The 55,229-nt window shown below is 74.0% G+C and carries 60 protein-coding genes, 2 tRNA genes, 1 other RNA gene and 1 riboswitch (2 of these 64 cut by a window edge); of the genes, 35 read left to right on the top strand and 28 right to left on the bottom strand.

The genetic code is table 11. The features are described from left to right. Both ND486_RS05530 and ND486_RS05525 read left to right on the top strand, forming a co-directional pair. On the top strand, positions 1-130 hold the 3' portion of the coding sequence (locus tag ND486_RS05530) for a (2Fe-2S)-binding protein (protein ID WP_251783118.1). 341 nt of this gene lie to the left of the window's left edge; the window shows 130 of its 471 coding nt (coding positions 342-471); its start codon lies beyond the left edge, outside the window; it ends in the stop codon at positions 128-130. A 97-nt stretch (positions 131-227) separates the two neighbouring features. Then, a complete protein-coding gene (locus tag ND486_RS05525) occupies positions 228-533 on the top strand; it encodes a hypothetical protein (RefSeq protein ID WP_208826068.1) in 306 nt (101 codons plus the stop codon). A gap of 65 nt (positions 534-598) precedes the next feature. Here ND486_RS05525 and ND486_RS05520 read toward each other — a convergent pair whose 3' ends face one another. Continuing rightward, a complete protein-coding gene (locus ND486_RS05520) occupies positions 599-913 on the bottom strand; it encodes a multidrug efflux SMR transporter (RefSeq protein WP_060713653.1) in 315 nt (104 codons plus the stop codon). 19 nt (positions 914-932) lie between these two features. Further along, a riboswitch (guanidine-III (ykkC-III) riboswitch) is annotated at positions 933-999 on the bottom strand. Between the two features lie 124 nt (positions 1,000-1,123). On the opposite strand from ND486_RS05520, the gene ND486_RS05515 reads away from it, so the two are divergent. Continuing rightward, positions 1,124-1,762: a LysE family translocator gene (locus tag ND486_RS05515; protein ID WP_224403820.1), complete on the top strand. Its 639-nt coding sequence runs from the start codon at positions 1,124-1,126 to the stop codon at positions 1,760-1,762. A 7-nt stretch (positions 1,763-1,769) separates the two neighbouring features. On the opposite strand, the gene ND486_RS05510 is transcribed toward ND486_RS05515, so the two are convergent. The 3 genes from ND486_RS05510 to ND486_RS05500 form a co-directional block, all read right to left on the bottom strand. Beyond that, complete coding sequence (locus ND486_RS05510) at positions 1,770-2,783, bottom strand: YdcF family protein (RefSeq protein WP_251783117.1); 1,014 nt, start codon at positions 2,781-2,783, stop codon at positions 1,770-1,772. Then, entirely contained in the window at positions 2,780-3,598 is an 819-nt protein-coding gene (locus ND486_RS05505) for a CPBP family intramembrane glutamic endopeptidase (protein WP_251783116.1), read from the bottom strand. Before ND486_RS05505 ends, ND486_RS05510 begins: the two co-directional genes overlap by 4 nt. Positions 3,599-3,705: 107 nt before the next feature. Further along, positions 3,706-4,692 carry a DUF418 domain-containing protein gene (locus tag ND486_RS05500; RefSeq protein ID WP_251783115.1) on the bottom strand — a complete coding sequence of 329 codons (987 nt, stop codon included), beginning with the start codon at positions 4,690-4,692 and terminating at the stop codon, positions 3,706-3,708. Positions 4,693-4,814: 122 nt separating this feature from the next. Here ND486_RS05500 and ND486_RS05495 point away from each other — a divergent pair, with 122 nt between their 5' ends. Continuing rightward, a complete protein-coding gene (locus ND486_RS05495) occupies positions 4,815-5,339 on the top strand; it encodes a DinB family protein (protein ID WP_251783114.1) in 525 nt (174 codons plus the stop codon). A gap of 65 nt (positions 5,340-5,404) precedes the next feature. Here the strand turns inward: ND486_RS05495 and ND486_RS05490 are convergent. Next, positions 5,405-5,492 (bottom strand) — tRNA-Ser (locus tag ND486_RS05490). Between the two features lie 80 nt (positions 5,493-5,572). Between ND486_RS05490 and ffs the strand changes: the two genes are divergently transcribed. Further along, positions 5,573-5,667, top strand: an RNA gene (gene ffs / locus ND486_RS05485) — signal recognition particle sRNA small type. Between the two features lie 51 nt (positions 5,668-5,718). After that, on the top strand, positions 5,719-8,319 hold the full coding sequence (locus tag ND486_RS05480) for a DNA polymerase III subunit gamma and tau (RefSeq protein WP_251783113.1): 2,601 nt from the start codon (positions 5,719-5,721) through the stop codon (positions 8,317-8,319). A 38-nt stretch (positions 8,320-8,357) separates the two neighbouring features. Here ND486_RS05480 and ND486_RS05475 read toward each other — a convergent pair whose 3' ends face one another. After that, positions 8,358-9,161, bottom strand: coding sequence for an N-acetylmuramoyl-L-alanine amidase (locus tag ND486_RS05475; RefSeq protein WP_224403811.1), 804 nt, complete (start codon positions 9,159-9,161; stop codon positions 8,358-8,360). A 127-nt stretch (positions 9,162-9,288) separates the two neighbouring features. Here ND486_RS05475 and ND486_RS05470 point away from each other — a divergent pair, with 127 nt between their 5' ends. After that, positions 9,289-9,603, top strand: a complete 315-nt coding sequence (locus ND486_RS05470; RefSeq protein ID WP_060713646.1) for a YbaB/EbfC family nucleoid-associated protein — start codon at positions 9,289-9,291, stop codon at positions 9,601-9,603. A 1-nt stretch (position 9,604) separates the two neighbouring features. Continuing rightward, entirely contained in the window at positions 9,605-10,222 is a 618-nt protein-coding gene (gene recR, locus ND486_RS05465) for a recombination mediator RecR (protein WP_062399547.1), read from the top strand. A 123-nt stretch (positions 10,223-10,345) separates the two neighbouring features. On the opposite strand, the gene ND486_RS05460 is transcribed toward recR, so the two are convergent. Beyond that, a complete protein-coding gene (locus tag ND486_RS05460) occupies positions 10,346-10,549 on the bottom strand; it encodes a hypothetical protein (protein ID WP_251783112.1) in 204 nt (67 codons plus the stop codon). Positions 10,550-10,796: 247 nt separating this feature from the next. Between ND486_RS05460 and ND486_RS05455 the strand changes: the two genes are divergently transcribed. The 6 genes from ND486_RS05455 (at position 10,797) to ND486_RS05430 (ending at position 17,595) form a co-directional block, all read left to right on the top strand. Next, on the top strand, positions 10,797-11,717 hold the full coding sequence (locus tag ND486_RS05455) for a helix-turn-helix transcriptional regulator (protein WP_251783111.1): 921 nt from the start codon (positions 10,797-10,799) through the stop codon (positions 11,715-11,717). Positions 11,718-11,846: 129 nt separating this feature from the next. Beyond that, positions 11,847-13,484: an ABC transporter substrate-binding protein gene (locus ND486_RS05450; protein WP_251783110.1), complete on the top strand. Its 1,638-nt coding sequence runs from the start codon at positions 11,847-11,849 to the stop codon at positions 13,482-13,484. 76 nt (positions 13,485-13,560) lie between these two features. Beyond that, on the top strand, positions 13,561-14,565 hold the full coding sequence (locus tag ND486_RS05445) for an ABC transporter permease (protein WP_062399555.1): 1,005 nt from the start codon (positions 13,561-13,563) through the stop codon (positions 14,563-14,565). Next, positions 14,562-15,488 carry an ABC transporter permease gene (locus ND486_RS05440; protein WP_062399557.1) on the top strand — a complete coding sequence of 309 codons (927 nt, stop codon included), beginning with the start codon at positions 14,562-14,564 and terminating at the stop codon, positions 15,486-15,488. The genes ND486_RS05445 and ND486_RS05440 overlap by 4 nt, the downstream gene beginning before the upstream one ends. Next, entirely contained in the window at positions 15,485-16,495 is a 1,011-nt protein-coding gene (locus tag ND486_RS05435) for an ABC transporter ATP-binding protein (RefSeq protein ID WP_285898312.1), read from the top strand. Before ND486_RS05440 ends, ND486_RS05435 begins: the two co-directional genes overlap by 4 nt. Next, the gene (locus ND486_RS05430) at positions 16,492-17,595 is read left to right on the top strand and encodes an ABC transporter ATP-binding protein (RefSeq protein ID WP_208826288.1); all 1,104 of its coding nucleotides are present in this window, start codon (positions 16,492-16,494) and stop codon (positions 17,593-17,595) included. The genes ND486_RS05435 and ND486_RS05430 overlap by 4 nt, the downstream gene beginning before the upstream one ends. Before the next feature lie 91 nt (positions 17,596-17,686). Here the strand turns inward: ND486_RS05430 and leuA are convergent, their stop codons facing one another. Next, positions 17,687-19,483, bottom strand: a complete 1,797-nt coding sequence (gene leuA, locus ND486_RS05425) for a 2-isopropylmalate synthase (RefSeq protein ID WP_251783109.1) — start codon at positions 19,481-19,483, stop codon at positions 17,687-17,689. A 293-nt stretch (positions 19,484-19,776) separates the two neighbouring features. Between leuA and ND486_RS05420 the strand changes: the two genes are divergently transcribed. Both ND486_RS05420 and ND486_RS05415 read left to right on the top strand, forming a co-directional pair. After that, positions 19,777-20,082 carry a hypothetical protein gene (locus tag ND486_RS05420; RefSeq protein ID WP_073575761.1) on the top strand — a complete coding sequence of 102 codons (306 nt, stop codon included), beginning with the start codon at positions 19,777-19,779 and terminating at the stop codon, positions 20,080-20,082. 144 nt (positions 20,083-20,226) lie between these two features. Beyond that, positions 20,227-21,624, top strand: a complete 1,398-nt coding sequence (locus ND486_RS05415) for an amidase (RefSeq protein ID WP_251783108.1) — start codon at positions 20,227-20,229, stop codon at positions 21,622-21,624. Between the two features lie 6 nt (positions 21,625-21,630). Here the strand turns inward: ND486_RS05415 and ND486_RS05410 are convergent, their stop codons facing one another. After that, a complete protein-coding gene (locus ND486_RS05410) occupies positions 21,631-21,792 on the bottom strand; it encodes a hypothetical protein (RefSeq protein WP_251783107.1) in 162 nt (53 codons plus the stop codon). 26 nt (positions 21,793-21,818) lie between these two features. Here ND486_RS05410 and ND486_RS05405 point away from each other — a divergent pair, with 26 nt between their 5' ends. From ND486_RS05405 to ND486_RS05395, 3 genes are all read left to right on the top strand, one after another. After that, positions 21,819-22,346 carry a CGNR zinc finger domain-containing protein gene (locus ND486_RS05405; RefSeq protein WP_224403805.1) on the top strand — a complete coding sequence of 176 codons (528 nt, stop codon included), beginning with the start codon at positions 21,819-21,821 and terminating at the stop codon, positions 22,344-22,346. Between the two features lie 228 nt (positions 22,347-22,574). Continuing rightward, positions 22,575-23,840 carry an aspartate kinase gene (locus ND486_RS05400; RefSeq protein ID WP_251783106.1) on the top strand — a complete coding sequence of 422 codons (1,266 nt, stop codon included), beginning with the start codon at positions 22,575-22,577 and terminating at the stop codon, positions 23,838-23,840. A 6-nt stretch (positions 23,841-23,846) separates the two neighbouring features. Continuing rightward, positions 23,847-24,920, top strand: a complete 1,074-nt coding sequence (locus ND486_RS05395) for an aspartate-semialdehyde dehydrogenase (RefSeq protein ID WP_251783105.1) — start codon at positions 23,847-23,849, stop codon at positions 24,918-24,920. Positions 24,921-24,986: 66 nt separating this feature from the next. Here ND486_RS05395 and ND486_RS05390 read toward each other — a convergent pair whose 3' ends face one another. Both ND486_RS05390 and ND486_RS05385 read right to left on the bottom strand, forming a co-directional pair. Then, a complete protein-coding gene (locus ND486_RS05390; RefSeq protein ID WP_251783104.1) occupies positions 24,987-25,931 on the bottom strand; it encodes an endonuclease/exonuclease/phosphatase family protein in 945 nt (314 codons plus the stop codon). 357 nt (positions 25,932-26,288) lie between these two features. Further along, entirely contained in the window at positions 26,289-27,482 is a 1,194-nt protein-coding gene (locus tag ND486_RS05385) for an MFS transporter (RefSeq protein ID WP_208826276.1), read from the bottom strand. 192 nt (positions 27,483-27,674) lie between these two features. On the opposite strand from ND486_RS05385, the gene ND486_RS05380 reads away from it, so the two are divergent. Together ND486_RS05380 and arsC are read left to right on the top strand one after the other, a co-directional pair. Next, positions 27,675-29,132, top strand: coding sequence for a catalase (locus ND486_RS05380; RefSeq protein ID WP_062399578.1), 1,458 nt, complete (start codon positions 27,675-27,677; stop codon positions 29,130-29,132). Positions 29,133-29,200: 68 nt separating this feature from the next. Beyond that, a complete protein-coding gene (gene arsC, locus ND486_RS05375) occupies positions 29,201-29,545 on the top strand; it encodes an arsenate reductase (glutaredoxin) (protein ID WP_062399580.1) in 345 nt (114 codons plus the stop codon). Here arsC and ND486_RS05370 read toward each other — a convergent pair. Further along, on the bottom strand, positions 29,542-31,380 hold the full coding sequence (locus tag ND486_RS05370; RefSeq protein WP_251783103.1) for a prolyl oligopeptidase family serine peptidase: 1,839 nt from the start codon (positions 31,378-31,380) through the stop codon (positions 29,542-29,544). The genes arsC and ND486_RS05370 overlap by 4 nt on opposite strands. A 75-nt stretch (positions 31,381-31,455) precedes the next feature. On the opposite strand from ND486_RS05370, the gene ND486_RS05365 reads away from it, so the two are divergent. Then, positions 31,456-31,866, top strand: coding sequence for a hypothetical protein (locus tag ND486_RS05365; RefSeq protein WP_062399582.1), 411 nt, complete (start codon positions 31,456-31,458; stop codon positions 31,864-31,866). 12 nt (positions 31,867-31,878) lie between these two features. Here the strand turns inward: ND486_RS05365 and ND486_RS05360 are convergent, their stop codons facing one another. Continuing rightward, complete coding sequence (locus ND486_RS05360) at positions 31,879-32,469, bottom strand: TetR/AcrR family transcriptional regulator (RefSeq protein ID WP_062399584.1); 591 nt, start codon at positions 32,467-32,469, stop codon at positions 31,879-31,881. Positions 32,470-32,628: 159 nt separating this feature from the next. Here ND486_RS05360 and ND486_RS05355 point away from each other — a divergent pair, with 159 nt between their 5' ends. Beyond that, complete coding sequence (locus tag ND486_RS05355) at positions 32,629-33,795, top strand: LLM class flavin-dependent oxidoreductase (RefSeq protein WP_251783102.1); 1,167 nt, start codon at positions 32,629-32,631, stop codon at positions 33,793-33,795. 18 nt (positions 33,796-33,813) lie between these two features. On the opposite strand, the gene ND486_RS05350 is transcribed toward ND486_RS05355, so the two are convergent. After that, entirely contained in the window at positions 33,814-34,245 is a 432-nt protein-coding gene (locus tag ND486_RS05350) for a DUF1707 domain-containing protein (RefSeq protein ID WP_251783101.1), read from the bottom strand. Positions 34,246-34,293: 48 nt separating this feature from the next. Between ND486_RS05350 and ND486_RS05345 the strand changes: the two genes are divergently transcribed. Next, positions 34,294-34,794, top strand: coding sequence for a class I SAM-dependent methyltransferase (locus tag ND486_RS05345; protein ID WP_308215809.1), 501 nt, complete (start codon positions 34,294-34,296; stop codon positions 34,792-34,794). A 54-nt stretch (positions 34,795-34,848) separates the two neighbouring features. Here ND486_RS05345 and ND486_RS05340 read toward each other — a convergent pair whose 3' ends face one another. The 4 genes from ND486_RS05340 to ND486_RS05325 form a co-directional block, all read right to left on the bottom strand. After that, entirely contained in the window at positions 34,849-35,796 is a 948-nt protein-coding gene (locus ND486_RS05340; protein WP_251783100.1) for an excalibur calcium-binding domain-containing protein, read from the bottom strand. 102 nt (positions 35,797-35,898) lie between these two features. Then, complete coding sequence (locus ND486_RS05335) at positions 35,899-36,837, bottom strand: NADPH:quinone oxidoreductase family protein (protein ID WP_251783099.1); 939 nt, start codon at positions 36,835-36,837, stop codon at positions 35,899-35,901. 82 nt (positions 36,838-36,919) lie between these two features. Beyond that, positions 36,920-37,735: an ergot alkaloid biosynthesis protein gene (locus ND486_RS05330; RefSeq protein ID WP_251783098.1), complete on the bottom strand. Its 816-nt coding sequence runs from the start codon at positions 37,733-37,735 to the stop codon at positions 36,920-36,922. Continuing rightward, positions 37,732-38,172, bottom strand: a complete 441-nt coding sequence (locus ND486_RS05325) for a nuclear transport factor 2 family protein (protein WP_251783097.1) — start codon at positions 38,170-38,172, stop codon at positions 37,732-37,734. The genes ND486_RS05330 and ND486_RS05325 overlap by 4 nt, the downstream gene beginning before the upstream one ends. Before the next feature lie 85 nt (positions 38,173-38,257). Here ND486_RS05325 and ND486_RS05320 point away from each other — a divergent pair, with 85 nt between their 5' ends. The 9 genes from ND486_RS05320 to ND486_RS05280 all read left to right on the top strand — a co-directional run bounded on the left by ND486_RS05320 (position 38,258) and on the right by ND486_RS05280 (position 48,132). Then, a complete protein-coding gene (locus ND486_RS05320; protein WP_251783096.1) occupies positions 38,258-38,890 on the top strand; it encodes a TetR/AcrR family transcriptional regulator in 633 nt (210 codons plus the stop codon). A gap of 64 nt (positions 38,891-38,954) precedes the next feature. Next, on the top strand, positions 38,955-39,668 hold the full coding sequence (locus ND486_RS05315) for a TetR/AcrR family transcriptional regulator (RefSeq protein ID WP_208823387.1): 714 nt from the start codon (positions 38,955-38,957) through the stop codon (positions 39,666-39,668). 140 nt (positions 39,669-39,808) lie between these two features. Next, positions 39,809-40,009, top strand: a complete 201-nt coding sequence (locus ND486_RS05310) for a hypothetical protein (protein ID WP_251783095.1) — start codon at positions 39,809-39,811, stop codon at positions 40,007-40,009. A 106-nt stretch (positions 40,010-40,115) separates the two neighbouring features. Next, complete coding sequence (whiA, locus tag ND486_RS05305) at positions 40,116-41,054, top strand: DNA-binding protein WhiA (RefSeq protein WP_251783094.1); 939 nt, start codon at positions 40,116-40,118, stop codon at positions 41,052-41,054. 99 nt (positions 41,055-41,153) lie between these two features. Further along, entirely contained in the window at positions 41,154-42,395 is a 1,242-nt protein-coding gene (locus ND486_RS05300) for an acetyl-CoA carboxylase biotin carboxylase subunit family protein (protein ID WP_062399604.1), read from the top strand. A gap of 47 nt (positions 42,396-42,442) precedes the next feature. After that, on the top strand, positions 42,443-44,473 hold the full coding sequence (locus tag ND486_RS05295) for a hypothetical protein (protein WP_251783093.1): 2,031 nt from the start codon (positions 42,443-42,445) through the stop codon (positions 44,471-44,473). A gap of 8 nt (positions 44,474-44,481) precedes the next feature. After that, positions 44,482-45,870 (top strand): polyprenol phosphomannose-dependent alpha 1,6 mannosyltransferase MptB, encoded by a 1,389-nt coding sequence (gene mptB, locus ND486_RS05290; protein ID WP_251783092.1) that lies wholly within the window; start codon positions 44,482-44,484, stop codon positions 45,868-45,870. A 4-nt stretch (positions 45,871-45,874) separates the two neighbouring features. Then, on the top strand, positions 45,875-47,359 hold the full coding sequence (gene lnt / locus ND486_RS05285; RefSeq protein WP_251783091.1) for an apolipoprotein N-acyltransferase: 1,485 nt from the start codon (positions 45,875-45,877) through the stop codon (positions 47,357-47,359). Next, complete coding sequence (locus ND486_RS05280) at positions 47,329-48,132, top strand: helix-turn-helix domain-containing protein (RefSeq protein ID WP_251783090.1); 804 nt, start codon at positions 47,329-47,331, stop codon at positions 48,130-48,132. Before lnt ends, ND486_RS05280 begins: the two co-directional genes overlap by 31 nt. On the opposite strand, the gene ND486_RS05275 is transcribed toward ND486_RS05280, so the two are convergent. From ND486_RS05275 to ND486_RS05245, 7 genes are all read right to left on the bottom strand, one after another. Next, positions 48,075-48,440, bottom strand: coding sequence for a DUF4345 family protein (locus ND486_RS05275; protein WP_251783089.1), 366 nt, complete (start codon positions 48,438-48,440; stop codon positions 48,075-48,077). The genes ND486_RS05280 and ND486_RS05275 overlap by 58 nt on opposite strands. A 120-nt stretch (positions 48,441-48,560) precedes the next feature. Further along, positions 48,561-49,139 (bottom strand): GNAT family N-acetyltransferase, encoded by a 579-nt coding sequence (locus ND486_RS05270; RefSeq protein WP_251783088.1) that lies wholly within the window; start codon positions 49,137-49,139, stop codon positions 48,561-48,563. A 9-nt stretch (positions 49,140-49,148) separates the two neighbouring features. Continuing rightward, entirely contained in the window at positions 49,149-49,979 is an 831-nt protein-coding gene (locus ND486_RS05265; protein WP_251783087.1) for a phosphotransferase, read from the bottom strand. 103 nt (positions 49,980-50,082) lie between these two features. After that, entirely contained in the window at positions 50,083-50,286 is a 204-nt protein-coding gene (locus tag ND486_RS05260; protein WP_020627798.1) for a cold-shock protein, read from the bottom strand. A gap of 349 nt (positions 50,287-50,635) precedes the next feature. Further along, a complete protein-coding gene (locus ND486_RS05255; protein ID WP_073575791.1) occupies positions 50,636-50,968 on the bottom strand; it encodes a hypothetical protein in 333 nt (110 codons plus the stop codon). A gap of 57 nt (positions 50,969-51,025) precedes the next feature. After that, positions 51,026-51,538, bottom strand: coding sequence for a polyketide cyclase (locus ND486_RS05250; RefSeq protein WP_251783086.1), 513 nt, complete (start codon positions 51,536-51,538; stop codon positions 51,026-51,028). A gap of 58 nt (positions 51,539-51,596) precedes the next feature. Then, positions 51,597-52,235 carry a TetR/AcrR family transcriptional regulator gene (locus tag ND486_RS05245; RefSeq protein ID WP_251783085.1) on the bottom strand — a complete coding sequence of 213 codons (639 nt, stop codon included), beginning with the start codon at positions 52,233-52,235 and terminating at the stop codon, positions 51,597-51,599. 112 nt (positions 52,236-52,347) lie between these two features. Here ND486_RS05245 and ND486_RS05240 point away from each other — a divergent pair, with 112 nt between their 5' ends. Beyond that, positions 52,348-53,115 carry an SDR family NAD(P)-dependent oxidoreductase gene (locus tag ND486_RS05240; RefSeq protein ID WP_251783084.1) on the top strand — a complete coding sequence of 256 codons (768 nt, stop codon included), beginning with the start codon at positions 52,348-52,350 and terminating at the stop codon, positions 53,113-53,115. 55 nt (positions 53,116-53,170) lie between these two features. Here the strand turns inward: ND486_RS05240 and ND486_RS05235 are convergent. After that, positions 53,171-53,244 (bottom strand) — tRNA-Pro (locus ND486_RS05235). Positions 53,245-53,281: 37 nt separating this feature from the next. Then, a complete protein-coding gene (locus tag ND486_RS05230) occupies positions 53,282-54,232 on the bottom strand; it encodes a metallophosphoesterase (protein WP_226364720.1) in 951 nt (316 codons plus the stop codon). A 38-nt stretch (positions 54,233-54,270) separates the two neighbouring features. On the opposite strand from ND486_RS05230, the gene ND486_RS05225 reads away from it, so the two are divergent. Further along, on the top strand, positions 54,271-54,744 hold the full coding sequence (locus ND486_RS05225; protein WP_178374803.1) for a GatB/YqeY domain-containing protein: 474 nt from the start codon (positions 54,271-54,273) through the stop codon (positions 54,742-54,744). Between the two features lie 68 nt (positions 54,745-54,812). Here the strand turns inward: ND486_RS05225 and topA are convergent, their stop codons facing one another. Further along, positions 54,813-55,229, bottom strand: the end of a protein-coding gene (gene topA, locus ND486_RS05220) for a type I DNA topoisomerase (protein ID WP_308215808.1). Its footprint extends 2,505 nt past the window's final position; only the last 417 of its 2,922 coding nucleotides appear in the window; the start codon falls outside the window, past its right edge — the gene reads right to left on this strand; the stop codon is at positions 54,813-54,815.

The following is a 55,229-nucleotide window of genomic DNA, read 5'->3' as shown; positions in this document are numbered from 1 at the left end:
GGTCAAGCGGTGCTCGGCCGAGGGCCGCTCGATCGACGACGACGCCCTGGACGAGATCCGCAACATCTGCCGCTGCGGCACCTACAACCGCATCCGCGAGGCGATCAAGGCCGGCGCCGACAACATGTGACGTCCGTGCGGCGTGCTCCGTACGCCGCACAACGCTGGGCCGTTAGTGTGAACGGCCTGCTCCCCGCTACCGAAGGACGGATTCGATGAAGAACCGGATGCGACGCTCCCTGATCGCCGTCGGCGCGCTCGGCGCGGTGGCGTTCCCGCTGGCCGGGATCGCCGCCGCCGACACCGAGGACGGGCACGGCTACCCCAGCACCCAGAGCCCGACCCAGGGCGTGGACTCGGTGCTGGAGCTGACCGACACGTTCGGCTACAGCTTCCTCGACGCCGCGGACACCTTCTCGCCGACGAACCGTCCGGACGGCGTCAACGGAACCGACACCGAGTTCCCGCAGGCCGACCCGCGCTTCGTCGAGGGTCCGGCCGGCGGGCTGGTCAAGGACGGACCCTTCGAGTAAGGGGCTCCCGGACGGCGGGGCCGGCACTCCTCACGGGGTGCCGGCCCCGTCGTCGTACCGGGGACTCAGTGCAGGACCTTCAGCCCCACCACACCGGCGACGATCGCGAGCAGGCACAACAGCCGCGCCGTCGTCGCCGGCTCGCCGAGGGCGGCCATGCCGTAGAGCGCGGTGCCGACCGCGCCGATGCCGACCCACACGGCGTACGCGGTGCCGACCGGCAGGTCGCGCAACGCCAGGGCCAGCCCGCCCATGCTCAGGGCCAGCGCGCCCGCGAACAGCAGCGACGGGCCGAGCCTGCTGAAGCCGCGGCTCTGCGACAGCGCCGCGGCCCACACCGTCTCCAGCACACCGGAGACCACGAGGTAGATCCATGCCATGACGAACTCCTCCCGGAAGGATGCGTCGTCTTGGCGTTCCGGGTACGGCGCGTCTCGTCCGGGGAGCCGCCGGGTGGGCGGTCCGGTACCAGGATGGCGGACCGCCGGGCCCGGGTCGAGTGATGGTGACCGGTCGGACCGCCGCGCACCGCCCCGACGCTGATCGGGAACGGGCTCGACACCGGAGGCCGGTCGGCGGACGCTTCCACCGTGGACCATCGCCTCCTCGCGTTCGCCGCCGCCGCGGCGGTCGTCATCGTCGTCCCCGGACCCAGCGTCGTGTTCACCGTCGGCCGCGCGCTCGCGGCCGGCCGGTCCGCCGCGCTGGCGACGGTCGTCGGCAACGCCGTCGGCGTCTTCCTGCAGGTGGTCGCGGTGGCGGTGGGCCTCGGACACCTCGTCGCACAGTCCGCCGCGGCGTTCACCGTCCTGAAGCTGGTGGGTGCCGCCTACCTGGTGTACCTGGGGATCACGGCGTTCCGGCACCGGCACGACGTCGTCCGCGCGATGCAGCGCTCGGCCGGTGACGCCCGGCAGGTGGGTCCGGCCCGCAGCGTCGTCGACGGTCTGGTGGTCGGCGTGCTGAACCCCAAGTCCGTCGTCTTCTTCGTCGCGTTCCTGCCCCAGTTCGTCGACGCCCGCGGGCCGGTCGCCACGCAGATCCTGCTGCTGGGGGCGTTCTTCGTCGCCATCGGTCTGGTGCTCGACAGCGTGTGGGCCCTCGCCGCCGGATCGGCCCGGGCCTGGTTCGCGTCGTCGCCGAGGCGGATCGCGGCCGTCGGCGGTGCCGGTGGGCTCGCGATGATCGGGCTCGGCGTCGGCGTGGCGGCGACGGGGTCGTCGCAGTAGCCGGCGGCTACCGGTCGAGGCCGACCAGGACCCCGAGGACGACCAGCGCGAGGCAGATCGCGCCGTTCAGGACCGGGTGCTCGGCGAGGATCGCGACGAACTCGCGCAGCGTGGCGCTGGGCCAGTAGTAGCGGGCGGTCGGCGAACCGACGACCTGGCCGTTCACCCCGGCCCGGCGGGCGGTGAGCGCCGCCCGGAAGGCGTGGAAGTTGTTGGTCACGACGGCGCACCGGTGGTCGGGCGCCCGCTCGGTCATCAGCGCCCGGCTGAACACGAGGTTCTCCCGCGTCGTCCTCGACCGGTCCTCCCGCAGGATCCTCTCCGACGGCACACCGCGGGCCACGAGGTAGTCGGCCATCGCGACGGCCTCGGCGACCGGCTCGTCGGGACCGCGCCCACCCGAGGTCACCAGCATCGGGTCCCCGCCCCGTTCCCGCTCCCGGTCCCACAGGGCGGCCCCGCGGTCCAGGCGGGCGGCGAGCAGTGGTGGCACCGCACCGCGGACGAGTCCCGACCCGAGCACGACGACGAAGTCGACCCCGGGACGGACCCCCACCCGTCCGTAGACGAACGCGTAGGCGACCAGACTGCACAGCAGGAACCCGAACCAGGCCGCGAGCAGCAGCGCCACGTAGGTCAGCGTCGTCAGGAACCGGTTGTCGACGACCACCGTGAGAGGTACGAGGACGACGACCGCGAGGCAGGCGAGCCCCGCGAGCAGCGACAGGAGGTTCGCCGGCCGGCGTCCCTCGCGCCGCATCATCACGACGCCGTTGAGGAGCAGGAATCCCGTCAGGACCAGCACACAGGCGACCAGCAGCACCCCGAGGAGCGTCGTGACGACGTCGACGACACCGGCGTCGAACCGGGAGAGCTCGGCGACGGCCCCCATCAGGACCAGGGCCACCGCGATCCCGCCGAGCACCGCGTTGCGGAACCGGCGCCGTTCGACGAGCACGCCGACGACACAGAGCACGGCCGCCGACGCGGCGAGGCCGAACAGGACCTGCGCGCCCGTCATCGGACCACCTCCGGCTGCGGCGGAACCGGACGGCGGCGGCGGAGCCACACCGCGACCACGACGCAGCACACGATCGTGAGGAGGAAGGCGACCTCACCCGCGGACGCCCCGGAGTCCCGGTGCCCGGCGGCGGGGTCGGCCAGGACGTTCTGCACCGCGTTCCACACGGTGTGGAAGGAACACGAGGCCCAGAGCCCGCCCCGCCCCAGTGCGAGCACACCCAGCAGGGCCCCCAGGGCGACGGTCGTCGCGACGTAGACGACGGTGGCGCCGGAGTTGAACGAGTGGCACAGACCGAAGACGACCGAGCTGAACGCCACCGCGGCGGTGCTGCCGAACCCGGTCCGCACCGCGCCGAGCAGATAGCCGCGGAACAGCAGCTCCTCGGTCGAGGACTGCAGTGCCGTGGCGAGCAGGACGGCCACGACCGCCGTCACCCCCGGGGCCACGACGTCCCCGGCCGGATCCGCGCCGCCGCCGTCGGGCCCGCTCACGGCTGCGGCGGCGACCGCGGCCACCGCGAACACGACGAACGCGAGTGCCGATGCCCCCAGCACCGCCCGGCCACGCCGTCGTACCGGGACACCGAGGCCGGACAGCCCCCGGCCCTCCCGCAGCCGCAACCACAGGACGAGCAGGATCAACGACACGCCGAACGGGACGACGAGGTCGACCACCTGCCACAGCCGCATGTCGTCGGCAGGGTCCGTCGGTGGACGCAGCGCGAGCCAGAGGAACTGGCCGGCGAACACCGCAGCGAGCACCACGACCGTCGCCACCGCGGCGCGCCCCCAGCGGCCGACCACTCCCCGCATGCGGTCCTCCCCGGTTGCTCTCGTCGCCACGACGTCTGCGCGCCGATCATGGCGGGCGGACGGGTGTCCGACCGGGGGATCGCACCGCTCGGGTGACCCGGGACGGGCTAGACCATCCGTGCGGGTGACCACCAGGAGATGCTGCGCCACAACCACTCCGCGGGCCCGTACCGGAAGCGCCGCAGCCACCGGCGGCTCACGACGACCTGGACCACCAGGATCGCGGCGGCGAGCGGGAGCAGGGCGCGGTACCCGCCCGGGCCGGAGAACGCCCCGGCCGTGGTCAGCAGCACGACCAGCAGCGTCGCCGTGAGGTAGTTCGTCAGCGCGAGCCGGCCGAGCGGGGCGAGCACGGACGACACCCACGGCCCGACCCGGGACGCCGTCAGCAGCACCAGTGCGCTCGCGTACCCGACGGCCATCACGAGCCCGGCGGTCGAGGACACCCGGTCGAACCCGCTGTGCTCGATCGTGTCGACCTGGACGCTGAGCAGCGGCACCGCGACGACGACGGCCCCGACCAGCACGGCCGTCCACACGGCCCGGTTCGGCGCCGCCATCCGGTGGTGCAGGCCGTAGCGGGCGGCGGCGAGACCGAGCAGGAACAGCCCGGGCACGAGGAGGAGCCCGCCGCTGGTGAACGCGAGCGCCACGCCCGTCGCGACCGCGCCGCCGAGCGCGATCACCGGCCGCGGCAGCCAGGAGGCCGGCAGGAGGACGACGACGCCGACGATCGCGTACGGGAGCAGCGCCTCACCGGGCTGCAGGAGATGGTGCGCGGCGCCGAGCACGCCGAGCACGAGCAGCCGGCGGAGCAGCACGAGCCGTGGCCGGGTGGTCCGCCGGGCGGCCCCGTCCAGGAACAGGGCGGTGCCGAGCCCGAACAGGAACGAGAACAGCGGGAAGAAGCGCTGGTGCGCGGTGAGCTCCAGCCACTGCGGCAGGGTGCCGCTCCAGGACCCCGCGGCGGGCGGCAGCCCGGCGATCGCGGGCATGTTGACGAGCAGGATCCCGCACAGGGCCAGCCCGCGGAGGGCGTCGAGGGCGTCGACCCGGTCGGGGGCGGTGGTCGTCGGATCCGGGGGAACGCTCACGTCTGTTCGCTGCACCGGTCCAGCGTGGCGGCCGTGCGGGGCTCGCGGATCGGCCCGGAGGCCGGTTCCGGCTGCGGGGCCTCGTACTTTCGGCCGTGACCGTGTGCTGCCAGGCTCGGGCGATGTCCGCATCCCGTGTCGCGCTCCTGCGGTGGCGGTTCGACCTGACGTGGGCCCTGTTCGAGTACCACCTCGACCGGCTCGACGACGACGAGACCCTGTGGCGGCCGGCGCGCGTCTGCTGGACGGTGCACCCGTCCGGCGACGGGACGTGGCGGCCCGACTGGGCGGACTCCGAACCCGACCCGGTCCCCGTCCCGACGATCGCGTGGGTCACCTGGCACATCGACTGGTGGTGGTCGGTGACGCTGGACCACCTCCGTGGCCGGACCCCGCGGGACCGCACCGATGTGGTGTGGCCGGGCGACGCCGCGTCGACCGTCGCCCGGATGCGCGCACTGCGTGGGGAATGGGCGGACGTCCTGGACGGACTGTCCGACGACGACCTCGCCGCCGAGGCCACGTTCCCGTGGCAGGGGGATCCGGAGATGACGGTCGGCCACACCCTGGCCTGGGTGAACACCGAGCTGGCGAAGAACGTCGCGGAGGCCGGGCAGCTGCGGCTGGTGCACGCGGCCGGTCACTGAGCAGGCCCGGGGACGACGAACGCCGGGCCACCCGCGAGGGTGTGCCCGGCGTTCCGCCTTCCTGCTGGCGGAGGATACGGGATTTGAACCCGTGAGGGATTGCTCCCAACACGCTTTCCAAGCGTGCGCCCTAGGCCACTAGGCGAATCCTCCGCGAAGGAGGTTACGCGACGCCCTCGGCGATCCGACGCGGCCCCCTCGCCGCCCGACGGCGCCGTCCGTGGCACACTGTCCGTGGACCCCGTGCGGCGTCCATCCTGTGAACTCCCCCAGGGCCGGAAGGCAGCAAGGGTCAACAGGCTCTGGCGGGTGCGCGGGGTCCCCTTCTGTCTCCGAGCGGGTCCCCGGAGTGTCGGACCCCCTGGGTAGCCTTCCCCTCGTGGCTCTGGCTCTGTACCGCAAGTACCGCCCGGCCAAGCTGGCCGACGTCGTGGGGCAGGAGCACGTCACCGAGCCCCTGGCCACCGCCCTCACCGCGGGGCGGATCAACCACGCGTATCTGTTCTCGGGGCCGCGGGGCTGCGGCAAGACGTCCTCGGCCCGCATCCTGGCGCGCTCGCTGAACTGCGAGCAGGGGCCGACCCCGGATCCCTGCGGCGTCTGCAACTCGTGCATCGCGCTCGCCCCCGAGGGGTCGGGCAGCATCGACGTCGTCGAGCTCGACGCGGCGTCGCACGGTGGTGTCGAGGACGCGCGCGAGCTGCGTGACCGGGCGTTCTACGCGCCCGCGGAGTCGCGCTACCGCGTGTTCGTCGTCGACGAGGCGCACATGGTCACCACCCAGGGCTTCAACGCGCTGCTCAAGATCGTCGAGGAGCCCCCGGAGCACCTGGTCTTCGTGTTCGCGACGACGGAGCCGGAGAAGGTGCTCCCGACGATCCGGTCGCGGACCCACCACTACCCGTTCCGGCTGATCCCGCCCGGCACGATGCGCGCGCTGCTGGAGAAGATCTGCGGCGAGGAGCAGGTGACCGTCGCGCCGCCGGTGTTCCCGCTGGTCATCCGGGCCGGGGGCGGTTCGGCCCGGGACACGCTGTCGGTGCTGGACCAGCTGCTCGCCGGCGCCGGGCCGCAGGGTGTGACCTACGAGCGCGCGGTCGCGCTGCTCGGGGTGACCGACTCCGGCCTGATCGACGACACCGTGGACGCGCTCGCCGCGGCCGACGGCGCGGCCGTCTACGGCGCGGTGGACCGGCTCGTCGAGGCCGGGCACGACCCCCGTCGCTTCGCCTCGGACCTGCTGCAGCGCTTCCGCGACCTGATGCTCGTGCAGGCCGTGCCGGACGCCGCCGAGCAGGGACTGGTCGACGGCGCCGCGGACGAACTGTCCCGGATGGCCGACCAGGCCGCCCGGCTCGGCCCGGCCACCCTCACCCGCTACGGCGAGATCCTGCACCAGGGTCTGATCGAGATGCGCGGGGCGACGGCCCCGCGGCTGCTGCTGGAGCTGCTGGTCTCGCGGATGCTGCTCCCGGCGGCCACGACCTCCGACGGCGGGCTGCTCGAACGTCTGGAGCGCATCGAGCGGCGCAACGCGATCGCGCCCGGCCCCGCCGGCCCGGCCGACGACGGCGGCGCCGCCAAGCGGTTCGTCCGGCCCAGCGAGCGCCCGGCCACCCCGGAGCCGACCGGCGGCGCACCGTCGCGTTCCGCGGAACGCGAGGCCGGGGCCCCGATGGCCGTGCCCGCCCCGGCACCGTCGCGGCCCGCCGAGCCCGCACCGGACGCCGCCGCCCCGGCACCCACCGCCCCGGAGCCCGCGGGGACCGGACCGGAGGCGGGCGCGGAGCGTTCCGCGGAACGCTCCGACGGCCGGGCCACGGCCACCGCTGCCGCCCCGGCCCCCGGTGCCCACCACGGCGCCGGCCCCCAGGACCGGGGCGGCGACGTCCAGGACCGGGGCGGTGAGGGCTCCGGTCGCGGCCCCGCGGCCGCGGATGCCGGGACCCGGCCGGTGGGCGCCACGGCACCCCACGCCGAGGAGGCGACCGGGCCACGCGGACCGGGCGGCGCCGCGACGGAGGCGGCGTCCTCGGGCAGGCCCGCTGCTCCCTCCGCCGGTGCGGAGTCCGGGGCGGAGCGTTCCGCGGAGCGCGCTCCGGCGACCGCCGGCCCGGCCCCGGTGGACGGCCCGGCTGCCGACCGACCTGCCGCGGACGGCCCGGGTACGGACGGCCCGGCCGCAGAGGGTCGGCAGGCGGACGGTCGCCGGGCGGACGGGCCGGGAGCGGGCGGGACCGAGGAGCCCGCCGCGCAGGAGGCCCCGGCCCGTCGTCCCGCCCCGCCCCGCGACGGCGCCCCCGCCGACGCCGTACCGCCGGAGTCGGCGCAGCCGGTGTCGTCGGCGTCGTCGCTGGACGCGACGGCGGTCCGCCGGGTCTGGCCGGAGATCCTCGCCGCTGTCCGTCAGCGCAGCCGCAGCACCGAGGCGCTGCTGGTCAACGCCACCGTCCGGGCGGTCGACGGCGACACCCTGGTCCTCGCGATCGGCGCCCCGCCGCTGGCCCGGCGGCTGTCCGAGGCGCGCAACACCGACGTGATCGCCGATGCGCTGCGCGCCGTCCTCGGGGTCCAGTGGCGGGTCCACTGCGACACCGGGGAGGCCGCGACCGCGCGTCGCGCCGCCACACCGGAACGCGCGCAGCGGGCGGTGCCGCAGCGCCCCTCCCAGCGCGACGCCCCGCAGCGCGAGCAGGGCGGGCGGCCCACCCGCCGTCCCGCGGGGGATCCCGACGTCCCGCTGCCGCCGGAGCCGCCGCCGGAGGACGCACCGCCGGACCCTCGTGATGCCGGACCGCAGGGGGGCGACGGTCCGGGCGCACGACCCGCCCCGGTACGGAACCAGGCCGCCGAGGAGGAGGACATGCTCGCCGAGGCCGCGGCCGAGGCGGCGTCGCCGGGCGCCCGTCGCGACCCCGAGGCCGCCGCGCTGGAGATCCTCACCTCGCACCTGGGGGCCCGCGCGATCGACCCGCGCTGACCCCCGGCCCGGACGGGTGGTGGCCGGGGCGCAGGTGGTCAGCGGCGCAGCTGTGCCAGCACCGCAGCGGCCACCGCCGCCGCGATCCGGTCCCGCCCGGCGGGGTCGGTGAGCACGGCGGCGTCGCCGGCGTTGCGCATGTTGCCCGCCTCCACGAGCGCGGTCGGCACGGTCGAGGTGTTCAGGCCGGCCAGGTCCTCGCGGCCGTCGAGCCCGTCGCGGCCGATGTAACCGGCCGGGGCGAACCCGGCCGAGCGGAGCGCGTCCCGCAGCCCGGTGGCCAGGCGCAGCGACGCCGGTCCGGTCCCGTGCACCGCGGGCTCCGCGTACGCGACGTGGAACCCGCGGGCCGAGGCCGCCGCGCCGTCCGCGTGCAGCGACACGGCCAGCGCCGCACCGGCCCGGCCGCCCGCCGCACCGCGGGCGTCGACGCAGGGGCCGACGCCGTCGTCGTCGGAGCGGGTGAGCACCACCCGCACACCGGCGGCCTCCAGCCGGGACCGCACCCGCCCGGCCAGGTCCCAGGTGAAGGTGTGCTCGGCGTAGCCGGCGTTCGTGGACGTGCCGGTCGTGTTGCACGGTTTGGTCCCGCCGCGCCCGTCGGGGACCGGCCGGTTCACCGCGGCCGGGTCCGCGGCGTTGCCGCCGTTGTGCCCGGGGTCGAGCAGCACGACGGGGGCGGGGACCGGCGCCGGGGTGGTGGGCAGCGAACGGGTCGTCGCGGCCGGTACCGGGGTCGCGTCGACCGAGGGCGGAGCCGGTGCCGCTGCGCCGCAGCCGGCGCACAGCAGCGCGACGACGGCCGGGAGGACGGCTGTGGCGGAACGGATCAGGGCGCGCACGGTCGGTCAGCCTGACACGTCTACCCTGGGAGAAGGACACGTCCGCGCCGGTCGCGCCGGGGAAGCCCCCGATCGCGCGAGCCGGACCCGACAGCGAGGGGTACGCGTGCAACCCGGTCAGCCCGACATGCAGATGATCCTGCAGCAGGCCCAGAAGATGCAGCAGCAGCTCCAGCAGGCCCAGGCCGAGCTCGCGACCGCCGAGGTCACCGGCCAGGCGGGGAACGGGCTGGTCGAGGTCACCGTCACCGCGGGCCTGGAGCCGCGCTCGGTGCGGATCGACCCGAAGGTCGTGGACCCCGAGGACGTCGAGACCCTGCAGGACCTCGTCGCCGGCGCGCTCGCCGACGCGGTCCGCCGTGCGCAGGAGCTGCAGCAGGAGAAGATGGGTCCGCTCGCCGGCGGTCTCGACATGGGCGGCCTGGGCCTCCCGGGCGCCTGAGGTGTTCGAAGGACCGGTCCAGGACCTGATCGACGAGCTGGGGCGCCTGCCCGGGGTCGGTCCGAAGAGCGCCCAGCGCATCGCGTTCCACCTGCTCGCCGCGGACCCGGCCGACATCAACCGGCTCCAGGAGGTCCTGCAGACGGTCAAGCAGGGCGTCGCGTTCTGCGACGTGTGCGGCAACGTCGCGTCGGACACCCGCTGCCGCTACTGCTCCGACGCGCGACGCGACCCGACACTGGTGTGCGTGGTCGAGGAGCCCAAGGACGTCCTGGCCGTCGAGCGGACCCGGGAGTTCAAGGGGCGCTACCACGTGCTCGGCGGCGCGCTCGACCCGCTGGCCGGGATCGGCCCGGACACGCTGCGGATCCGCGAGCTGCTCGCCCGCCTCGGCGGCACCGGTCCGGCGACCGACGAGACCGAGATCTCCGAGGTCATCATCGCGACCGACCCCAACACCGAGGGCGAGGCGACCGCGACCTACCTGGTCCGGCTGCTGCGCGACTTCCCGGGCCTGAGCGTCACGCGGCTCGCGTCCGGCCTGCCGATGGGCGGCGACCTGGAGTTCGCCGACGAGATGACACTCGGCCGCGCGCTCGCCGGCCGGCGGGCCCTCTAGCCCCCGGACACAGAACGGGCCGGTCCGTCCAGGGCGCGTTGCCCCGGCCGTGACCGGCCACCCGGCGCAGCAACCCCCCGCCGCTGCGCCGTCCTTCCTTCCCGGTGGGTCCCGAGAGCGGTGTCAGTCGGAGTCCTCGTCGCCCCACGCGTCCACGTGGTGCGGCCGGCCGTGGAGCTGGCGCTGCCTGCGCTCCCACTCCCGGCGTCGCTGCTCGGCGATCCGGCGCCACGCCTCGCTCTGGCGCCGCTCGGTCACCCCGATCACGATCGCCGAGACGACCAGTGTGGCCAGCCCGGCCAGGGCCACCACCACCAGCGCGATCACGGCGACCACCGCCCGGTACGGGCGCTGTGGTGCGTGCCTGTGTGCGGCACCTGCGTCCTGCGGATCATGTCAATCTCCCTTCGTGTGTCGCGGTCGGTCCGTGGTCCCCCGGTCGCCACGGTCGGTGTGTCCGCCGTCACGTCCGGGTGAGTCCAGGATGCACGACGACACGCGTTCGTGCAATTGCAGGCTCAGGGGATTGCACAGAACTGTAGATTGCACGGCGGGGCCACGGAGGGAGCGCGAGGTGGAGCAGGAGCCGACCGGCGCGCGACGGCGGCTGGGTGCCGAACTGCGCAGGCTGCGCGTCAACGCCGGTCTGAAGCTGGAGGACGCCGCGGGTGGCGTGGGCTGCTCGACGTCGAAGATCAGCAGGCTGGAGAACGGCAAGGGGGTGCCGCGCCCGGCCGACGTCGCCGCGCTGGTCGAGGTCTACGGCGGAGTCGCCGGGGTCGAGGCGGAGATGCTCGAGCGGCTCGTCACCGAGAGCCGCACCCGCGGCTGGTGGGAGCCGTTCACCGAGGGCCTGCGCAGTGACCCGCACTTCCTGCCGTCGCCGGGGCGCTACGCCGCCGCCGAGTCCGACGCGACCGCCGTCGCCGCGTTCGACCTGACCGTGCTGCACGGGCTGCTCCAGACGCCCGCCTATGCGCACGCCGCGTTGCGTGCCCGGCTCCCGGGGCGCCCGGACTGGGAGATCGACCAGCTCGTGCGGCTGCGCGGACGTCGCCACGAGGCGCTCACCGCGACGCCGCCACTGGTGCTCGACGCCGTCGTCGACGAGGCCGTGCTCGCCCGCGCGACCGGCGGCCCCGCGGTGATGGCCGAGCAGCTCGACCGGCTGCTCACGCTGTCGGGCCTGCCCGACGTGACGCTGCGCGTGCTCCCGTTCGGCGCCGGGCCGCAGCGGGCGCACGCCGGCCGCTTCGCGATCCTGACCGTCCCCGACGAGCTCGGCCCCGACGTCGTCCACACCGAGGGGCACGCGGGGGAGTCGTTCCTGGAGTCGCCCGCCGACCTGCGCACCTACCGCGAGGTCTTCGACGAGGTCCGGGCCGCCGCGCTCGGCGAGGACGCCTCGCGGGCCGCGGTGTCGGCCCACCGGGACGCGCACCGGTCGGCCGTCGACGACGGCCCGGACGAACGGGACGTGCGTACCAGTTCGTAGCACTATCGTGACGCAAGGGTCTACCGGTTGGTAACGGACCGCTATAGGTTTCCCCGTCATCAGGTGTCCGCACGCACACATCGGGTGGACACCTCTGCCGACGAGGGGACCGGAATGCGCAGACGGTGGATGACGGCGGTCATGGCGGGCGTGCTCGCAGTGGGCATGACCGCCTGCGCGAGCTCGGAGCGCGGAGCGGGTGGCGACGCCGCCGGGGGGACGTTCGTGTTCGGCGCCGCGGGTGCGCCGAAGAACTTCGACCCGATCTTCAACGACGACGGCGAGAGCTTCCGCCCGGCCCGGCAGATGTTCGACACGCTGATCACCTACAAGCCCGGGACCACCGAGCTCGAGCCCGGCCTGGCCACCGAGTGGACGTCCACGCCGGACGGCAAGACCTGGACGTTCACCCTCCGCGAGGGCGTCACGTTCCACGACGGCACGCCGCTCGACGCGACCGCGGTCTGTGCGAACTTCGACCGCTGGTTCAACATGAAGGGCGCCGCGGCGCAGAGCCAGATGATCTACTACGGCGACGTCTTCGAGGGCTTCGCCAAGAACGAGGGCGACGCCTCGGGCGCCCCGCTGTACAAGTCCTGCACGGCGCAGAGCCCGAACACCGCCGTCCTGGCGCTGAACAAGTTCAAGGGCGCGTTCCCGGCCGCCTTCGGCCTCACGTCGTTCTCGATCTCCAGCCCGGCGGCGCTCAAGCAGTACGACGCCGACGCCGTCACCCAGAGTGGTGACTCCTTCACCTACCCCGCCTATGCGAACGAGCACCCGACGGGCACCGGGCCGTTCAAGTTCGAGAGCTTCGACAAGGCGAACAACACGATCACCCTGGTCCGCAACGACCAGTACTGGGGTGAGAAGGCGAAGCTCGACCGGCTCATCTTCAAGATCATCCCCGACGAGAACGCCCGCAAGCAGGAGCTGGCCGCCGGCACCATCGACGGCTACGACTACCCGTCCCCGGCGGACTACCAGACCCTGAAGGACCAGGGTGACCAGGTGCTGATCCGCCAGCCGTTCTCGCTGCTCTACATGGGCATCAACACCAAGAACAACCCGAAGCTCAAGGACCTGCGGGTCCGCCAGGCGCTCGCGTACGCCATCGACCGCGAGTCGCTGGTCCGCACCAAGATGCCCGAGGGCTCCGCGGTCGCGAAGGAGTTCGTGCCGCCGACCGTCGCGGGCTACGCCGACGACGTCACCCAGTACCCGTACGACCCGGAGAAGGCCAAGCAGCTGCTCGCCGAGGCCGGCGCGCAGAACCTGACGCTGAACTTCTACTACCCGACCGAGATCACCCGGCCCTACATGCCGAACCCGGCGGACCTGTTCTCGGCGATGTCGGCGAACCTGAAGGCCGTCGGCATCACGGTCAACCCGGTCGCGCGGCCGTGGAACGGCGGCTACAAGGACGACGTCCAGAAGGCGGGCAAGCACGACCTGCACATGCTCGGCTGGACCGGCGACTACAACGACGCCGGCAACTTCGTGGGCACGTTCTTCGGCCGGGAGAAGGCCGAGTTCGGGCCGCAGGACCCGGCGATGTTCGCCGAGCTGGCCAAGGCCGACTCCATCCCGGACCCGGCCGGTCACGCCGCCGCGTACCAGCAGGCGAACAAGGACATCATGGCCAAGTACCTGCCGGCCGTGCCGATCCTGACCACCGGCCCGGCGATCGTCGTCGGACCGAACGTGCAGGGCGTGATCCCGTCGCCGCTGACCGACGAGCGCTTCGTCTCCGTCAGCAAGAACTGACCGTGCCCCGGGCGCCGCGGAGACCCCGCGGCGCCCGGTCGCGTGTCCCGCCTCCCACCACTGAGGACATCCACGCATGCTGCGCTTCGTCGCGCGCCGCCTGCTCCAGGTCGTCCCGACGCTGCTCATCCTGTCCGTGCTGTTGTTCGCCTGGCTGCGCTCGCTGCCCGGCGGACCGGCCGGTGCGCTGCTCGGAGACAAGGCGACCCCGGAGTCGATCGCGGCACTGAACAAGACACTGGGCCTGGACCAGCCCATCCCGATCCAGTACTTGCACTACCTCGGCCGGGCGCTGACCGGCGACTTCGGCGCCTCGCTGGTCACCGGTGACCCGGTGATCACCGAGCTCGGCCGCGCGCTGCCGGGGACGATCGAGCTGTCCCTGTCGGCCCTGCTGCTCGCCGTCGCCCTCGGGATCCCGCTGGGCTACCTCGCGGCCCGCCACCGCGGCGGGATCTGGGACAACCTGACCATCGTCGGGACCCTGGTCGGCGTCGCCGTGCCGGTGTTCTTCCTCGGATATGTGCTCAAGCAGTTCCTGGCCGTCGACCTCGGCCTGTTCCCGCCGTCCGGACTGCAGTCGACCGGCATCGACGCCACCTCGGTCACCGGCTTCCCCACCCTCGACGGCCTGCTGACCCGCGAGTTCGACGCCAGCTGGGACTCGCTGCTGCACCTCGTGCTGCCCGCCGTCACCCTCGCCACGATCCCGCTCGCCGTCATCGTGCGGATCACCCGGGCCTCGGTGCTCGACGTGCTGGAGTCCGACTTCGTCCGCACCGCCAACGCCAAGGGGCTCGCGCCGGGCACCGTCCGCGGCCGGCACGTGCTGCGCAACGCGCTGCTGCCGGTCTCGACGACGATCGGTCTGCAGACCGGCCTGCTCCTCGCCGGTGCGGTGCTGACCGAGAAGGTGTTCAACCGGCCCGGCATCGGCACCCTGATCGCCGAGGGCATCGAGCGCCGCGACTACCCGCGGCTGCAGGCCGTGGTGCTGCTCGGCGCGCTCATCTACGTGCTGGTCAACCTGCTCGTCGACCTGTCCTACGCCGTGATCGACCCGAGGGTGAGGCTGCGATGAGCGCACCGACCACCTGGGCGCAGCGGCGGAAGGACCGGATCGACGACACCGCCGGCCGCAGCCTGTCCGCGGACGCACTGCGCCGGCTGCGCCGCAGCCCCACCGCGATCGTCGGGGCGGTGATCATCGGGGTGTTCGTGCTGGTCTCGGTGTTCGCGCCGCTGCTGGCCCCGCACGACCCGGCCCAGGCGTTCCCGCAGCTGCTCGACCAGCTGCGCCCCGGCTCGATCCCCGGACCGCAGCCCGGCTTCCTGCTCGGCAGCGACCAGAACGGCCGCGACGAGTTCTCCCGGATGATCCTGGCGTCGCGTCAGACCCTGCTCGTCGGCGTGCTCGCGACCGTGTTCGGGCTCGCGGCGGGCCTGGTCATCGGCGTGCTCGCCGGCGCGTTCGGCGGCTGGATCGACACCGTCCTCATGCGCGTCACCGACGTGCTGCTGTCGATCCCGTCGCTGCTGCTCGCGATCTCGGTCGCGGCGCTGGCCGCCCGGCCCAGCCAGACCACGGTCATCATCGCCGTCGCGCTGGTGAACGTGCCGATCTTCGCGCGGCTGCTGCGCGGGTCGATGCTCGCCCAGCGCGACTCCGACCACGTCCTCGCGGCCACCGCGCTCGGCGTGAAGCGACGGGCGGTCGTGCTGCGGCACATGCTGCCCAACGCGATCGGCCCGGTGATCGTGCAGGCCACGCTGACCCTGGCGACGGCGATCCTCGACGCGGCCGCGCTGTCCTTCCTCGGCCTCGGCGACGCCGACCCGGCCCGCGCCGAGTGGGGCCTGATGCTCGCCTCCGCGCAGCCCTACCTCGACGTCCGGCCCGGGCTGGCGGTCTACCCGGCGATCGCGATCATCGTCGTCGCGCTCGGGTTCACGCTGCTCGGTGAGTCGCTGCGCGAGGCCATCGACCCGAAAGGCCGGAGATGACCACACCTCCGATGAACCCGTTGTTGCAGGTCCAGGACCTGTCCGTGCGCTTCGTCCGCAAAGGCGAGGCCGACGTCGCCGCCGTCGACGGTGTGTCGTTCGACGTCCGCCCCGGCGAGGTCGTCGGCCTGGTCGGCGAGTCCGGCTGCGGCAAGTCCGTGACCTCCCTGGCGATCATGGGACTGCTGCCGGGCCGTACCCCCCGGGTGGGCGGCTCGGTGCTGTTCTCCTCCGGGGACGAGTCCGTCGACCTGCTCACCCTGTCCGACGCCGAGCTGCGCGAGCGGCGCGGCCGCGACATCGGGATGGTCTTCCAGGACCCGCTGTCGTCGCTGAACCCGGTCGTCCCGGTGGGTGTCCAGATCACCGAGGCGCTCACTCGGCACCGCGGGATGAGCAAGGACGAGGCGCGTACGGAGGCCGTCGCCCTGCTGGAGCGGGTCGGCATCCCCGACCCGGCACGACGCGTGTCGGCCTACCCGCACCAGATGTCGGGCGGGATGCGCCAGCGCGCGCTGATCGCGATCGCGCTCGCCTGCCGGCCGAAGCTGCTCATCGCCGACGAGCCGACCACCGCCCTCGACGTCACCATCCAGGCCCAGATCCTGGAGCTGCTGCGCGAACTCGTCGCCGAGACGGGAACGGCACTGATCATGATCACGCACGACCTGGGCGTCGTCGCGGGGCTCTGCGACCGGGTCAACGTCCTCTACGGCGGCCGGGTCGTGGAACGCGCGGAGCGGCACGCCCTGTTCGGGGGCCCGCGCCACCCGTACACCTCGGGGCTCATCCGGTCGATCCCGCGGCTGGACTCCGACCCCGCCGCGGAGCTGCCCGCGATCACCGGGTCGGTGTCGGACAACCTGCCCTGGGACCACGCCTGCGCGTTCGCGCCGCGCTGCCCGCGGGCGCTGGAGACCTGCACCTCGGTCACCCCGGTGGCCGACGACGAGGCGGGCCGGCTGCTGCGCTGCCACAACCCCGAGCCGATCGGAGCGACGGCATGAGCCCCCTGCTGGAGGTCGAGGACCTGCAGGTCCACTTCCCGATCACCCGGGGTGTGCTGGTGCAGCGCACCGTCGGGCACGTCCGGGCCGTCGACGGCGTCTCGCTGCGGATCGAGCGCGGCGAGACCTACGGCCTGGTCGGCGAGTCCGGCTGCGGCAAGTCGACCCTCGGGCGGGCGATCCTCAAGCTCACCGAGCCGACCGCGGGCACGGTGTCCTTCGACGGCACCGACGTCGCCGCACTGAAGGGGGAGCCGCTGCGCCGGATGCGCCGCCGGTTCCAGATGGTGTTCCAGGACCCGATGTCCAGCCTGGATCCGCGCCAGTCGGTCGGGTCGCTGCTGCGCGAGGGCCTGGCCGCGCACGGGATCGAGGCCGGTCCGGACCGGCTCGCCGAGCTCATGCGCGCGGTGGGGCTGCCGGAGTCCGCGCTGCGCCGCTACCCGCACGAGTTCTCCGGCGGGCAGCGTCAGCGCATCGGGATCGCCCGGGCCCTGTGCGTGGAGCCCGACCTCGTCGTCGCCGACGAGCCGGTCTCGGCGCTGGACGTGTCGGTGCAGGCCCAGGTGCTCAACCTGCTGCGCTCGCTGCAGCGCGAGCTCGGCCTGACCTACCTGGTGATCGCGCACGACCTGGCCGTCGTGCGGCACGTGTCGGACCGGGTCGGGGTGATGTACCTCGGGTCGATCGTGGAGGAGGCGCCCGCCCGCGCGCTCTACGACGGCCCGCTGCACCCCTACACCCGGGCGCTGCTCTCGGCCGTGCCCCAGCCGGACCCGACCGTGGAGGACACCCGCGAGCGGATCCTCCTGTCCGGGGACCTGCCCTCGCCCGCCGCGCCGCCGTCCGGGTGCCGGTTCCACACCCGCTGCCCGTGGCGCCAGGACGACCGGTGCTCCACCGAGCGCCCGCAGCTGCGCGTGCTCGACGGCGACACCTCGGGGCACCGGGTCGCCTGCCACCACGCCGAGGCGATCCGCGACGGACGCATCACCCCGCACGAGGTGACCGCGGAGGAGGCCGACGCCGCCGTCGGTCCGGGCGGCGGCCCGGAGGTCCCCGACCAGCAGATCACCCTCGGCGACGCGATCGGCCGCTGAGCCCCGGGCCCGCGGTGCCCCCAGGGGAACTCTCGTGGCTTAGAGCGCTACGAGGGTGACCCTGGGGGCAGGCGGGGAGGGGTCCGTGGACTCAGCGCAGGGCGCGGTTGATCGCGCTCACGACGCCCTTGAGGCTGGCGCTGGTGATCGAGCTGTCGATCCCGACGCCCCAGAACACCTTCTCCTCGACGGCGCACTCGACGTAGGCCGCGGCGCGGGCGTCGTCGCCGCCGCCCATCGCGTGCTCGTGGTAGTCGAGCACCCGCACGTCGAAACCGATCCCGGCCAGCGCGTCGACGAACGCCGCGATCGGCCCGTTGCCCGACCCGGCGATCTCGTGCAGGTCGGACTCGACGCGCACGGTCGCGACGATCTCGTCGCGGCCCTCGCCGTCGCTGTGGATGCGGTGGCGCACCAGCTTGAGCGGGGTCTCGCGGCCCAGGTACTCGACGTCGAACGCGTCGCGCATGGCCTTGGGCTCGACCTCGCCGCCCTCGGTGTCGGTGAAGGCCTGGATGACGTGGCTGAACTCGATCTGCAGCCGGCGCGGCAGGTCGAGCTGGTGCTCGGTCTTCATGATGTAGGCGATGCCGCCCTTGCCGGACTGGCTGTTGACCCGGATGACGGCCTCGTAGGTGCGGCCGATGTCCTTCGGGTCCACCGGCAGGTACGGGACCTCCCAGGTGTGGTCGGCGACCGGGTGACCGGCCTCCGCGGCGTCGGCCTCCATCGCGGCGAAGCCCTTGTTGATCGCGTCCTGGTGGGATCCGGAGAACGCGGTGTAGACCAGGTCGCCGCCCCACGGGTGGCGCTCGTGCACCGGCAGCTGGTTGCAGTACTCGACGGTGCGGCGGATCTCGTCGATGTCGGAGAAGTCGATCTGCGGGTCGACGCCCTGGGTGAACATGTTCATGCCCAGCGCGACCAGGTCGACGTTGCCGGTGCGCTCGCCGTTGCCGAACAGGCAGCCCTCGATCCGGTCGGCGCCGGCCTGGTAGCCCAGCTCGGCGGCGGCGATGCCGGTGCCGCGGTCGTTGTGCGGGTGCAGCGACAGGACCAGCGAGTCGCGGCGGGCCAGGTTGCGGTGCATCCACTCGATGGAGTCCGCGTAGACGTTCGGCGTCGCCATCTCGACCGTCGCCGGCAGGTTGACGATCATCGGGTGCTCGGGCGTCGGCTGCCAGATCGCGCTCACCGCGTTGGTGATCTCGACGGCGTACTCCAGCTCGGTGCCGGTGTAGGACTCCGGCGAGTACTGGAAGGTCCAGTCGGTCGCCGGGTACTTCTCGGCGAACTTGCTGACCTCCTCCGCACCGTCGGTGGCGATCTTGGTGATGCCCGCGCGGTCGGAGCGGAAGACCACCCGGCGCTGCAGGATCGACGTCGAGTTGTAGAGGTGGACGATCGCCGAGTGCGCGCCCTCGCAGGCCTCGAAGGTCCGCTGGATCAGCTCCGGGCGGGCCTGGGTCAGGACCTGGATCTGCACGTCCTCCGGGATCGCGCCCTGCTCGATGATCTCGCGGACGAAGTCGAAGTCGGTCTGGCTCGCCGCCGGGAAGCCGACCTCGATCTGCTTGTAGCCCATGCGTACCAGCAGGTCGAACATGCGCCGCTTCCGCAGCGGGCTCATCGGGTCGATCAGCGCCTGGTTGCCGTCACGCAGGTCGACCGCGCACCACAGCGGCGCGGTGTCGATGACCTTGTCCGGCCAGGTGCGGTCGGGCAGCGAGACCGGCTCGACCAGCTGATGGAAGGGCTTGTACCGGTGGACCGGCATCTGCGAGCCGCGCTGGCGGTTCCAGGCGGGCTGGGCCGCGTGCGGCGCGCCCTCGGGGGTGCGGACGTTGCTGCGGGCGCGGGCCTCGTAGGCGTCGGGAGAGGTGGTCACGGGAATGCTCCGTCGTCGTGCCGTCGTGGCGACCGGCGGACACGCGAAACCCCGCGACGAGGGGCCGGTCGGTTCAGACCCCGCCGCGGCGGCGAAGGAGCAGGCGCGCCATGCCTCCTACCGTAGACCCGAACCCCCGTTGCGCGGCAAGTCACCACCCGCACGGTCGAACCCGGCCGCCGAGTCCCGGCTCGCAACGAAGTGATCACAACCAGCGGCGTTTCCCCTCGTTGGAAGGGCAGTGAGGGTGCGGCGGTGCAACCATGACGCCGTCCGTGACGAAGGGGTTTGTGATGGCGGCAACCGTGGGTACGACCGTGCGGCAGGGCATGGGCATCATCGCGACGATCGTGCGGATCGTGGGTCTGGTGATCGTGGCCATCCTGGTCGCGCACATCGTGCTGACCCTGCTCGACGCCAATCCGGCGAACTTCCTCACCGAGTTCGTGTCCTCCTGGGCGGCCCAGCTGAACCTCGGTCTCGGTGACCTGTTCACCCCGTCCCAGCCGAAGATGGCCGTCACGCTGAACTACGGGGTCGCCGCGATCCTGTGGCTGATCATCACCACGGTGGTCGTGCGGCTGCTGCGCCGGGTCTGACACGTGCCCTCGCCGGGCGCGGGTGCGGTGGCAGGATGCCGGGACGTACCGGCGCCGCGACGCCGGACCCGTCCGGCCCGGAGGAGCACCACCCATGAGCACTACCCGACCCACCGGCGTCGGGGCCGTCCGGGTGCGGTCGCGGTGACCGTCACGGTCGCCTCGACCGCCCGCGAGCAGGTCGCGGCGCTGCGCGCCCGGGAGATCTCGGCCCGCGAGCTGATGGACCTGCACCTGGCCCGGATCGAGGCCCGCAACCCCGAGCTCAACGCGGTCGTCTCCCTCGACGTGGAGCGCGCGCGGGCGGGTGCCGCCGCCGCCGACGAGCGGCTGGCCTCCGGTGCGCCCGTCGGGCCGCTGCACGGGCTGCCGTTCGCGTTCAAGGACACCCACGCCGTCGCGGGGTGGCGGACGACCTACGGCTCGCCGCTGTTCGCCGACCACGTCCCCGACACCGACGACCTGATCGTCGAGCGGATCCGGGCCGCCGGTGTGGTGCCGATCGGCAAGACCAACGTGCCGGAGTTCGCGGCCGGTTCGCACACGTTCAACCGCGTCTTCGGCACCACGGTCAACCCGCACGACCCGACGCGGTCCGCGGGTGGGTCGTCCGGCGGCGCGGCGTGCGCGCTGGCGGCCGGGATGGTCCCGCTGGCCGAGGGCTCGGACATGGGCGGTTCGCTGCGCAACCCGGCGTCGTTCTGCGGGGTCGTGGGGCTGCGGCCCTCGTGGGGACGGGTGCCGGAGTGGCCGTCGTCGAACATGTGGGAGACCACGTCGACCGGGGGGCCGATGGCCCGCACCGCCGACGACGCCGCGCTGCTGCTGTCGGTGCTCGCCGGTCCGGACCCGCGCGCCCCGCACGCACTGGGCGACCCGGGGGAGACCTTCGCCCCGCCGCTGCGCCCGGTCCCGCTCGCCGGGCTGCGCGTGGCGCTGTCGGCCGACCTCGGTGGTGCGTTCACCGTGGACCGCTCCGTCGCCGCGGTCGTCGAGGCGGCCGGTGACGCACTGGCCGGCGCCGGGGCGGCGGTGTCGGGCACCGCGCCCGACCTGACCGGCGCCGACGAGTGCTTCCGCACCCTGCGCGCCTGGCACTTCCAGGCCCGGTTCGGCATGCAGCTCGCCGTGCACCCGCAGGAGTTCAAGGCCTCGCTGGCCGCGAACATCCGGGCCGGCGAGGCGCTGACCGGCGCTGACGTCGCCGTCGCGTACCAGCGCCGCACGACGCTCGCCCAGCGGATGCGGGAGTTCTTCACCGAGCACGACGTGCTGGTGCTGCCGGTGTCGCAGGTGCCGCCGTTCCCGGCCGACCAGGAGTTCCCGGCCACCGTGGACGGCGTCCCGATGGCCTCCTACCTGGACTGGATGCGCTCGGCGTACCTGATCACCGTGACCGGCTGCCCTGCCGTCTCGGTGCCCTTCGGCCGGACCCCCGACGGGCTCCCGGTCGGGGTCCAGCTCGTCGCGCGCCACGGCGCCGACCGCGCCCTGCTGGAGATCGCCGCGGCCGTCGAGCGCCTGGCGCGTCCCGCCGCCTGAATGGGCCTACCCGCGCTCGGCCGGGGCGAGGGTCCGCGGTCCGCCCGTCCGGGCCGGGCGTAGCCGGATCCGCCACGCCCCGCACCGGCAGCGCTGGTAGCTCACGACGCCGTCGGAGGTGCGGTGCCGCGACGTCGTCTCCCACTCGTGGTCCAGGGGTGTACTCACGACGACGACGTTGCTGTAATGGGTCAGTGCACATCAACCCTTACGGCCGTGATCCGGTGCTCCTCGCCGCCGACCTGGTGAACGCGCCGCCGTCGTCGACCGGGGAGCTCGTCGCGCGCTGTCTCGCCGCCGGGGTGACGCGCGACTGGGACCCGGTCGGCGCCGACCTGCCGACGGTGCTCGACTTCCTGCGCCGGTGGGAGGGGGTCGTCGACGCCGAGCCGGGGGCGGAGCGGGCACGGCTGCTCAACGCCCTGCTCGCCGAGTCGACCGGGCCGCCACGCCTCACCGACCACGACGGCCACTGGCACCTGCACCACCGCGACGACGGTCTGGGCCTGGCCGGTGTGCTGCGCGCCCTGCTCGCGACCGGCACCGCCACCCATCTGGCGACCCGGGGGATGGACCGGCTCGGCCGGTGCGCCGCCGAGGGCTGCGCCCGCGTCTACGCCGACGTCTCCCGCAACGGCAGGCAGCGGTACTGCAGCGCACGCTGCGGCAACACCGACGCGGTCCGTCGGCACCGCGGCAGGCAGCAGCCCGCCCGGGCCTGAGCCCCCGGTCCGGAGCCGAGCGGCGGCGCGCACATACCCGAGCGGGGGGTCCGCGGGCGAGCCCGTGTGGTCTGGGTCATCGGTGACCGTCCAGATCCTGAAAACGGACGGCGCTCGCCGGTACTGTTCCGTTCCGACCAACGCCGCCGATGCGTCACCTGCGCATCCCGGCGGTCGAAGAGAGAGCACCCGACGGCTCCCACCGCGGAGCCAGGATTGGAGGTCGGCGTGGCCCTCGTCGTGCAGAAGTACGGCGGTTCGTCGGTCGAGAACGCGGAGCGGATCAAGAAGGTCGCCGAGCGCATCGTCCGTACCCGCAAGGAGGGCCACGATGTCGTCGTCGTCGTGTCCGCCATGGGGGACACCACCGACGAGCTGACCGATCTCGCCGAGCAGATCTCCCCGAAGCCCCCGCTGCGGGAGATGGACATGCTGCTCACCTCCGGTGAGCGGATCTCGAACGCACTCGTCGCGATGGCGATCCACGCCCTCGGCGCGGAGGCCCGGTCGTTCACCGGCTCGCAGGCGGGCATGCTCACCACCTCGAAGCACGGTGACGCCCGCATCACCGAGGTGAACCCGTGGCGCCTGCGTGAGGCCCTCGACGAGGGGCACATCGTGCTCGTCGCCGGCTTCCAGGGCATGAGCGCGGACTCCCGCGACATCACCACGCTGGGCCGCGGCGGCTCGGACACCACCGCCGTCGCACTCGCGGCCGCACTGAACGCCGACGTCTGCGAGATCTACTCCGACGTCGACGGCGTCTACACCGCCGACCCGCGGATCGTCTCCAAGGCGAGCCTGCTCGAGACGGTGACCTACGAGGAGATGCTCGAGCTCGCCGCGTCCGGCGCCAAGGTGCTGCACCTGCGCGCCGTCGAGTACGCCCGCCGCTACGGCGTCCCGCTGCGGGTGCGCAGTTCCTACAACGACAAGCCGGGCACCCTGGTCTCCGGCTCGATCGAGGAGATCCCGTTGGAGAATCCGATCATCACCGGCGTCGCCCACGACCGGTCCGAGGGCAAGATCACCGTCACCGGGGTGCCGGACACCCCCGGCATGGCGGCGAAGATCTTCCGCACGGTCGCCGACGCGGAGATCAACATCGACATGGTGCTGCAGAACATCTCCAACGTGTCGGACAAGAAGACCGACATCACCTTCTCGCTGCCCCGCACCGACGGTGACACCGCCGTCGCGGCGCTGGAGCGCGCGAAGGGCGAGATCGGGTTCGCCGAGCTGATCTACGACAACGACATCGGCAAGGTGTCCCTGGTCGGCGCGGGCATGCGCAACCACCCCGGCGTCACTGCGAAGTTCTGCGAGGCGCTCTCCGACGCCGGGATCAACATCGAGACCATGAACACCTCGGAGATCCGGATCTCGGTGATCTGCCGCTCCGACCAGCTCGACGACGCGGTGCAGGCGCTGCACGAGGCGTTCGAGCTCGGCGCCGAGGACGACGCGGTGGTCGCCGCCGGAACGGGCCGGTGAGCTGACATGGCCATGGACTCACCCGTTCTCGCGCTGGTCGGCGCGACCGGTGCCGTCGGCACCACCATGATCGAGATCATCGACTCCCGCGAGTCGGTGCCGTGGGGCGAGATCCGCCTGATCGCCTCGGCCCGCAGCGCCGGCAAGGTGCTGACGGTCCGCGGCCAGGACATCACCGTCCTGGAGCTGAAGCCCGAGGTCTTCGACGGCGTCGACATCGCGATGTTCGACGTGCCCGACGAGGTCTCCGCCGAGTGGGCGCCGATCGCCGCCTCCCGCGGCGCGATCGCCGTCGACAACTCCGGCGCGTTCCGGATGGACCCCGAGGTCCCGCTCGTCGTGCCCGAGGTCAACCCGGAGAAGGTGACCGAGCGGCCCAAGGGGATCATCGCCAACCCGAACTGCACGACGCTGTCGATGATGGCGGCGATGGGTGCGCTGCACCGCGAGTTCGGGCTCGAGGCGCTGGTCGTGTCGTCGTACCAGGCCGCGTCGGGTGCCGGCCAGCCCGGCATCGACCAGCTGCAGGCCGAGCTGTCCGCGGTCGCCGGCAAGGACCTCGGGAAGGCCGCCGGCGACGTCGCGGCCGTCCTGACCGAGGCCGGCATCCCGGTCGGCGGCGACTCGCCGTTCCCGGCTCCGCTGGTGCTTAACGTCGTGCCGTGGGCCGGCTCCCTCAAGGACGACGGCTGGTCGTCGGAGGAGCTGAAGGTCCGCAACGAGTCCCGCAAGATCCTCGGGATCCCGGAGCTCAAGGTCTCCGCGACCTGCGTGCGCGTCCCGGTCGTCACCACGCACGCGCTGGCGATCCACGCGACCTTCTCCTCGGAGGTCTCGGTGGACGCCGCCCGCAAGGTTCTCGGCGCGCAGCCGACGATCGTCGTCAAGGACGACCCGGCCGCGGGTGAGTGGCCGACCCCGGCCGACGCCGTCGGCGGGGACCCGACCGTGGTGGGCCGGATCCGGCAGTCGCTGGACTTCCCGAACACCCTGGAGCTGTTCGTGTGCGGGGACAACCTGCGCAAGGGTGCCGCCCTGAACACCTACGAGGTGGCGGAGACGGTCGCCGCGGCCGGCTGACCTCCTCCGCACCGACGACGGCCGCCGCCCCGGAGCCCGGGGCGGCGGCCGTCGTCGTGGGCGGGTCTACGGCAGGCGCAGCGTCGCCACGATCGCGCGGTGGTCGGTGCCGGGGACCGACCGCGTCCCGAAGGACTCGGCGGCGATCCCGCCGTTGTAGACGATGTGGTCGATCTGCGGCCCCAGCCACGACGGCGCCCAGGTCGGCCAGGTGCCGGCCAGCCCGTTGCCGGTCTGCGAGCCGGCGTCGCCGCAGCCCTGGATCGCGTTGCGGAAGACCGAGTGGTCGAGGCTCGCGTTGAAGTCGCCGGCGACGATCGCCGGGCTCGTCCCGGAGCACCACTTCGCGACGGTCTCCAGGTCCGAGCGCCACTGCCCGACCGAGCGCGGGACCGGGGCGACGGAGTGGAACGCGACGAAGCGCAGGTTCCCCAGGCCGCCGCCGGTGATCTCGATGTAGTCGAAGCGGACGTCCTTGCCGATCCGGGTGCGGACGTCGCCGAGCCGGTCCGACCAGGCCACGGTGTTGCCGGTGACGTCGCGGTCCCAGCGGTCGACGCTGGACGCCGTCCGGTAGCCCAGCGGCTCCAGCAGCGGCGCGATCTCGCTCTCGTAGCGGCCGCCCGCCTCCGGGATCGAGACGACGTCGGGGTTCTCCGCGGCGACGAGGGCGGCGAGCGACTGCGTGTCGGCGTTGCCCTCGTAGACGTTGAGCGCCAGCACCTTCAGCGGGGTCCCGCCGGTGGGTGCGGGGCCTGCCACGGTGCGGGGGAGCACCATCGCGGCGCCGACCAGCGCGACCAGCGCGAGGACGACCGGCACCGGCCAGAACCGGCGGGCGGCCAGGGTGATCAGCAGGCCGACCACCACCAGCACGCCGAGCGCGGCGACCATCAACGGCCGGAAGGCGATGACCTGCGCGAACGGGGAGTGGGCGTCGAGACCGACGAGGTCGGGCAGCGTCGCGAGCGCGGCGGCGGCACCGAGGAACAGCGCGAACCCCCAGCGCACCCGACCTCCCCGACGACGGGGCCGCCCACTCGGGATGGGCTGGGTCTCGGAGTCGGGGTGGGGCGGTGCGCTCACTCGATCCAGTCTGCCCGAGGGGCACACCTGCCCGCCGCATCCGGACGGTGCCCTGCGCCGATCGTCTGTGGGCGCTCTCAGCGTCCGACTTGCGCGACCGCTCGTCGACCGCTCGCACGTCGAGGTGCAGCTCAGGGCACCGGCGAAGCGATCTGGACGACCCCGAGGTGCATCTCGGCGGCAGCGGGATCGCCGAGATGCAGCTCAGCGGGCCTGGAAGATCCACAATTCCCGCTGAGGTGCATCTCGGTGACTCCGCCGCCCGTGTGCAGCCCCGGCCGGTCAGGCTCGGGCGCGCAGCAGCGGCGCCGCCACCCCGGCGGCGACGACCGCGACCGACCCGCAGGCCAGCATCGCCACGCCGGGGGAGGCCGTGTCGACCAGTACCCCCGCCAGCGGGGTCGCGATGGCGATGCCGAGCGTCGTCGCGGAGCCCTGCAGGCCGGTGACCAGGCCACGCACCCGGTCCGGGGCGAGGTCGCCGATCGCGGCGCTGCCCGCCGCGAGCGTCGCCGCGGTCGCCAGACCCGCGGGGAGCAGCAGGAACAGCAGGCTCCACCACGACCAGGCCAGCGCCGCCGGGAGCGTCGCCAGCCCGAGCGCGGCGAGCAGCAGCGGCAGGGGGAGGCCGCGGCGGGCGCTGCCGTAGAGGAACCCGCCGACCAGCGACGCCAGGCACCACACGGCGTTGACCAGCGCGATCGCCCACGCCTGCCCGGAGGAGGTGAGGGCGGCGATGAACGCGAACTCGGTGCCCATGATCGCGATCACCGCGGCGGTCACCGCCAGCAGCGCGCCGACCAGCGGCCGGGTCAGCCAGCTGCGCAGCGGCGGGCGGGGGCCGGTGCGGGCGGCCCCGTCGCCGTCGGCGCGGACCGGTGGGTCGAGCCGCCACAGCGCGACCCCGGCCAGCACGAACCCGGCGCCGATCACGCGCATCGTCGTCGCCGAGCCCAGCCACACCGTCAGCAGCGACCCGACGGCGGGCCCGGTCATGTAGGAGATCTCGACCGTCATCGAGTCCAGCGCGAACGCGGGACGGCGTCGTCCGGCCGGGACGGCGGCCGCGATGACCTGCCGGACCAGCGAGAACACCGGGAGGGTCAGGATGCCGGCGACGAAGGCGGCGCCGAGCAGACCGGCATAGCCCAGCAGCGGTGCCACCGACCAGAACAGCAGGCCCGCCGTCATCGTCAGCGCCAGGACCGGGCGCAGCCCGTGCCGGTCGACCATCGTGCCGAGCAGCGGGGCGCCGATCGCCATGCCGGTGGGGACCGCGGCGGCGACGAGCCCGGCGGCGCCGAAGCCGTAGCCGAGCGTGGTGACGGTGTGCAGGGTCAGGGTGACGCCGACGGCCGTCGCGGGGATGCGGGCGGCCATGCCGATCGCGGTGATCGCGCCGACCCCGGGCAGGCGCAGCACGTCGGCGAACGCACCCGGGCCGGCGCGGGGTGCGGTGGCGGCGGTGTCGGGCACGACCCCATCCTGACCCGCGCCCCGGCGTCGTCGCGCACCGGTTCCGGGTTTCGGCCGGGACCCTGCGGGAAGTCCCTGGGGACCGAACACCGCCGACCGCGACGCGGCCGCGCAGCCGCGGGAGCGTCCCGGTCGACCCGGCGGGGCACCCCCCGCCCGCCCCACCCACCACGCGCACGAGGAGGCTCGGCCGTGACCACGTCGCACCAGCCCAAGCCCACCACCACGGACTCCGGCAGCCCGGTCGCCAGCGACGAGCACTCGCTGACCATCGGCCCCGACGGCCCGCTCCTGCTCAACGACCACTACCTCATCGAGCAGATGGCGAACTTCAACCGGGAGCGCATCCCGGAGCGTCAGCCGCACGCGAAGGGCGGTGGGGCGTTCGCGCGGTTCGAGACCACCGAGGACGTCTCGCAGTACACCAAGGCCGCGTTCCTCCAGCCGGGCGTCGAGTCCCGTGGCGTGATCCGTTTCTCGACCGTCGCCGGTGAGCGCGGCAGCCCCGACACCTGGCGCGACCCGCGCGGCTTCTCGCTGAAGCTGTGGACGACCGAGGGCAACTGGGACATGGTCGGCAACAACACGCCGGTCTTCTTCGTCCGCGACCCCATGAAGTTCCAGCACTTCATCCGCAGCCAGAAGCGGCGCGTCGCGAACAACCTGCGCGACCACGACATGCAGTGGGACTTCTGGACGCTGTCGCCGGAGTCGGCGCACCAGGTCACCTGGCTCATGGGCGACCGGGGCATCCCGAAGACCTGGCGGCAGATGAACGGCTACTCCAGCCACACCTACAGCTGGATCAACGAGGCCGGCGAGATGGTCTGGGTGAAGTACCACTTCAAGTCCGACCAGGGCGTGGAGTGCCTGACCCAGGACGAGGCCGACACCCTCGCCGGCTCGGACCCCGACTACCACCAGGCCGACCTCTACAACGAGATCGAGGCGGGCAACCACCCGTCCTGGACGCTGTACGTGCAGGTCATGCCGTTCGCCGACGCCAAGACCTACCGGTACAATCCGTTCGACCTGACCAAGGTGTGGCCGCACAGCGACTACCCGCTGATCAAGGTCGGGAAGCTGACGCTGGACCGGAACGTCGAGGACTACCACGCCGAGATGGAGCAGGCCGCGTTCGAGCCGAACAACCTGGTGCCCGGCACCGGGCTGTCGCCGGACAAGATGCTGCTCGCCCGCGGGTTCTCCTACGCCGACGCCCACCGCGCCCGGCTCGGCGTCAACTACAAGCAGATCCCGGTCAACGCGCCCCGCAGCGAGGTGAACAACTACCAGAAGGACGGCGCCATGCGGATCACGAACACCCGTGACCCGATCTACGCGCCGAACTCCTACGGCGGCCCGGCGGCCGACCCGAAGCGGGTCTCCGAGGCCCTCTGGTACGCCGACGGCGACATGGTCCGCAGCGCGTACTCCCTGCGCGAGTCCGACGACGACTGGGGCCAGGCCGGGATCATGGTCCGCGAGGTCTTCGACGACGCCGCCCGCGAGCGGTTCGTCGGCAACGTCGCCGGGCACCTGCTCGACGGCGTGACCGAGCCCGTCCTGCAGCGCGCCTTCGAGTACTGGCGCAACGTCGACAAGAACATCGGCGACCGGATCGAGCAGGCCGTCCGCGACGGCGGCTGACCGCTCCGCGAACCGGACGACGGCCCCGGGGACACCCCCGGGGCCGTCGTGCGTCCTAGGCTCGGGGTGTGGAGATCTGGCACAACCCGCGCTGCTCGAAGAGCCGCGCCGCCCTCGCGCTGCTGACCGACCGCGGCGTCGGACCGACGGTGCGGCGCTACCTCGACGACCCGCCGACCCGCGCCGAGCTGGAGCGGGCCCTGGCCGCGCTCGGCACCGAGGACCCGCTCGCGATCACCCGCACCGGCGAGCCCGCGTTCCGGGAGCAGGGCCTCGCCGGTGCCGACCGGGACACCCTGCTCGACGCGCTGGCCGCCGAGCCGAAGCTGATCGAGCGGCCCGTGGTGATCGACGGCGACCGGGCCGTCGTCGGCCGGCCGCCGGAGAACGTGCTGGGCCTGCTCGGCGACTAGCCCAGCGCCCGCCGCACGAAGTCGACCTCGGTCGCGATCAGGTCCAGCTGGTCGGACACCACCAGCGAGCCGTGCCCGGCGTCGAACCGGCTGACCTCGTAGGTCACGTCCCCGCGTCCGGCCAGCGCGTCCAGGTAGTTGTCGATCTGCCGGATCGGGCAGCGCGGGTCGTTCTCCCCGGCCAGCACGAGGACCGGCACGCGGACCTCGTCGACGTAGGTCAGTGGCGAGGCCTCCCGGTAGAGGTCGGGCAGCTCGTCGGGGGAGCCGCCGAACAGCGCCCGGTCGAACGCGCGCAGCTGCTCCATCTCGTCGGCGTAGGCGGCGACGTAGTCGGCCACCGGCACCCCGGCGACGGCCGCGGCCCACCGCTGCGGCTGCGTCCCGGCGGCGAGCAGCGACAGGTACCCGCCCCAGGACCAGCCGTCGACGACGCAGCGGGCCGGGTCGACGGTGCCGTCGGCGACCAGCGCGTCCTGAACGGCGGCGACGTCCTCCAGCTCGGTCAGCCCCGGCCTGCCCTCGATCGCGTCCCGCCAGGCCGAGCCGTAGCCGGTGGAGCCGCGGTAGTTGACCTCGACGACGGTGAACCCGGCCTCCACCCAGGTGGCGCGGCCGGCGTCGAAACGGTCCTCGTCGGCGGCGTGCGGGCCGCCGTGCAGCACGAACACCGCGGGGGCCGGGCCGTCGGCGGTGCGCGGCGCCTCGGCGACGAGGCTGTGCACGGCGCCGCCGGGTCCGTCGGTCCACACGTCGCGCACGGCGACCGAGCCGGGCGGGCGCTCCCCGGGCGGGGCGACCAGGACGTCGTCGGTGCCGTCCGGGCGCAGTGCCCGGATCTGCGACGGGGTGGCCGCCGACGACGCGGAGTACTCGACGGTGCCGTCGTCGCGGACCTCGGCGGACCCGACGCAGCCGGGCGCGGTGGGCAGCTCGGTCAGCTCGCCGGAGGCCAGGACGTAGCGGAACAGCCGGGTGCGGGCGGCGTGGGTGTGCGCGAGGAGCAGCGCGGAGGCGTCCGGGACGAACCCGCCGACCAGCTCGCCGGGCAGGTCGACCGCGAGCTCGGTGACCTCACCGGTGGTCGGGTCCCAGACCAGCAGCTCGTCGCGGCCGCGGCGCTCGTGGCCGACGAGCAGCCGCTGGTCGCCCGCGACGGGGGAGAACTCCAGCGCGGCGAGGCCGCGGCCGGGCCCGTCGTGCAGCTCGGCGACGGTGTCCCCGGTGGCGACGTCGAGCACCCGCAGCGACGGGTGGCGGGAGTCGCCGTGCTCGGAGTGCGAGATCGCCAGCAGCGTCTCGTCCTCCGACAGCGCGCCGACGCCCGCGTCCTCGGTGTGCCGGTAGATCTCCCGGGCGTCGGTGCCGGAGCCGCGCTCGTGCACCGACAGGACCGTGCCGTCGTCGGTGGACACCCCGATCGCGGTGACCCGGCGGCCGATCTCCAGGCCCGCCGGGTAGCCGTCGCCGGCGCCGGGGACGGCGGGCACGGTGTCGGTGCCCGCCGCGGAGGACCACGGCTGGGCGACCCAGTGGCCGAACTCGTCGCCGTCGGTGTCGGCGAACCACCAGACGTGCCCGCCGTCCGGCGGCAGCACGGCCGAGGTGGTGCCGTTGCGCCGGTCGGTGACCTGGCGGTGCTCCCCGGAGTCGCGGTCCCAGGCGTGGATCTCGAAGGTCCCGGTCGCGTTGGACACGTAGACCGAGCGGGCCGGTGCGTCGCGGGCCCAGCCGGGACGCGACATGCGCACCGCGGTGAACCGGGACCGCCAGCGCTGCTCGCGCTCGTCGTCGAAGAGCGTCGGGGGAACGGGTGCGCTGGGGTGCGGGCTCACGCCTCGATCGTGCCGAACGCCACGAACGGGTGCACCGGGCGGGGTCGTCGGACGCGCATCCGGCAGCATGGAGGTATGCGGAGACCGGCCCGGCTGCTGCTCGCCGGGGTGCTCGTCCTCTCCCCGGCCGCTGCGGGCTGCGGTGCGGCCGGATCGACCGCCGGCACCGTCGTGAGTGGTCCGACGGTCACCGCCCAGGCCGACTCGCACGGCCTCACCGCGGTCCGGTTCGACCACTCCGCGACGCATCCGGAGCCCGCCGTCCCGACGGTGCGGGTGCGCCGCGGGACGACGGTGGTGCTCACCGTCGGCAGCGACGTCGCGCGCCGGGTGCTGGTCCCGGAGCAGGGCCGCGCCGTCGACGTCAGCGCCGGGGGCACGGTCACCCTGCGCTTCCTCGCGCTGGGCACGTTCACCGTGCGGGTGGCCGAGCCCGGTGCGGTCCGCGGCGGGACGATCATCGGCCGGGTCGAGCCCTGGCACTGACCCGCCGGGGGATCAGGCGAAGGCGTCGGCCCGGTCGGCGATGGCGCGCAGGCCCTCGGCGATGTCCACACCGGACGGCGCGGTGTCGGGGTCGAGCATCCACTGGACCATGAGCCCGGTGAGCAGCGCCTGGTAGACGGAACCGAGCACGTGTACGCGGCGGTCCGCGGCGGCCGGGTCGTCGGGCAGCGTGTGGAAGGTCAGGGCCAGGCCCTCACGGACCTCCCGCTGGGCCTCGGCGAGCTTCGCGCGCAGCTCCGGCAGCCGCTCGGCCTGGGCGAGCGCCTCGACGTGGGTGGCCCACAGGCGTCGCTGGGTGGAGAACAGGCCGACCACCCGGCTCCAGGTCTCCTCGACCCGGCGCTGCGGGTCGGTGGTCCCGCCCGCGGGCTCGGCGAGCGCCCGGTCGAGCTCCTCGCCCCAGGCCGTCGTCGCCCGCAGCAGGGCCTCGGTGAGCAGGGCGTCCTTCGAACCGAAGTGGTAGCCGATGGAGGCCAGGTTCGTCCCGGACGCGGCCACCACGTCCCGTGCGGTCGTGCGGCCGAACCCCTTCTCGTAGAGGCACTGCGCGGCCCCGTCCAGAAGCTCCTCGCGGTGTCCCATGGTCGCGGAACCTATCGGGTCGTCACGGACGTCCGTACACCGGCCGTTCACCCGGTCTGCCACTGTCGTGCAACGCTTGCGTGACGCCGGTCACTGCAGGTAAGGACTGTCATGGCGGTGTCCTCGACGGAGTGGGCACCGGAGCGACGAGGAGTCACCGTGAGCAGACTGCGATTCGGCACCTTCCTGGCCCCGTTCCACCAGCCCGGGCAGAACCCCACCCTCGCGCTGCAGCGCGACCTGGAGCTCGTCGAACACCTCGACCGGCTCGGCTTCGACGAGGCGTGGATCGGCGAGCACCACTCCGCGGGCTCGGAGATCATCGCCTCGCCCGAGATCTTCATCGCCGCGGCGGCGGAGCGGACCCGGAACATCAGGCTCGGGACCGGCGTCACCTCCATCAGCTACCACAACCCGCTGTGGGTGGCCGACCGCATGGTGATGCTCGACCACCTCACCCGCGGCCGCACGATGCTCGGCTGCGGGCCCGGCTCGCTGCCCACCGACTCGTCGATGATCGGCCTGAACCCCACCGACACCCGTGAGCTCCTCGAGGTGAACCTCGACATCATCATGCGGCTGCTGCGCGGCGAGGTCGTGAACGCCGAGACCAGGACCCACAACCTGATCGACGCCCAGCTGCAGCTCGCGCCCTACAGCGACCCGTGCTTCGACATCGCGGTCGCCGCCGTCGCGTCCCCGACCGGGCCGCGGATGGCGGGGCAGCACGGCATCGGCCTGCTGTCCATCGGCGCCACCCTCACCCAGGACGGCTTCGACGCGCTGGCCCACCACTGGAGCGTCGTCGAGGAGCGCGCCGCCCACCACGGGCAGCCCGCGCCCGACCGCAGCAAGTGGCGCCTGGTCGGCCTCATGCACGTCGCCGAGACCCGGGAACAGGCCTACCGCGAGGTCGAGTACGGCATCGAGCACTGGTTCCGCTACTTCCAGAAGGTCGCGGCGTTCCCGCAGATGGCGGTCGAGGGCGGCGACGTCAAGGAGATGATCGACTTCATCAACGACGCCGGGATCGGCGCGATCGGCACCGTCGAGGACGCGAAGGCGCAGGTGCAGAAGCTCGTCGACCAGTCCGGCGGGTTCGGCGCGATGCTGCTGCTCGGCCACGAGTGGGCCAACCCCGAGGCGACGAAGCGCTCCTGGGAGCTCATCGCCCAGTACGTCGTGCCCGAGTTCCAGGGACAGGCCGCGGGCACCCTGGCGGCCAAGGACCGGGCCAGCTCCACGCGCGAGAAGCACGCCCAGAGCCAGCTCGACGCCGTCGACACCATGACCAAGCGCTACGAGCAGGAGAAGGCGGGCGGCTGACGGGCTCCGGCGCGGCGGCTACCGGCCGCCGCGTCGCGAGCGCCCCGCGCCCGCGACCCACAACGTCAGCAGCACCGCACCGGACGGCGCGGAGAAGACCAGGAACCACCACGGGCTCAGGTCGGTCAGCAACGCCAGCACCGAGGTCCCGGCCGCGGCCGCGGCGGTGATGCACAGCCAGATGATCGTCAGGACCCGCATCGCGACGCCCCCGGCCGTCGCGGAGAACAGCACGCCGTCGCGGCGGGAGGGGGCCGAGGAGGCGGGCAGGTCCCGGGTCACCCGGCCCAGGTCGCCGCGGGTGCGCATCCGCCAGACCTCGGTCACGCGCTCGTCGTACTCGGCGAGATCGAGGTAGCCCTCGGCGTGGGCGGCGCGCAGCCGGTCGGCGACGGCCTGGCGTTCGGCGTCGGAGATACGGATCTGCTCGGGTCCCACCACCTCGTCCACCTCCTCGATGATGCCTGTGGGTGCCCGGTCCGTGCCAGGATGACCGCTGTGGCGGCGAGGGCGGTCCCGGCGCGGGCGTGGTTCGCGGCCGCCGTCGTCGGCGCGGGTCCGGGCACCCGGGTGCTGGAGGTGGGCTGCGGGCCGGGTGCCGTGGCGTCGCTGGTCTGCCCCCGGCTCGACCGGGTCGCGGGCGGCGCGATGTGGGCGGTGGACCGCTCGGCCGTCGCCGTCGCGCGGACCACCGAGCGCTGCGCGGCCGCCGTCGACGGCGGCGTGCTCACCGTGCTCCGGTCGGACCTGGCCGGGCTGCGGCTCACGGCGGGCTCGGTGGACGTCGCGTTCACGCTGAACGTCAACCTGTTCTGGACCCGCGACCCCGGGCCCGAGCTGGCGGTGCTGCGCGGGGTGCTCGCGCCGGGCGGGGTGCTGCACGTGCTCTACGAGGGCACCCCACCCGCGGCCGTTGCGTCGGGGCTCCGCCGCAACGGCTGGGACCCGGTTCCGGTGTCCGGCGACGGCGGGGCCGGGGTGACGGCCCGGCCGGCCTGAGACGCGCCGGTGCCCGGCGGGACCCCCGCCGGGCACCGGGTCACGTGGGTCGGCTCACTCGCAGGCGATGCCGTCGCCGTCGCGGTCGAGGGCCGAGCGATAGCCCGGGTCGCCGCGGTACAGCGGGGCCACACCGGCGTTGCGGGCCGCGGTGCAGTTGGCGTAGTAGGCGGACCCACCGCCGGACGCCGGCGCCGGAGCCGGCGCCACGGGTGCCGCCGGGCGCGATGCGGGAGCGGCCGGGCGCGGTGCGGGAGCGGCCGGGCGCGACGCCTGCGGGGCGGGGCGCGGCGCGGCGACGGCCGTGCGCGGGGCGGGCGGGGTCGCGACGAGCGGGCGGGCGGGCACGTACGGACGGTCGACGTCGGGGTCCACCGGTGCGCCGGTCGCCGCCGCGGCGGGGGCCACCGGAGCGGCCGGTGCAGCGGCCTCGACCAGCGTGACGGCGGCCGCACGGTCGTGCGTCGTCGATCCCACCGGGTCCTGCGCGGTGACCGTGCCCGCGGTGACCCCGGCGGCCGGCGCGGACGGCGGACCGAGCACGATGTTCGTGAACCCGGCCTGCGCCAGGACCTCGCGTGCCCGGGCGTCGGTCATGCCGACGACGTCCGGCACCGGCACCGTCACCGGAGCCGGGGCGGGTGCGGCGGCGGGGACGGCCGGGGCCGCGGCCGGCAGCGCCGGCTGCGGTGCGTTCGCCGCACCGACGATGCCGATGGTGGTCGTCAGCAGGCAGAGCACGCTGCCCGCCACGCCCAGGGCGAGCCCGGCGCCGCTACGACCCGCCGTCGTGGCCGCGCCGGTGCGGAACCGGCGCCGACCGGCCTGCGAGAGCGCCCATGCCGGCACCGTGACGAGCAGACCCAGGAACGGGACCCACCCGGCCAGCAGCCCCACGATCCCCAGCCAGAAACCGGCGGTCGCCGGGGAGTTCCCCCGCCGCACGACGGGAATCGGCTGCGTCGCCGGCTCCACGGCGGACCAGGACTGGGTGGCGGTCATGGGAGGTCCTCTCACGGTGGTCCGACCGGAGCTGCCCGCTCCGACGAACGACCTATCGAGAGGTGTGACGCGGCCATTACCGCCCGTCATCAGGGTTGATGACTAGGGCGTGAGCACGAGCTTCCCGACCGCGGAGCGCTCGGCGTACGCGCGGGTCGCGGTGGCCGCGTCGGCCAGCGGCAGGGTCCGCGGGCGGGCCGGGTGCAGCTCCCCGGCGCCGATCCGGCGCAGCACGTCCTCGGCCAGGTCCCGCGACGCGGCGGGGTCGGTGCGCGACCAGTCGCCCCAGTCGACGCCGACGACGGTCCGGTTCCGCAGCAGCACGACGTTCGCGGGCAGTCTCGGGATCGCGCCGGAGGTGAAGCCCAGCACACAGAACCGGCCGCCGGTGCCGAGCGCCCGCAGTGCGGCCTCCGCGGCGTCGCCGCCGACCGGGTCGATCACGACGTCCGCGCCCCCGCCGGTGTGCTCGCGGATCGTGTCCTTGAGGGCGTCGTAGCCGACGGCGGCCTCGGCTCCGGCGGCGAGCGCGGCCGCGCGCTTGTCCGGTGTGGACGCGACGGCGAGCACCCGTGCCCCGGCGGCGCGGGCGTGGTCGACCGCGGCCTGCCCGATCCCCCCGCTCGCCCCGAGCACGACGACCCACTCGCCCGGGCGGACGGTGACCCGGTCCCGGAAGGCGAAGGCGATCGTCCCGTGGCTCTCCATCGAGCTGGCCGCGACGCCCGCGTCGACCCCGCCGGGCACCGGGACCAGGCGATCCTCCGGGACGACGACGTGGCTGGCGAACCCGCCGAAGCTCGTGAGCAGGGCGGCGACCCGCCTGCCGTCCGGGGTGGTCCCGGCGACCGCGGTGCCGGGTGTGAACGGCAGCGGCGGTCGTAGCTGGTAGCCGCCGCGGGCGATCAGCCCGTCGACGAAGCTGACCGCGGCGGCCTCGACGGCGACGAGGACCTCACCCGGTCCCGGCTCCGGGTCCGGCTCCTCCACCAGCTCGAACCGCTCCGGATCGGCGAACTCCCGGCAGAGCACCCGTCGCACCACGCCTCCTCGCGTCGCCCACTGCGTCCGTGGGCGAGCCTCGCACGCGGGTGCCCGGCGGTGATCGTCGGAGTGGCCGCGGTCATGACCGGGCCGGGCAGGCCTCCCGCAGCACGTCCCGGACGCTGCGCGGGTCGCGCCCGGTGATCCGGCGCACCGCGTCGCTCGTACGGGCCTGGGCCCCGGTGGCGATGAGCCCGTCGAGTCCGGCGAGCACGTCGGCGTAGTCGGCAGGCATGCCGTCGGCGACGAGCCGCTCGGCCATCGCGGCCACGCCCACCGGGCGGTGCCGGGCCGGCCGCCCGGTGACCTCGGTCCAGATCGCGCACACGTCGTCGTAGGACAGCGCCTCGGGACCGGTGACCACCACGTCCGGCTCCGGCGGTGCCGGGTCGAGCAGCAGTGCGACGGCGACGGCGGCGATGTCCCCCGCGTCGACGAACGGGACCCGGCCGTCCCCGGTCGCGGTCACGACCTCACCGGCACGCAGCCCGCGTGCGGTGAGGTGGTCACCGAGCAGGTTCTGGGCGAACCACGAGGGTCGCAGGAGCGACGGTTCCGGGACCGTGCCCAGGACGACGTCCTGCACCGCGCCCAGCCCGGGCGTGCCGCGCTCGACGGCGGCCGCGCTCAGGAGCACCACCCGGCGCAGACCGCGCCGGACCGCCCGCTCCAGAGCGGGGGCGACCACGGGGGCCGGGTCGGGGGTGGCGAGCGGCGGGAGCAGGTACAGGCTCTCGACGCCCTCGAACGCGGCGTCGTGGGTCGCCGGTTCCAGCCAGTCGAACCCCGGCGAGGTGGACCGGGCGGCCCGGCGTACGTCGGCCCCGGCGGACTCCAGCAGCGCGGCGACCCGCCGCCCGGTGGTGCCGGTGGCCCCGGTGACCAGGACGGTCATCGGGTGGCCTCCGCCAGCCCCGTTCGGCCGAGCGCCTGCTGGACCTCCAGCGGGCTCCAGTGGTCGCGGTAGCCGGTGATGCCGTCCGGGCCGACGGTCACGACCGCGACGTAGTGCAGGGCGTAGTCCGCCCCGGTCGCGACGACCGTGCCGCGCACGCCGAACTCCACGACGACGGTGTCCGGGTCGCCGGTCGTGTGCCGCACCTCGTCGATGACGGCGGTGGGCAGCAGCAGGTCGTTGTACCCGGCCACGTAGTCGGCGACGGCGTCGCGCCCGGTGAGCGCGCGTGGCGAGCCGGGCGCGGCGAACGGGAAGGTCATCGTGCCGTCGGGGGCCCAGAGCGCGGCGAAGCCCGCCATGTCGTGGGCCAGCACCCGGTCCAGGGCCGCGTCCACGGCGGCGTGGGCGCGCCGGCGTCGGGCGTCGTCGTCCATCGGTCTCTCCGTTGCGTCGATACGGTTCCGTCCCGACGACTATGGACGAGACGGTACCGTCCCGTCCAGTCGCTATGCTGTGGATGTGTCCACTCCGCGCCGTGCCCCGTCCGGAGCCGCCGTCCTGCGGCCCGAGCTGACCGAGGCCGTCGTCGACGCCGTGCTGGCCGAGCTCGCCGAGGTCGGCCACGGCCGGCTGTCGATGCAGCGGGTGGCGGCGCGCGCCGGGGTCGGCAAGAGTGCGCTGTACCGGCGCTGGCCCGGCAAGGACGAGATGGTCATGGACGTCGTCGGCCGGTTCGGGGTCCCGGCCGAGCCGCCGCCGGACACGGGCACGCTCGTCGGGGACCTGCACGCGCTCGTCGTCGGGATGCGGGACTGGCTCGACCACCCCCGGCTGGCGTCGATCGTGCCGGACCTGCTCGCCGAGTCACGCCGGTCGCCGCGGCTGGCCGAGGCGTTCCGGGAGCGGCTGTCCGGGCCGCGCCGGGACCGGGCACGGGAGGTGCTCGCCCGGGCCGTCGCGCGGGGGGAGATCACCCCGGAGCAGGCCGGCGGGGTCGAGGCGGAGCTCGTCGTCGACCTGCTCGGCAGCGTGCCGTTCTGGCGCGTGGCCGTGCACGGCGGCCCGATCGACGACGAGGGTGCGGCGGCCCTCGCCCGGCTCGTCGCACGGGGGATGACCGCGCCGCACCGAGTCGGCCGACGGCCTTCGTGATCCACTGTCGCCCGGGGTCCGGCCTTCCTCCCGCCGGGCCCGCCGAGGGAGGAGCATGGTGGGCGTGTCGTCCGACCGCACGGGACCCGGGGCCGCGGACGACCTCCGGTCCGACGGCCGCAGTACGCGCTGGGACGCGCACCGCGCGCGCCGTCGGGAGCAGGTGGTCGACGCGGCGCTGATCGTGCTGGGCCGGGACGGGCAGGACTTCGGCCTGGACCAGGTCGCGCAGGCGGCCGGCGTCACCAAGCCGGTGATCTACCGGCACTTCGGCGACCGGGCCGCGCTGCTCGACGCGATGGCCGAACGGGCCACCGACCGCCTCATGGAACGGCTGATGCCCGCCATCTACCGGGAGAGCCCGGCGTGGACGCGGATCCACGACTCGGTGGACGCGGTCCTGGGCTTCCTCGACGACTCGCCGGGTGTCGACCTGCTGTTCCGCCGACGCCTGCCCGGGCAGCGGGGCGAGGTCGTCGACGCGGGCCGGGAGTTCATCGCCTCCGCGCTGACCGGCCTGCTCGGCGCCTACGCCCTGATGCTCGACGTCGACGAGCCCGACCTCGTCCGGGTGTGGTCGCAGTCGCTCGTCGGCGCGGTGCAGGCGACCGCGGAGTGGTGGCTGCGCGGCCGGGCGACCGGTGACGTCCCGGGGCGGGACGTCGTCGCGACCCACCTGACGGACCTGATCTGGGCGCAGATCGAGGGGCTGGCCCGGCGGCACGGGGTCACGGTGAGTCCCGAATCGCCACTCCCCGTGCGCGTCGAGCCGAAATAGGCGTTACCCCGCGTATAGGGTACCGTCGCGAGCCGGTCGCCGCGGCGGGTCGAGGACCCTGGTGGCGGCCGCCGGATGTATCTGCGCACGGGCCCCGTCGGCGGGGAACTCCGGGCGCGCAGTCGTGCGGAGGGGGAGCGATGCCCGAGGAGGCGAACAGCGGGGGCCGGTCGGGTCCGAGACCGGCTCCGGTCGACGAGCTGGCGCCGGGCGGGCCGCGGGCGAAGGCCCAGGGCTGCCTGTGTTCGGTGCTGGCGAACGCGGCGTTCCGGGCCGGGGTCGAGAGCAGGCCCTGCATCGATCCGCGCTGCCCGATGCACGCCGACCCGTCCGAGGGCTGATCCCGCCACGGTGGGGCGCCCCGGCGCCCCGCCCTTCCGGGCAGGGCGGGGTTCACCTCGGGGGATGTGTCCCCGCCCTGCCGCCTCCCATCCGCAGGAGACGATCGTGTTCGACCTGGAGCGCGTGACCGCCGAGCTGCACCGTGAGCTCGGCGCGGTCCGCGAGGAGCGCCCCGGTGTCCGGCATGCCGGGCTCGTCACCCAGCTGCGCCTGGCGGGGGAGGTCGGCGTCCGCGACGGCAGGACGACGATCCACGCCGAGTTCGACGCCCCGGCCCCCGCGCTGCGGATGCGCTCCGAGCTCGGGGCGCTGCACGGTCGCGGCGGGCTGCGGGCCGAGGTCGTGACCGGTGGCGGGGCGATCCTGCGCTACCAGGTGCGGGTGACGGCGCCGGGGACCGACCTGGCCCGGGCGACGGGTCTGGTCGACCGGACCGGACGGCCGGTGCTCGGGCTGCCACCCGCCGTCGTCGCGGCGGGGCCCGCCGTGGCCGCCGGGGTGTGGCGCGGGGCGCTGATCGCGCGCGGCCGGGTCGTGCGACCGGCCGGGCGGGTCCGCCTGGTCGTCACCTGCCCGGGGCCGGCCGTCGTGCTCGCACTGGTCGGGGCGGCGCGCGGGCTCGGGGTGCTGGCCGCGCCGCAGGAGACGGTGAGCGAGCACCGCGTCGTCGTGCGGGACCCGGAGAGCGCCGAAGCGCTGCTGCGCAGTGTCGGCGCACCGGGTGTGGCCGAGGTGCTGAGCCGGGTCCCGGTCGCCCCGCGGGGTGCGACCACCGCGGACGGGTCGCTGCAGACGGTGAACGCCCGCCGGGCGGCGACGGCCGCCGCCGCGACGACCGAGCGGGTCCGGATGGCGCTGCGCGCGCTCGGCGACGACGTCGCCCCGCACCTGCGGGAGACCGCGCTGCTGCGTCTGGAGCACCCGTCGCTGTCGCTGGCGGAGCTCGGCCGTCTCGCCGACCCGCCGCTGACGAAGGACACCGTCGCCGGGCGGCTGCGCACGCTGGTCCGGCTCTCCGGGGTCGCCGGACCCGACGACGACTGAGTCCCGCCGCCACGATCCGCCGCTGCGGCGTACTCGGGGTACGGTGTGGACTCAAGCATTCGCCGCCTAAATTCGTCTAAATCGGGAGGTTGCTTTTCCATGCCTCGGTCCGACTCGGCCACCAAGAATCCGGAAAAGGGATACGTCGCGCTTCTCGGGTGGAGTCTCAATGCGGTGGAGGCGATCGACCGCTTCGACCGCCGCTACGTCGTCGTGGCCCCGGACTGGGCCGAGGAGTACTGCAAGGAGCACGAGATCCCGTACGTCCCGTGGAACTTCGAGCGGCTGAACGACCGCTCGATGGAGATCGCGGAGACCTTGCAGGAGATGGGCGTCGACGTCGCCATCCCGCTGTTCGAGGAAACCGTCGAATGGGCCGGCGCGATCAATTCGGTGCTGCTCGACAACCCGCGGCTGTTCGGGCAGGCGATGCTGCTCCGGGACAAGGCGCTGATGAAGCGTCGCGCACAGCTCGGCGGGATCCGGGTGGGCATCTTCGAGGAGGCCCACGACCGTGACGACATCGTCCGCTTCCTCAAGCGCGTCAACCAGACCCTGCTGAAGCTCGACGGGGACCCGAACGACCCGATCCACATCAAGGCGTTCGACAAGGCGGGCTGCCTCGGGCACCGCGTGGTGCGCACCTACGAGGACATCGACAACATCCCGGACGAGGAGTTCCCGCTCCTGATGGAGTCCCACCTCGACGGGTGGGAGTTCGCCGTCGAGGCGTGGGTGCACAACGGGAAGATCAAGTTCCTCAACATCTCCGAGTACGTCACCCTCGGTTACTCGGTGTTCGTGCCGGCGACCCCGGAGCTGGAGAAGTACCGGCCCGCGATCACCGCGCAGATCGAGAAGCTGATCAAGACCTTCGACATCGAGTTCGGCTTCGTCCACCCGGAGTACTTCGTCACCTCCGACGGCGAGATGTACTTCGGCGAGGTCGCCTACCGCCCGCCGGGCTTCAAGGTCTTCGAGCTGCTCGAGCGTTCCTACGGCTTCAACGCCTACCAGGGCCTCGTGCTGGCGTTCGACCCGAAGACCACCGAGGAGGAGATCGACGCCTTCTTCCCGAAGGAGGTCGAGGGGGCCTCCGGCGTGGCCGGCTGCTTCGGGGTCTACCCGCGCCGCCGCGTCGTCAGCAGCCTGCGGATCCCCGAGGAGACCGAGGACGACGACTACTACGAGTCGCACGACCTCACGTCGCCGGTCGAGGAGACCGTGACGAAGAGGACCGCGTTCGGCACGCACTGGGGTCTGCTCTACTTCTTCGGGGACGACCCCTACCGGATGCGCGATCTGTTGAAGAAGCAGGAAGAACTCGACTTCTACGTCTGAGGGCGGGTACCCGCCCACGGCCGTGGAGCCCGAACGAGGGAAGCCGTGTGAAACCGACCGTCGACGTCGCGAGTGGGACCTCGGTGCTGGACAGGCGCCTGGTCTCGCTCGACGACGCCACCTGGGACCTGGCCCGGACCCCGGACTTCGGTAAGACGACGAAGATCCGCAGGGTTCTGGAGCAGCTCCGTCGCGTCCTGTTGCAGGACGGGGGCCCCGCCGCCGTGCAGGCCCGCGCCCGGGACCTGGAGGAGGCCGGCGTGTTCGCCGGCACCGACTGGGCCCACCCGGACATCCTGGTCCCGGCGTTGGTCGGGGCGGGGCTGCACAGCGGCGTCGCCGACACGGTGGTGATGGAGGCGACCAGCGAGCTGCGGATGCTCGCGGTCGCCCTCGGGGAGTACGACCACCCCGCGATCTCCGCCGACGAGGCCCGTCAGTTCCTGTCCCAGGTGCTGGCGATGAACCTCGAGCTGCTGTTCACACCGCCGACCGAGGCGGAGCGGGTCCACGAGGGCCGGACGGCCCAGATGATCCGCGACCTGTTCCGCCACATCGCCGAGGGCATCGGCTACGACAGCGTCCTCGACAAGCTGGTCGACGAGATCTGGCGGATCCTGCGCCAGCGCCCGATCCAGGTCGACCAGGTGTCGTCGCTGATCACCCGGCTGTCGGTGTGGCGCGGTGACCCGAGCGTGGACCTGTCCTCCGGGCAGGGACTCGACCGGCTGATCACCGCGCTGTTCGGGACCACCGAGGCGAGCCGCGAGGACCCGGGCATCGACGTCTTCCGGTCCCGGCTGGAGGCGATGGACACCGGAGGCCTGCAGTACGAGGCCGCCGGGTTCGCCCGGGCCATGCACGACACCGGGCTCGTGTCGCCGTACCACGCGGAGCTGCTGCAGTTCCTGCGCCACGAGAGCGACTACCTGCTCGCCGAGGCGCTCGGCCTGTCCGACACCGGCAAGAACTGCCTGCTGCGCTTCCGGGACCTGGTGCACCGGCTGATCGAGGAGGCCGTCACCCCGCACACCGCGCAGTGCATCTACGGCCTGGCGCTGCTGCTCGACCGCGGCATCCTCTACGAGCCGCCGGTCGTGCCCGGGCTGTGGCGCCAGATCGCGCTCGAGATCGGCCCGGCCGCGCGGGAGCGCCTGGTCGCCGCGTTCGGCGAGGAGCCCGCACCCGAGGTGCGGCTGCTGGCCGGTGTGCTGTCGATGCTGGGCCAGCCGCTCGGCGTCGGGCAGGGCGACAACCCCACCTGCCAGTCCGCCCGCGCCCTGTCGATGTGGGCCTACAACGACCCGGACTACCTGCTGCAGATGGTCGTCTGGGCGGCCCGCGACGACGAGATCGTCATGCACTTCGAGGGGCAGCGGATCTCGTCGCAGGAGAGCGGAGCCGGGGTCGCGGAGAAGCTGCCGATCGACCTCGACCCGGTGTCGCTGGTCGTCGTCCCGCACCTGGACCGGATCTACGCCGAGATGGGCCGCCGCTGCTCCGACCGGCCCGGGGACCCGCACCGCTGGGTCAACCCCGAGTTCCACGGCTGGTGGGCGGCCCGCGGCTTCCACATCAACGTCGACGTCGGGACCGGCAACCTCACCGACCTCGACGCCTTCCTGCGTCAGTTCCACGCCGGCTACCACCCCGGGTACAACGGCGGCCAGCCGCTGATCCACCCGCAGCCCGCCGGCATCGCGGTCACCGACAGCGCCGCCCGCTACGTCGGCTGGCACGCCATCGCCATCCTGCGGGTCGCGCCGGACCCGAACGACGTGATGCGGGTGTACTTCTACAACCCGAACAACGACAGCGGGCAGGACTGGGGCGACGGCGTCGTCGTCTCGACGGCGGGCAACGGGGAGCGTTTCGGCGAGGCGTCGCTGCCGTTCGACCAGTTCGCGTCGCGGCTCTACATCTTCCACGGCGACCCGCTGGAGCACGGGGAGCCCGAGCGCGTGCCCGCCGAGGACATCGCCACGATCGTCGGCTACATCGAACGCAGCTGGGGCGCCGACCGGCTCCCCGCCGGTGCACTCCAGGCCTCCGACGGCCCGGCGGCCCCGACCGCCTGACCCCGGCCGTGGGGGAGCGACGCCGCCCGGTCGCGGCACCGACCGCGCTCGGCGCCGCCGGGTCGGTGCTGCTGACCGGCGGCGCCTGGGCGGTGGTGCTCCGCCCCGGGTCGACGGTGGCGCTCGGCGCCGCGGTGGCCGGGACGGGGCTGGTCGTCGTGGCCTGGCTGCTGCTGGTGCGCGCTCCGGTGCTCCCGGTGCAGGCGGTGCGGGCGCTGCTCGCCTGGGCCACGCCACTGCTCGTCGCACCGCCGCTGTTCTCCCGCGACGTGTACAGCTACCTCGCCCAGGGGATGGTCGCGCTCGGCGGCGCCGACCCGCACCGGACCGGTCCGGCGGCCGGGCTGCCCGCCGGGTCGCCGGTCCTCGCGCGGGTCGACGGCTACTGGAGGGAGACGCCGTCGCCGTACGGGCCGGTGACCGACCTGTGGCAGAAGGCGGTCGCCGCCGTCGCCGGGGACTGGGTGTTCGCCGGGGTGGCGGCGTACCGGCTGCTCGCCGTCGTCGCGGTGGTGGGGATCGGGTGGGCGGTGCTACGCCTGGCCCGTGCCCACGGGATCCCACCGGGGACGGCGCTGGCGTGGGGGGTCGCGAACCCGCTGGTGCTCTGGCACGTCGTCGGCGGGATGCACAACGACGGCCCGATGCTCGCGCTGCTGCTCGTGGGCCTCGCCGTCGGGCTGCGCGGGCCGTGGGCGGCGCTCGCCGCGGGTGCCGCGCTCGTCGTGCTGGGGGCGTTGGTGAAGGCCCCCGCGGCGGCCGGGCTCGTGGTCCTGGCGGTCGCCGCGGCCCGGTCCGCGCCCGGCCGTACCCGCCGGTGGGGGGCGGTCGTCCTGGTCGCGGGGGTGGCCGCGGCGGTCGCGGTCGCGGTGTCGGCCGTCGACGCCGGCGGGGGGAGCTGGCTCGGCGCGGTCTCCGCTCCCGGGCAGCTGTTCAGCTGGATGGCGCCCACCAACTGGGCCGCGGCGGTCGCGGGCGTGCTCGGCGCCGACCCGGCCACGGCACTGACGGCGACGCGGACCGCCGGGACGCTGCTCGCCGCGCTCCTCGCCGCCGGGGTGCTCGTCGCACAGGCCCGCGGCCGGACCGGTGCGACGACGGCGCTCGGCCTGGTGCTCGGCGTCGTCGTCGTGCTCGGGCCGGTGCTGCACCCGTGGTACCTGCTGTGGGCGCTGGCCCCGCTGGCCTGCGTGCCGCTCCCGCCGCGGCCGCGGGCGGCGCTGACGGGCGTCGTGGCGCTGTTCGCGGTGCTGGTGCCGCCGCTCGCGGGGGACTTCTCCGGGCGGCCGATGCAGCTCGTCGCCGCCTACGCGGGCGCGCTGCTCGTCGTCGCGGTGGTGGGGGCGGTGGCCGCCGGGACCCGCGCGCGGGCCCGCGCCGCCGCCGGATCATGCTGACCGTGTGGTGAAGGCACTCGCGCTGCGGATCGCGGCGGTCGTCGTCGGCGGGGTGCTGCTGCACCTGGCGTTCCCGCCGCGCACCGTGTGGTGGACCGCGATCGTGGCGTTCGCGCTGCTCTGGTGGGCCCTGTCCGGGGTCCGGGTGCGCCGCGCCGCGCTGCTCGGTGCGGTGTTCGGGTTCGCCTTCTACCTGGCGCACCTGATGTGGATCCAGGACTTCCTCGGCCGTGACTACGGCCCGTTCCCGTGGGTGGGGCTGTCGCTGGTCATGGCGGGGTTCCCGGCGCTCGGCGGTGCGCTCGTCGCCCTCGCCGCCCGGCTGCCCGCCGCGCCGGTGTGGGGTGCGCTCGCCTTCGCCGCGCAGGAGTGGCTGCAGAGCCGGTTCCCGCTCAACGGCTTCCCCTGGGGCCGGGTCGCGTTCGGGCAGGTCGAGGGGCCGTTCCTGCCGCTCGCCGCGATCGGTGGGGCCCCGCTGGTGTCGGTCGCGGTGGTCGCGGCCGGGTTCTGCGTGGCGGCGTTCCTGCAGCGTCCCCGCCGGGTCGGCGGCCTCGTCCCGGTCGTGGCGGTCGTGCTCGTGCTGCTCGCGGTGCCGGCCCCGCCCGTCGACGCGCAGGACGGCACCCGCACCGTCGCGGTCGTGCAGGGCAACGCCCCCGACATCGGGCTCGGCCTGTTCACGGCCGGTCGGACCCTGCGCGCGAACAGCCTCGCCGAGACCTCCGTGCTGATCGACCGCGTCCGGTCCGGCGCGGTCGGTCGGCCCGACCTCGTCGTGTGGCCGGAGAGCTCGCTGTCGACCGACGGCGTCGACCCGGCGGTCGACCGGGTCGTCGACGCGCTGGGCGTGCCGTTCCTGGTCGGCACCAACTACGAGGCGGGCGCGACCGGGACCGAGAACGCGGTGGCCGTCTGGAACCCGGGGACCGGGGTGGGGGCGCGCTACGCCAAGCAGGAGCTCGTGCCGTTCGGCGAGCGCATCCCGCTGCGCGCGGTCACGCAGTACCTGACCCCGTTCGTCGCGCTGGCCGACTTCACCCCCGGTACGGCGCCCGCGGTGCTGCCCGTCGCGGGCACCCGGGTGGCGACGGCGATCTGTTACGAGACCGCCTACGACCACGTGCTGCGCGACGGCGTCGCCGACGGCGGTTCGCTGCTGGTCATCCCGACGAACAACGCCTGGTACGGGCGGGGCGAGATGACCTGGCAGCACCTCGCGATGTCGCGGCTGCGGGCCGTCGAGCACGGGCGGGCCGCGGTCGTCGCGGCGCTGTCCGGGGCGAGTGCGGTGATCCGGCCCGACGGCTCCGTCGTCGCCGAGACCGGGCTGTACACCGCGGACACCCTGGTCGAACAGGTGCCGCTGCGCACCGACCTGACGTTCGCGACCCGCTGGGGGGCGTGGTTCGAGCACGGTCTGGCGCTCGCCGGGCTGCTCGCGGCGGCTGCCGGGTTCGGATGGCGACGCCGGCGGGCGGGCGTCCGGTGACCGTGGCGGCGGGCCCGGCGCGGCTGTGGGTGGGGCCCTGCTGGGCCGTCCACCTGGGGCCGATGCTCGGACTCGACGCACACCGGGGCGCGGTGGCGTGCCTCGCGGTCGGTGTCGACGACGACCTGACCGTGCGGGTCGACGGTGCGCCGGACCGCACGGCGCGGACGCTGCTGGTCCCGGCCGGACTGCGCCACCGCATCACCGGCGGCGCGCACCGGGCGGCCTTCGTGTTCCTCGAGCCCGGTCGCGGGCCCGCCGGGATCGTGACCGGGCACCCGGCCGAGCCCGACCTCGTCGCCTGCGCGGTCGACGGCGACGGGCCGGGGCTGCGGCGGATCCTGGTCGACAGCGGTACGGCGCCGGGGGCCCGCGCCGAGCCCGACGCCCGCATCGCGCGGGCGATCGCGGCCCTGCACCGGCCCGGCGGCCCGGACCTGCCGACCGGTGACCTCGCGACGGCGGCCGGGCTGTCGCCGGGTCACTTCGCGCGCCTGTTCACCCGGCAGACGGGGGCCGGCCTGCGGGCCTACCGCAGGTGGGCGCGGATGCGGATCGTCGCGGGCGTCGTGCGCGACGGCGGGGACCTCACCCGGGCCGCGGCCGACGCCGGGTTCGCGACGCCGTCGCACCTCGGGCTGGCGTTCCGCCGGATGTTCGGCCTGCCGCCCGGGCGGCTCCTCCGGTCGGGGCTCGACATCCGGGTCGTGCCCGGTCAGGTCGCGGCGACGACGACCAGCGCCCCGGCCGCGACCGCCTCGACCAGGCCGTAGAACCAGATCGGGTAGAACGCGGTGGGCCGGTCGACCAGCCGGGACAGCACGCGCCCGACGGCCATCCCGCCGAGCGCGAAGGCGACGGTGAGCACCACACCGATGCGGAGCCCGGGGACGGCGAGGGCCAGCCCGAGCACGGCCGCGATCGCCAGGCCGAACCCGCCGTAGACGGCGCGCACCTCCGACCTGCTCTCCGGGCCGTCGGCCACCAGCCCGAACGGCCGGACCAGCGCGGCCGGCGCGACCAGCGCGTACCCGCCCATGAGCAGGAAGAAGATGCCGACCACGACGACGACCACGATCATCGCTCCTCCGTCTCGGTGCTCCTCCGGCGGCGACCGGAGGCTCGTCAGGACGTGGGCGAGCCTGCCGGGAACGGGAGCGGTCCGCCGTCACGGATCTGCGCGATCCGGGGCGGTGCCGGGTCAGCCGGCCAGCGCGCGGCGCATGACCACCCGCGGGAACCCGCCGGACACCCCGGTGGTCGCCGCGGCGAACGTGAACCCGCCCGCCTCGAACAACGCGCGGGTGCCGACGTAGGCCATCGTCAGGTCGACCCGGGCGCCCCGGTTGTCCACCGGGTAGCCCTCGACGGCCGGCGCCCCCTGGTCCCGGGCGTACGCGACGGCTCCGGCGAGCAGGGCCCGCGCGATGCCGCGGCCCCGGTGCCCGGCACGGACCCGGAAGCACCACACCGACCAGACCGGGAGGTCGTCGACGTGCGGGATGGTGCGGGAGCGGGCGAACGGCAGCTCGGAGCGTGGCGCGACGGCGGCCCAGCCGACCGGTTCGCCGTCGTCGTGGGCGACGACGCCGGGTGCGACCGCGCGGGTCGTCAGCTCCCGCACGTACTCGCCCCGGGCCCGGCCGGTCAGGGCGCGGTGCGTCGCCGCGGGCAGGCGGTGCGAGAGACACCAGCAGACCGACGCGTCGGGGTCGCGCTTCGGACCCAGCAGGGTCGCGAGGTCGTCGAACGAGGTGGCCGGACCGACGACGAGGGGCACCGGCGCAGGCTAGTCGGGGAACGCCTCGGCGAGCATCCGGTGTCCGTGGGCCTCGAACGGCTCGTCGCCGACCTGGAGGGCCCAGGTCACGGTGCCGACGGCCTCGGCGACCCACTCCCGGCGCCACGGGCCGGGCTCGCGCGGGTCGCCGCCGTAGCCGTCGTGGTGGGCCGTCTCCAGCGCCGGGTCCCACCGGAACTGGCGGGCCGCGAGACGCACCAGGTCGGTGGACGCCGGGCGCAGTGCCGCCCGGCCCAGGTCGATCACGGCGACGACCCCGTCGTGCACCAGCCAGTTGCGCGGGTGCCAGTCGCCGTGGGTGGGGACGAGCCGGGCCGCCGGTGTCGGCCAGCCGGCCACCTCCGCCCGGAGCCGTGCGAGGAGCCCGGGGGCGATGCGGTGCGGACGCCCGAGCCTGGTCAGGACGGTGTCGCGCAGCCGGGCGCCGTACCCCTCGTCGACGACGGCGGGCCGGTCGTGCAGCAGCGCCAGCAGCTCGCCGGCGCCGCGGTAGGTCGACGGCTCGTGCTCGGCGGGGGTGTCCTGCACCAGGGCCCCGGGCAGGTAGCGGGTGACCAGGAGCTTCGCGTCGGCGTCGGCGTGGCGCAGCTCCGGCGCGCGGCCGCGGGCGACGAGCGGAGCCAGCCACTCGCGGTGGGCGCGCAGCTCACGGGCGATGTGGGTGTCGGCGTCGTCGCCGGCCTTCACGATGAGGTCGGCACCGGCGTGGCGGATCTGCAGCACGGTGGTCCCGACCAGACCCCAGCCGTGGTCGGCGACGACCTCGTGTCCGGGTAACCGGTCCGCCAGCAGCGCGGTCTGGCGGGCGGACAGCGGCACTCCGCCACGCTAGCGGCCCGGAGACGCCGATGGCGGCATCCCGCGTGGGGATGCCGCCATCGGACGGAGGAACAGTGCCCGGCCGCACGGCCGGGCGGGGATGTCAGCGGGGGGACACCGAGGAGGCCTGCGGGCCCTTGGCGCCCTGGGTGACCTCGTAGGACACGGCCTGGTTCTCCTGGAGCTCCTTGAAGCCCGAGCCCTCGATGGCCGAGTAGTGGACGAACACGTCGGCGCCGCCGTCCTCGGGGGCGATGAAGCCGAAGCCCTTCTCGGCGTTGAACCACTTCACGGTTCCGTTGGTCATGGTGACTCCTTGTCATGCAGCTTTCGGACGGAACAACCACGTCGTGCGGCTGCCCGGGTCAGAGGAATTCCCAGACGGCAGCCAGCTTCAGCTACACCAAAGACAGCGGATCCGCCCGCATCATCATTCTGCGAGCGCGCTTGAGACACGAAACTCAGAACTACGGTGACCGAGGAGGACGCTACCGCAGGGCCCGGTGTCGGCCAAACAGTCGTCCGCCCCGAGACGCTCCCGCGGACGTTCCGGAGGGTCGCGACCTGCTGATCGTCATGCTCGGCGTGACTCTGATCACTGAGGGGGCGCCGCCCCGGCACGGTCGGTGCCGGGGCGACGACCCGTCGGGGTGTGGTCAGGCGTCGGCGGCGGCCCGCTGGCGCACCGCGATGGGTGCCCCGGCGAGGTCCTCCTCGTTGCACATCAGCTTGAGCTCGTAGTACGCCGCCTCGGACGCCTCGTTGTAGTCGAGGTGGATGGCGATCACGTCGACCGGCTCGCCCAGCCAGGACTGGGTCTCCCGCAGCCACTGCGCGGCGCGCTCCAGTGCGGTCGGGAGGTCGTTGTCGCGGAACTGGACCGGGCGGAACGGTACGTCCTGGATCCCGTCGAGCTGGTGCGCCGGGCGGGGGAGGCCACCGGCCAGTCCCGCGTCGTCGAGATCGAGCGCTACCGGGTTCTCACTCATCCCGTCAGGATCGCGCATCACACCCCGTCGTCGCACCCCACCGTGCCCGGTGTGTCGTCACCGACCCGGTGGCCGGCTGTGGTCCTCGGCGAGCTGTCCCAGGTTCAGCAGCTGCCGCCGGGCCATCACGAGGTCGCCGACCGACACCAGCGGCGCGAGCGCGCGGGTGCCGCCCATGACGACCTTGAGCAGCAGGCGGGTCGTGGCCGCCCCCTGCGGCGCGAGGACGTAGGACATGACGGCGCCCAGGACGCTGCCGGTGAGCTGCACCCCGGGGTCGACCGAGAGGATCCGGCCGATCCGTCGTCCGCCGGTCGCGGTGAAGGTGTCCCCGACCTGCGGTTCCGGTAGTTCCACGAGCTCCTGCGGGGATCGGCGTCCGAGGTTGTCGACCCAGTCGTAGGAGTACGGGGCGAGCCGGATCTGGGCGACCCACGGCCAGACGGCGGCGGCCGGCGCGGCGACGGAGACGCCCCGCCACGCCTGCAGCGTGGGGGCCGGGACGAACTCGTCGCACGGGTAGGGGCGGGCGGTCTCGGCGTCGCTCACGCCCCAGCGGTCACCGATCACGGGTCCATCGTGCACCCGACGCCGCCCGCCGTCCGCACCACGAACCGCGCGACCGCCGTCACGGCCCGGCGTCGGCGGCCCGGACCGCGTACCGCGCCGTCGTGGTGCGTACCCCCTCCTCGACGACGCGGGAGACCCGGTCCGCGTCGACGCTCCAGTCGGGCAGGAGGAGCGCGGGCCAGAACAGGGCGTTGGAGATCATCCCGAGGAACTGGGTCGTCGCGAGTTCGGGATCGTCGATCCGGGCGGTCCCGGCCTCGTGAGCGGCGGCGAGATGGCGGCGGACCGTCTCGAAGTAGGGCAGCTTGCCGAGCGAGAACTGTGCCCGTGCCAGTTCCGGGAACCGGGGGAGCTCGGCGATGACGATGCGGAACAGATCCTGCATCTCCCGCCGTCCCAGGAGTGCCGCGTACCGGTGGCCGAGTGCGAGGAGGCCGGCGGTGAGGTCGCCGGTCGGGACGTCCGCGCCGCCGTCGCCCTCGTCCCAGGTCGCGATGATCATGGCTTCGAACAGCGCGGCCTTCGTCGGGAACTGCTTGAACAGCGTCGCCCGCGAGACCCCCGCCTCGTCCGCGACCCTCGCGAGTGACGTGCGGTCGTAGCCGGACGCGAGGAAGAGTCTCGTGGCCGCCTGCACGATCAGGGCGCGCTTCTCCTCCGCCATACGCCGGTGGTACGTCGGCACGGGGGCATCCATCGCCGCATCGTATCGAGGTGAGTCACTTGACTCACCTCTCTGCGACTTCTACCTTCGGTCATGAGGTGAGTGGATCAACTCACCACTACGACTCGGAATCCGGGAGAAGCCCATGGCTCGTTTCGACCGACAGACCGTCCTCGTCACCGGCGGCACCGGGGGACAGGGCGCCGGCCACGTCCGCGCGTTCCACGCCGAGGGCGCGAACGTCGTCATCGGCACCACCCGCCGCGAGCGCGGGGACCGGCTCGCCGAGGAGCTCGGCGACCGGTGCTGCGTCGTGCAGCTCGACGTCGCCGACGAGGCGTCGTGGGGCGCGGCCGTCGCCGAGGCCGAGCACCGGTTCGGCCGGCTGACCGTCCTGGTCAACAACGCCGGCGTCCAGAACCCGCCCGCACCGATCGAGACGACCGAGGCGTCCACGTGGCGGCGTGTGCTCGACATCGACCTGACCGGTGCGTTCTTCGGCATCAAGGCGGTGACGCCGGCCCTGCGCCGTGCGGGCGGCGGGACCATCACCAACATCGGTTCCGTCATGGGGACCGGGGGGACCGCCCACTACGCGCCGTACGTCGCCGCCAAGTGGGCGCTGCGCGGCCTGACCAGGACCGCGGCGCTCGAGCTGGGCCGCGACGGGATCCGGGTCAACGTCGTCCACCCGGGGGTCATCGCGACGCCGTTCATCACCGAGCCCGCCGCCGGAGCCACCGCCCCCATCGCCGACTTCTACTCGCCCGACCCCTTCGCGGTGCCGCGGCTGGGGGAACCGGCGGACATCTCGGCGCTGGTGCTGTTCCTCGCCTCCCCGGCGGCGTCCTTCGTGACGGGCTCGGAGTACGTGAGCGACGGCGGCCTGCTGCTCGGCCCGGCGCTCCGGTGAGAGGCCGTGGAACACGACGAAGGCCCAGGTCCGCCGGACCTGGGCCTTCGTGTTGTCGGGGTGACAGGATTTGAACCTGCGACCTCTTCGTCCCGAACGAAGCGCGCTACCAAGCTGCGCCACACCCCGATGGACACCCGGGTCTCCCCGTGAGCCGTGGAGAACTCTACCCGATGCCCTCCGAGGCCTGCGCGGGGGTTCCCGTCCGCGCATCGGGGCCGGTCGTGCGGGGGACGAGGGTCAGCAGCGAGGCCTCCGGCGGGCACGCGAAGCGCACCGGCGCGTACGGCGAGGTGCCCAGCCCGGCCGACACGTGCAGCCGCATCCGGCTGCCCCAGCGGCTCGCCCCGCGGGCCCGGGACCGGTCGATCCCGCAGTTGGTGACGAGCGCGCCGTAGCCGGGGAGCCGCAGCTGTCCACCGTGGGTGTGTCCGGCGAGGACGAGGTCGTAGCCGTCGGCGGCGAAGCCGTCGAGCACCCGCGGCTCGGGGGAGTGGGTCAGCCCGATGCGCAGGTCGGCGTCGGCGTCGTGGCCGGCGATGCGCGGGTAGCGGTCCAGGTTCAGGTGCGGGTCGTCGACGCCCGCGATCCGGACCGTCCGGCCGTCGACCTCGAGCACGTGCCGGGCGTGGGTGGCATCGACCCAGCCGTGCTCGCGGAACGCGGCGCGCAGGTCGGTCCAGGGCAGGTCCGCCCCGTGCACCCGCTTCGTGTCCCCGCGGCGCAGGTAGCGGGCCGGGTTCTTCGGGGTGGGGCCGTAGTAGTCGTTGCTGCCGAACACGAACGCGCCCGGCCGCTCCAGCAGCCTCCCCAGCGCTGTCAGCACGCCCGGGACGGCGTCGGGGTGCGCCAGGTTGTCCCCGGTGTCGATCACCAGGTGCGGGTCGAGCTCGTCCAGCGCGGCGATCCACCGGATCTTGCTGCGCTGGCCCGGCGTCAGGTGGAAGTCCGACAGGTGCAGGATCCGCAGCGGCCGCGCACCCTCGTCGAGGACGGGCAGCTCGACCCGGCGCAGCGTCCAGTGCCGCCGCTCGATCCCCGCCGCGTACCCGATGCCCGACGCTCCGAGCAGGGCGGCGCCGGCGGCGGTACGGGCGAGGGTCCCGGCGATACTCACGCGATCCAGCCTACGTCGCGGGACTATCGTGGCGACCCGTGAGCACCCTCAAGGAGCAGCTGCGGGCCGACCTGACCACCGCGATGAAGGCCAGGGACGAGCTGGTCCGGACGACCCTGCGATCCGTCCTGACCTCGATCGGCAACGCCGAGGTCGCCGGTGACACGGCCCGGGAGCTCTCCGACGACGAGGTCCGCGCGGTCATCACCAAGGAGACCAAGCGGCGCGCCGAGTCCGCCCAGGCCTTCGCCGACGGCGGCCGCCCCGAGTCCGCCGACCGTGAGCGCGCCGAGGGCGAGGTCCTCGCCCGGTACCTGCCGACCCAGCTCGACGACGACGAGGTGGCCGCCCTGGCGACCGCCGCCGTCGCCGAGGTGGAGTCCGAGACCGGGGAGAAGCCCGGCATGAAGCAGATGGGCCAGGTCATGAAGAAGGCGAACGCCGCCGCGGCGGGCCGCGCCGAGGGCGGCCGCGTCGCCGCCGCCGTGAAGAAGGCCCTCGCCGCGGGCTGACCGGCCCCGCCGACGCGACGGGCCCCGCACCGGTTCATCCGGAGCGGGGCCCGTCGTCGTCACCGGTCTCAGGTCGTCGGGGTCTTGCGTGTCCGGGTCCCGGTCGACTTCGTCGGCGTGGTCTTGGCCGCGGTGCTGCGGGTCGTCGTCTTCTTCGCCGCGGCGGTACGGGTCCCGGTCTTGGCCGCGGTGCCCTTGGCCGCCGTGCTCTTCGACGCCGCAGGCTTGCGGGTCGTCGTCTTCTTCGCCGGGGCCTTCGCCCGCCGCTCCGCGAGCAGCTCGGAGGCTCGCTCGTCGGTGATCTCCTCGACCGAGTCGCCCTTGCGCAGGCTGGCGTTGGTCTCGCCGTCGGTGACGTAGGGGCCGAACCGGCCGTCCTTGATCACCATCTTCTTCTTCGTCGAGGCGTCCTCGCCCAGCTCGCGCAGCGGCGGCGCCGCGGCGGCGCGGCCCCGCTGCTTGGGCTGCTTGTAGATCTCCAGGGC

Source organism: Pseudonocardia sp. DR1-2 (genome assembly GCF_023717215.1).
Taxonomy (GTDB): domain Bacteria; phylum Actinomycetota; class Actinomycetes; order Mycobacteriales; family Pseudonocardiaceae; genus Pseudonocardia; species Pseudonocardia alni.
The sequence above is the reverse complement of the archived record's forward strand: the minus strand, read 5'-3'. Positions and strand labels throughout refer to the sequence as shown.

Excerpts from the sequence above, each read along its gene's own strand:
- ND486_RS05525 (WP_208826068.1), top strand. The coding sequence starts at position 228 with ATGCGACGCTCCCTGATCGCCGTCGGCGCGCTCGGCGCGGTGGCGTTC.
- ND486_RS05520 (WP_060713653.1), bottom strand. The coding sequence starts at position 913 with ATGGCATGGATCTACCTCGTGGTCTCCGGTGTGCTGGAGACGGTGTGG.
- ND486_RS05510 (WP_251783117.1), bottom strand. The coding sequence starts at position 2,783 with ATGACGGGCGCGCAGGTCCTGTTCGGCCTCGCCGCGTCGGCGGCCGTG.
- ND486_RS05505 (WP_251783116.1), bottom strand. The coding sequence starts at position 3,598 with ATGCGGGGAGTGGTCGGCCGCTGGGGGCGCGCCGCGGTGGCGACGGTC.
- ND486_RS05495 (WP_251783114.1), top strand. The coding sequence starts at position 4,815 with ATGTCCGCATCCCGTGTCGCGCTCCTGCGGTGGCGGTTCGACCTGACG.
- ND486_RS05470 (WP_060713646.1), top strand. The coding sequence starts at position 9,289 with ATGCAGATGATCCTGCAGCAGGCCCAGAAGATGCAGCAGCAGCTCCAG.
- ND486_RS05450 (WP_251783110.1), top strand. The coding sequence starts at position 11,847 with ATGACGGCGGTCATGGCGGGCGTGCTCGCAGTGGGCATGACCGCCTGC.
- ND486_RS05445 (WP_062399555.1), top strand. The coding sequence starts at position 13,561 with ATGCTGCGCTTCGTCGCGCGCCGCCTGCTCCAGGTCGTCCCGACGCTG.
- ND486_RS05440 (WP_062399557.1), top strand. The coding sequence starts at position 14,562 with ATGAGCGCACCGACCACCTGGGCGCAGCGGCGGAAGGACCGGATCGAC.
- ND486_RS05435 (WP_285898312.1), top strand. The coding sequence starts at position 15,485 with ATGACCACACCTCCGATGAACCCGTTGTTGCAGGTCCAGGACCTGTCC.
- ND486_RS05430 (WP_208826288.1), top strand. The coding sequence starts at position 16,492 with ATGAGCCCCCTGCTGGAGGTCGAGGACCTGCAGGTCCACTTCCCGATC.
- ND486_RS05420 (WP_073575761.1), top strand. The coding sequence starts at position 19,777 with ATGGCGGCAACCGTGGGTACGACCGTGCGGCAGGGCATGGGCATCATC.
- ND486_RS05395 (WP_251783105.1), top strand. The coding sequence starts at position 23,847 with ATGGCCATGGACTCACCCGTTCTCGCGCTGGTCGGCGCGACCGGTGCC.
- ND486_RS05365 (WP_062399582.1), top strand. The coding sequence starts at position 31,456 with ATGCGGAGACCGGCCCGGCTGCTGCTCGCCGGGGTGCTCGTCCTCTCC.
- ND486_RS05360 (WP_062399584.1), bottom strand. The coding sequence starts at position 32,469 with ATGGGACACCGCGAGGAGCTTCTGGACGGGGCCGCGCAGTGCCTCTAC.
- ND486_RS05340 (WP_251783100.1), bottom strand. The coding sequence starts at position 35,796 with ATGACCGCCACCCAGTCCTGGTCCGCCGTGGAGCCGGCGACGCAGCCG.
- ND486_RS05330 (WP_251783098.1), bottom strand. The coding sequence starts at position 37,735 with ATGACCGTCCTGGTCACCGGGGCCACCGGCACCACCGGGCGGCGGGTC.
- ND486_RS05325 (WP_251783097.1), bottom strand. The coding sequence starts at position 38,172 with ATGGACGACGACGCCCGACGCCGGCGCGCCCACGCCGCCGTGGACGCG.
- ND486_RS05310 (WP_251783095.1), top strand. The coding sequence starts at position 39,809 with ATGCCCGAGGAGGCGAACAGCGGGGGCCGGTCGGGTCCGAGACCGGCT.
- ND486_RS05300 (WP_062399604.1), top strand. The coding sequence starts at position 41,154 with ATGCCTCGGTCCGACTCGGCCACCAAGAATCCGGAAAAGGGATACGTC.
- ND486_RS05280 (WP_251783090.1), top strand. The coding sequence starts at position 47,329 with ATGGCGACGCCGGCGGGCGGGCGTCCGGTGACCGTGGCGGCGGGCCCG.
- ND486_RS05275 (WP_251783089.1), bottom strand. The coding sequence starts at position 48,440 with ATGATCGTGGTCGTCGTCGTGGTCGGCATCTTCTTCCTGCTCATGGGC.
- ND486_RS05260 (WP_020627798.1), bottom strand. The coding sequence starts at position 50,286 with ATGACCAACGGAACCGTGAAGTGGTTCAACGCCGAGAAGGGCTTCGGC.
- ND486_RS05255 (WP_073575791.1), bottom strand. The coding sequence starts at position 50,968 with ATGAGTGAGAACCCGGTAGCGCTCGATCTCGACGACGCGGGACTGGCC.
- ND486_RS05245 (WP_251783085.1), bottom strand. The coding sequence starts at position 52,235 with ATGGATGCCCCCGTGCCGACGTACCACCGGCGTATGGCGGAGGAGAAG.
- ND486_RS05240 (WP_251783084.1), top strand. The coding sequence starts at position 52,348 with ATGGCTCGTTTCGACCGACAGACCGTCCTCGTCACCGGCGGCACCGGG.